The organism is Gordonia sp. PP30 (assembly GCF_023100845.1).
Taxonomy (GTDB): domain Bacteria; phylum Actinomycetota; class Actinomycetes; order Mycobacteriales; family Mycobacteriaceae; genus Gordonia.
This window is the reverse complement of record NZ_CP095864.1, coordinates 574,024-631,694: the sequence shown is the minus strand read 5'-3', so window position 1 is coordinate 631,694 and position 57,671 is coordinate 574,024. Positions and strand designations below refer to the sequence as shown.

At 68.7% G+C, this 57,671-nt stretch carries 47 protein-coding genes, 3 rRNA genes and 1 pseudogene (2 of these 51 only partly in view); 16 read left to right on the top strand and 35 right to left on the bottom strand.

Annotated elements, in window-relative coordinates; genetic code table 11:
• A protein-coding gene (locus MYK68_RS02835) for an NAD(P)H-dependent flavin oxidoreductase (RefSeq protein ID WP_247866219.1) crosses the window boundary here: on the top strand, positions 1-629 show its 3' portion. Its footprint begins 487 nt before the window's first position; only the last 629 of its 1,116 coding nucleotides appear in the window; its start codon lies beyond the left edge, outside the window; it ends in the stop codon at positions 627-629.
• Between the two features lie 217 nt (positions 630-846).
• Here the strand turns inward: MYK68_RS02835 and MYK68_RS02830 are convergent, their stop codons facing one another.
• From MYK68_RS02830 to MYK68_RS02820, 3 genes are read right to left on the bottom strand one after another with little or no spacing between them, the layout of a single operon-like run.
• Positions 847-1,308, bottom strand: a complete 462-nt coding sequence (locus MYK68_RS02830; RefSeq protein ID WP_247866218.1) for a hypothetical protein — start codon at positions 1,306-1,308, stop codon at positions 847-849.
• 10 nt (positions 1,309-1,318) lie between these two features.
• Positions 1,319-2,356 (bottom strand): sigma-70 family RNA polymerase sigma factor, encoded by a 1,038-nt coding sequence (locus MYK68_RS02825; RefSeq protein ID WP_247866217.1) that lies wholly within the window; start codon positions 2,354-2,356, stop codon positions 1,319-1,321.
• A gap of 1 nt (position 2,357) precedes the next feature.
• Complete coding sequence (locus tag MYK68_RS02820) at positions 2,358-2,795, bottom strand: VOC family protein (protein ID WP_247866216.1); 438 nt, start codon at positions 2,793-2,795, stop codon at positions 2,358-2,360.
• 95 nt (positions 2,796-2,890) lie between these two features.
• On the opposite strand from MYK68_RS02820, the gene MYK68_RS02815 reads away from it, so the two are divergent.
• The gene (locus tag MYK68_RS02815; protein WP_247866215.1) at positions 2,891-4,033 is read left to right on the top strand and encodes a class I SAM-dependent methyltransferase; all 1,143 of its coding nucleotides are present in this window, start codon (positions 2,891-2,893) and stop codon (positions 4,031-4,033) included.
• A 41-nt stretch (positions 4,034-4,074) separates the two neighbouring features.
• Here MYK68_RS02815 and MYK68_RS02810 read toward each other — a convergent pair whose 3' ends face one another.
• The 3 genes from MYK68_RS02810 to MYK68_RS02805 form a co-directional block, all read right to left on the bottom strand.
• The gene (locus MYK68_RS02810; RefSeq protein ID WP_247866214.1) at positions 4,075-4,443 is read right to left on the bottom strand and encodes a hypothetical protein; all 369 of its coding nucleotides are present in this window, start codon (positions 4,441-4,443) and stop codon (positions 4,075-4,077) included.
• Entirely contained in the window at positions 4,440-4,565 is a 126-nt protein-coding gene (locus MYK68_RS20735) for a hypothetical protein (RefSeq protein WP_283255266.1), read from the bottom strand. Before MYK68_RS20735 ends, MYK68_RS02810 begins: the two co-directional genes overlap by 4 nt.
• Positions 4,566-4,692: 127 nt before the next feature.
• Complete coding sequence (locus MYK68_RS02805; RefSeq protein ID WP_247866213.1) at positions 4,693-5,625, bottom strand: helix-turn-helix domain-containing protein; 933 nt, start codon at positions 5,623-5,625, stop codon at positions 4,693-4,695.
• 195 nt (positions 5,626-5,820) lie between these two features.
• On the opposite strand from MYK68_RS02805, the gene MYK68_RS02800 reads away from it, so the two are divergent.
• Entirely contained in the window at positions 5,821-6,726 is a 906-nt protein-coding gene (locus MYK68_RS02800) for an alpha/beta hydrolase (RefSeq protein ID WP_247866212.1), read from the top strand.
• An 11-nt stretch (positions 6,727-6,737) separates the two neighbouring features.
• Positions 6,738-7,523: an SDR family NAD(P)-dependent oxidoreductase gene (locus tag MYK68_RS02795; RefSeq protein ID WP_247866211.1), complete on the top strand. Its 786-nt coding sequence runs from the start codon at positions 6,738-6,740 to the stop codon at positions 7,521-7,523.
• A gap of 74 nt (positions 7,524-7,597) precedes the next feature.
• Here MYK68_RS02795 and MYK68_RS02790 read toward each other — a convergent pair whose 3' ends face one another.
• The 4 genes from MYK68_RS02790 to MYK68_RS02775 form a co-directional block, all read right to left on the bottom strand.
• Entirely contained in the window at positions 7,598-9,160 is a 1,563-nt protein-coding gene (locus MYK68_RS02790; protein WP_247866210.1) for an AMP-binding protein, read from the bottom strand.
• 78 nt (positions 9,161-9,238) lie between these two features.
• Complete coding sequence (locus MYK68_RS02785) at positions 9,239-9,838, bottom strand: TetR/AcrR family transcriptional regulator (RefSeq protein ID WP_247866209.1); 600 nt, start codon at positions 9,836-9,838, stop codon at positions 9,239-9,241.
• A 311-nt stretch (positions 9,839-10,149) separates the two neighbouring features.
• Positions 10,150-11,658 (bottom strand): aldehyde dehydrogenase family protein, encoded by a 1,509-nt coding sequence (locus tag MYK68_RS02780; protein ID WP_247866208.1) that lies wholly within the window; start codon positions 11,656-11,658, stop codon positions 10,150-10,152.
• 118 nt (positions 11,659-11,776) lie between these two features.
• Positions 11,777-12,298, bottom strand: a complete 522-nt coding sequence (locus MYK68_RS02775) for a MarR family winged helix-turn-helix transcriptional regulator (protein WP_247866207.1) — start codon at positions 12,296-12,298, stop codon at positions 11,777-11,779.
• A 67-nt stretch (positions 12,299-12,365) separates the two neighbouring features.
• Here MYK68_RS02775 and MYK68_RS02770 point away from each other — a divergent pair, with 67 nt between their 5' ends.
• Entirely contained in the window at positions 12,366-13,529 is a 1,164-nt protein-coding gene (locus MYK68_RS02770; RefSeq protein WP_502798316.1) for an FUSC family protein, read from the top strand.
• Between the two features lie 123 nt (positions 13,530-13,652).
• Here the strand turns inward: MYK68_RS02770 and MYK68_RS02765 are convergent, their stop codons facing one another.
• Genes MYK68_RS02765 through MYK68_RS02755 form a run of 3 tightly spaced genes read right to left on the bottom strand, consistent with a single transcriptional unit; the run spans position 13,653 to position 16,951 of the window.
• Entirely contained in the window at positions 13,653-14,819 is a 1,167-nt protein-coding gene (locus MYK68_RS02765) for an acetyl-CoA C-acetyltransferase (RefSeq protein WP_247866205.1), read from the bottom strand.
• A gap of 33 nt (positions 14,820-14,852) precedes the next feature.
• Positions 14,853-15,659, bottom strand: a complete 807-nt coding sequence (locus MYK68_RS02760) for an SDR family oxidoreductase (RefSeq protein WP_247866204.1) — start codon at positions 15,657-15,659, stop codon at positions 14,853-14,855.
• On the bottom strand, positions 15,656-16,951 hold the full coding sequence (locus MYK68_RS02755) for an acyl-CoA dehydrogenase family protein (RefSeq protein ID WP_247866203.1): 1,296 nt from the start codon (positions 16,949-16,951) through the stop codon (positions 15,656-15,658). The genes MYK68_RS02760 and MYK68_RS02755 overlap by 4 nt, the downstream gene beginning before the upstream one ends.
• A gap of 42 nt (positions 16,952-16,993) precedes the next feature.
• On the opposite strand from MYK68_RS02755, the gene MYK68_RS02750 reads away from it, so the two are divergent.
• A complete protein-coding gene (locus tag MYK68_RS02750; RefSeq protein WP_247866202.1) occupies positions 16,994-18,622 on the top strand; it encodes a FadD3 family acyl-CoA ligase in 1,629 nt (542 codons plus the stop codon).
• Between the two features lie 6 nt (positions 18,623-18,628).
• Here MYK68_RS02750 and MYK68_RS02745 read toward each other — a convergent pair whose 3' ends face one another.
• A complete protein-coding gene (locus MYK68_RS02745) occupies positions 18,629-19,372 on the bottom strand; it encodes a GAP family protein (protein WP_247866201.1) in 744 nt (247 codons plus the stop codon).
• Between the two features lie 181 nt (positions 19,373-19,553).
• On the opposite strand from MYK68_RS02745, the gene MYK68_RS02740 reads away from it, so the two are divergent.
• Both MYK68_RS02740 and MYK68_RS02735 read left to right on the top strand, forming a co-directional pair.
• On the top strand, positions 19,554-20,021 hold the full coding sequence (locus tag MYK68_RS02740) for a DoxX family protein (protein ID WP_247866200.1): 468 nt from the start codon (positions 19,554-19,556) through the stop codon (positions 20,019-20,021).
• Between the two features lie 260 nt (positions 20,022-20,281).
• On the top strand, positions 20,282-21,586 hold the full coding sequence (locus MYK68_RS02735; protein ID WP_247865749.1) for an ISL3 family transposase: 1,305 nt from the start codon (positions 20,282-20,284) through the stop codon (positions 21,584-21,586).
• 500 nt (positions 21,587-22,086) lie between these two features.
• On the opposite strand, the gene MYK68_RS02730 is transcribed toward MYK68_RS02735, so the two are convergent.
• The 6 genes from MYK68_RS02730 to MYK68_RS02705 form a co-directional block, all read right to left on the bottom strand.
• Positions 22,087-23,391: an ISL3 family transposase gene (locus MYK68_RS02730; RefSeq protein WP_247865749.1), complete on the bottom strand. Its 1,305-nt coding sequence runs from the start codon at positions 23,389-23,391 to the stop codon at positions 22,087-22,089.
• 353 nt (positions 23,392-23,744) lie between these two features.
• A 5S ribosomal RNA gene (gene rrf, locus MYK68_RS02725) occupies positions 23,745-23,861 on the bottom strand.
• Between the two features lie 94 nt (positions 23,862-23,955).
• Positions 23,956-27,102: ribosomal RNA gene (locus MYK68_RS02720) — 23S ribosomal RNA — on the bottom strand.
• A gap of 506 nt (positions 27,103-27,608) precedes the next feature.
• Positions 27,609-29,130 (bottom strand): 16S ribosomal RNA (locus tag MYK68_RS02715).
• The 16S, 23S and 5S rRNA genes sit together here, the layout of an rRNA operon.
• 371 nt (positions 29,131-29,501) lie before the next feature.
• Positions 29,502-31,028 carry a lysine--tRNA ligase gene (gene lysS / locus MYK68_RS02710; protein WP_247866199.1) on the bottom strand — a complete coding sequence of 509 codons (1,527 nt, stop codon included), beginning with the start codon at positions 31,026-31,028 and terminating at the stop codon, positions 29,502-29,504.
• 707 nt (positions 31,029-31,735) lie between these two features.
• Complete coding sequence (locus MYK68_RS02705; RefSeq protein WP_247866198.1) at positions 31,736-32,158, bottom strand: rhodanese-like domain-containing protein; 423 nt, start codon at positions 32,156-32,158, stop codon at positions 31,736-31,738.
• 226 nt (positions 32,159-32,384) lie between these two features.
• Here MYK68_RS02705 and MYK68_RS02700 point away from each other — a divergent pair, with 226 nt between their 5' ends.
• Positions 32,385-34,085, top strand: coding sequence for a TIGR03767 family metallophosphoesterase (locus MYK68_RS02700; protein WP_247866197.1), 1,701 nt, complete (start codon positions 32,385-32,387; stop codon positions 34,083-34,085).
• A gap of 40 nt (positions 34,086-34,125) precedes the next feature.
• On the opposite strand, the gene MYK68_RS02695 is transcribed toward MYK68_RS02700, so the two are convergent.
• From MYK68_RS02695 to MYK68_RS02685, 3 genes are all read right to left on the bottom strand, one after another.
• A complete protein-coding gene (locus tag MYK68_RS02695; RefSeq protein ID WP_247866196.1) occupies positions 34,126-34,827 on the bottom strand; it encodes an SDR family NAD(P)-dependent oxidoreductase in 702 nt (233 codons plus the stop codon).
• The gene (locus MYK68_RS02690) at positions 34,824-36,737 is read right to left on the bottom strand and encodes an APC family permease (RefSeq protein WP_247866195.1); all 1,914 of its coding nucleotides are present in this window, start codon (positions 36,735-36,737) and stop codon (positions 34,824-34,826) included. Before MYK68_RS02690 ends, MYK68_RS02695 begins: the two co-directional genes overlap by 4 nt.
• A gap of 189 nt (positions 36,738-36,926) precedes the next feature.
• On the bottom strand, positions 36,927-37,859 hold the full coding sequence (locus tag MYK68_RS02685) for a LysR family transcriptional regulator (protein ID WP_247866194.1): 933 nt from the start codon (positions 37,857-37,859) through the stop codon (positions 36,927-36,929).
• Between the two features lie 123 nt (positions 37,860-37,982).
• Between MYK68_RS02685 and MYK68_RS02680 the strand changes: the two genes are divergently transcribed.
• The 4 genes from MYK68_RS02680 to MYK68_RS02665 all read left to right on the top strand — a co-directional run bounded on the left by MYK68_RS02680 (position 37,983) and on the right by MYK68_RS02665 (position 41,128).
• Positions 37,983-39,287, top strand: a complete 1,305-nt coding sequence (locus MYK68_RS02680) for a flavin-containing monooxygenase (protein ID WP_247866193.1) — start codon at positions 37,983-37,985, stop codon at positions 39,285-39,287.
• 8 nt (positions 39,288-39,295) lie between these two features.
• Positions 39,296-40,060, top strand: coding sequence for an SDR family NAD(P)-dependent oxidoreductase (locus MYK68_RS02675; RefSeq protein WP_247866192.1), 765 nt, complete (start codon positions 39,296-39,298; stop codon positions 40,058-40,060).
• A gap of 43 nt (positions 40,061-40,103) precedes the next feature.
• Positions 40,104-40,679: a TetR/AcrR family transcriptional regulator gene (locus MYK68_RS02670; RefSeq protein ID WP_247866191.1), complete on the top strand. Its 576-nt coding sequence runs from the start codon at positions 40,104-40,106 to the stop codon at positions 40,677-40,679.
• A gap of 83 nt (positions 40,680-40,762) precedes the next feature.
• Positions 40,763-41,128 (top strand): hypothetical protein, encoded by a 366-nt coding sequence (locus tag MYK68_RS02665; protein ID WP_247866190.1) that lies wholly within the window; start codon positions 40,763-40,765, stop codon positions 41,126-41,128.
• A 267-nt stretch (positions 41,129-41,395) separates the two neighbouring features.
• On the opposite strand, the gene MYK68_RS02660 is transcribed toward MYK68_RS02665, so the two are convergent.
• From MYK68_RS02660 to MYK68_RS02635, 6 genes and pseudogenes are all read right to left on the bottom strand, one after another.
• Positions 41,396-41,842 (bottom strand): MaoC/PaaZ C-terminal domain-containing protein, encoded by a 447-nt coding sequence (locus MYK68_RS02660; RefSeq protein WP_247866189.1) that lies wholly within the window; start codon positions 41,840-41,842, stop codon positions 41,396-41,398.
• 58 nt (positions 41,843-41,900) lie between these two features.
• A pseudogene (locus MYK68_RS02655) lies at positions 41,901-43,057 on the bottom strand (NAD(P)/FAD-dependent oxidoreductase).
• Positions 43,054-44,184 (bottom strand): Glu/Leu/Phe/Val family dehydrogenase, encoded by a 1,131-nt coding sequence (locus MYK68_RS02650; protein WP_247866188.1) that lies wholly within the window; start codon positions 44,182-44,184, stop codon positions 43,054-43,056. The pseudogene MYK68_RS02655 and the gene MYK68_RS02650 overlap by 4 nt, the downstream one beginning before the upstream one ends.
• Before the next feature lie 29 nt (positions 44,185-44,213).
• A complete protein-coding gene (gene amaB, locus MYK68_RS02645; RefSeq protein ID WP_247866187.1) occupies positions 44,214-45,752 on the bottom strand; it encodes an L-piperidine-6-carboxylate dehydrogenase in 1,539 nt (512 codons plus the stop codon).
• Positions 45,753-45,879: 127 nt separating this feature from the next.
• Positions 45,880-48,039, bottom strand: a complete 2,160-nt coding sequence (locus MYK68_RS02640; protein ID WP_247866186.1) for a thiamine pyrophosphate-dependent enzyme — start codon at positions 48,037-48,039, stop codon at positions 45,880-45,882.
• Positions 48,040-48,044: 5 nt separating this feature from the next.
• Positions 48,045-49,226 (bottom strand): acyl-CoA dehydrogenase family protein, encoded by a 1,182-nt coding sequence (locus MYK68_RS02635; RefSeq protein ID WP_247866185.1) that lies wholly within the window; start codon positions 49,224-49,226, stop codon positions 48,045-48,047.
• Between the two features lie 115 nt (positions 49,227-49,341).
• Here MYK68_RS02635 and MYK68_RS02630 point away from each other — a divergent pair, with 115 nt between their 5' ends.
• The 3 genes from MYK68_RS02630 to MYK68_RS02620 all read left to right on the top strand — a co-directional run bounded on the left by MYK68_RS02630 (position 49,342) and on the right by MYK68_RS02620 (position 51,712).
• On the top strand, positions 49,342-50,232 hold the full coding sequence (locus MYK68_RS02630) for a LysR family transcriptional regulator (protein ID WP_247866184.1): 891 nt from the start codon (positions 49,342-49,344) through the stop codon (positions 50,230-50,232).
• Between the two features lie 129 nt (positions 50,233-50,361).
• Complete coding sequence (locus MYK68_RS02625; RefSeq protein WP_247866183.1) at positions 50,362-51,132, top strand: glucose 1-dehydrogenase; 771 nt, start codon at positions 50,362-50,364, stop codon at positions 51,130-51,132.
• Positions 51,133-51,322: 190 nt separating this feature from the next.
• Positions 51,323-51,712 carry a hypothetical protein gene (locus tag MYK68_RS02620; protein WP_247866182.1) on the top strand — a complete coding sequence of 130 codons (390 nt, stop codon included), beginning with the start codon at positions 51,323-51,325 and terminating at the stop codon, positions 51,710-51,712.
• Between the two features lie 82 nt (positions 51,713-51,794).
• On the opposite strand, the gene MYK68_RS02615 is transcribed toward MYK68_RS02620, so the two are convergent.
• The 6 genes from MYK68_RS02615 to MYK68_RS02590 all read right to left on the bottom strand — a co-directional run.
• Positions 51,795-52,595, bottom strand: a complete 801-nt coding sequence (locus MYK68_RS02615; protein WP_247866181.1) for a type III pantothenate kinase — start codon at positions 52,593-52,595, stop codon at positions 51,795-51,797.
• Positions 52,595-53,020: an aspartate 1-decarboxylase gene (gene panD, locus MYK68_RS02610; RefSeq protein ID WP_247866180.1), complete on the bottom strand. Its 426-nt coding sequence runs from the start codon at positions 53,018-53,020 to the stop codon at positions 52,595-52,597. The genes MYK68_RS02615 and panD overlap by 1 nt, the downstream gene beginning before the upstream one ends.
• On the bottom strand, positions 53,020-53,982 hold the full coding sequence (gene panC, locus MYK68_RS02605; protein ID WP_247866179.1) for a pantoate--beta-alanine ligase: 963 nt from the start codon (positions 53,980-53,982) through the stop codon (positions 53,020-53,022). Before panC ends, panD begins: the two co-directional genes overlap by 1 nt.
• On the bottom strand, positions 53,979-54,896 hold the full coding sequence (locus MYK68_RS02600) for a Rossmann-like and DUF2520 domain-containing protein (protein WP_247866178.1): 918 nt from the start codon (positions 54,894-54,896) through the stop codon (positions 53,979-53,981). Before MYK68_RS02600 ends, panC begins: the two co-directional genes overlap by 4 nt.
• 100 nt (positions 54,897-54,996) lie before the next feature.
• Positions 54,997-55,659, bottom strand: coding sequence for a hypothetical protein (locus MYK68_RS02595; protein WP_247866177.1), 663 nt, complete (start codon positions 55,657-55,659; stop codon positions 54,997-54,999).
• 45 nt (positions 55,660-55,704) lie between these two features.
• Positions 55,705-57,671, bottom strand: partial view of an nSTAND1 domain-containing NTPase gene (locus tag MYK68_RS02590; protein ID WP_247866176.1) — the 3' portion only. It continues 1,759 nt past the right edge of the window; only the last 1,967 of its 3,726 coding nucleotides appear in the window; the start codon falls outside the window, past its right edge — the gene reads right to left on this strand; it ends in the stop codon at positions 55,705-55,707.

The window sequence follows — 57,671 nt, the reverse complement described above, 5'->3', positions numbered from 1 at the left end:
TCGACGCCCTTCGGCTCCGCTCAGGAACCACCCTGGGCGGCCGGTCCGGACCGACCTCGATCCCGGTGGTCGCCGCCGGCGGCTTCTTCGACGGGCGCGGCCTGGTCGCGGCCCTCGCCTACGGTGCCGACGGGATCGCGATGGGCACCAGGTTCCTCCTCACCAGCGACTCCGCGGTGCCCGACAGCGTCAAACGGGAATACCTGCAGCGCGGACTCACCGACACCGTCGTCTCCACCAAGGTCGACGGCGTTCCGCACCGCGTGCTGCGGACCGAACTGGTCGACGCGCTCGAAAGCGGTTCGCGCACCAAGGCTCTGGTGGCCGCCGCCCGCAACGCGCACGAGTTCAAGCAGCTGACCGGCATGCGCTGGACCACCATGCTCCGCGACGGGCGCGCGATGAAGCGCTCGGGGGAACGCACCTGGCAGCAGATCATCATGGCAGGCAACACCCCGATGCTGCTGCGGGCCGGGCTGGTCGACGGCAACACCGAGGCGGGCGTGCTGGCCTCCGGTCAGGTGGTGGGACTGCTCGACGATCTACCCAGCTGCGACGAGCTGATCCAGTCGGTGATGACTCAGGCGCACGCACGACTCGCCGCGCTGTCCGAGTTCTCCGTCGGCTGAGCAGACTCAGCCGGCGGGGCGGACCCGACTCCGCCCAACACGACGATCGAGCGGAGTCGAGATCACACCCCCGTCTCGACTCCGCTCGACCAGCATGGGGGCGGCTCGACCAGCATGAACTCCGCTCGACCGGCATGAACGCCGCTCGACCGGCATGGGGGCCGATCTGCCCCGCCGGCTGAGCCCGGCGAGGAACGAGCCGGTGTCGAAGCCCCCGCTACTCGGAGTCCCGCACGCCCTGGCTGTTCCGGACCAGTCCGTCGTTGCAGAACGAGTTCACGATCGCGAACGACCGGTCGTTGTCGATGAGCTGTTTCTTATGCAGGCGGCGGCCGAGTTCGGCCGTCACCTCCTTCTGCTCGTCGGGGGTGAGACGACGGTAGGTGTGGCACGTCATGGTCCACGCCTGAGCGGCCATGCCGGACGCCGCGCTGCTGGTGGTCTCCGGCGACTTCTCGGAGGTCGTGCTCGCGGAGGTGGACCGGGCGGTGCTGTGCACGCTCGTGGACGGCGACGTCGAGGACGGCGCCGCGGACGACGTCACGGAAACCGTCGGTGTCGTCGTTCCGGCCGGGCCACCGGCCTTGACCGCGGTCCCGTCGACCGTGCACCCGCCGAGGACGACGGCCCCGGCGGCGACCATCACGAGCGCGGCGGCTCGCGATCTCGATGCACGCACGGCCCCTCCTTCACTCCGTCGCGGTGGACTCGACCCTCCCGAGGATAGCCGTCGGCGCGCCCGGATCGGTGAGCCGATCAGGGAGACCGGCCAGCGCGAACAGCGCCGGCTCGAAGAACGCTCCGACGTGCGTCACCGCGCCACCGGAGATGGTGAGGACGTCGAGCTGGAACGGGCGCCACTCGTCGCCGTCGCGCAGGTACATCCCGGCGGCCGGCAGCCCGTTCGCCGTGGTCGGCACCATCGCGAGGTCGCCGGGCCGCTGGGCCGGGCACTGCGCGCGGCTGAGTTCACCGATCCGCTCGGCACCCCGATACCAGCCGGGGAACGGCGGCATCTCCCACACGGCGTCCGCCGCGAGGACACTCACCACGCCGTCGATGTCGTACCGCTCGAAGGCAGCACAGAACTCGTCCCAGACGCGCTGCTCGTGCGCGGTGAGCCGGTCGGCGCGGGCGCCCTCGCCGATCGCGGTGTCCCGGGCCCGCACCGCGGCGAGCGTCTTCCGGGCGCGGGCCAGCGCGCTGTTCGCCGACGCCACCGAGACGTCGAGCAGGCCGGCGGTCTCGGCGGCCGAGAAGGCGAGCACGTCGCGCAGGATCAGCACGGCGCGCTGCGTCGCGGGCAGATGCTGCAGCGCCGCCGCCATCGCCAGACCGACGCTCTCCTTCCGGGTCGCGGCATCGGCCGGGTCGCCGAGGGCGGCGTCGGGCAGCGGTCCCAGCCAGCGGGTCTCGGTGTCGGCGACCACCGGGACGGCCGGGTCCGACGCATCAGTGCCCAGCCCGGTCGGCAGCGGCCGCCGCGCACGACTCTCCAGCGCGGTGAGGCAGGTGTTGGTCGCGATCTTGTACAGCCAGGTGCGCGTCGACGACCGCCCCTCGAATCGGTGGAACGCCCGCCAGGCCCGCAGGTAGACCTCCTGCACCACGTCCTCGGCGTCGGTCGCCGAACCGAGCATGCGGTAGCAGTGGGCGAGCAGTTCCGCGCGCGACACGGCGGCGGTCAGCTCGTCGAAGCCGCCGGTCGAGGGGCCGTCGTCGTGCACCTCACGCTCCTTGCTGCTGCTTCATGAACTCCTCCGGCCCGGCCTCGACCGCGGCGGGATCCATCCACATGATGCCCCACCCGTGGCCGTCGAGGTCCTCGAAATCGCGGCCGTACATGAAGCCGTGGTCGTCGGTACGGCCGTCCTTCGCGCCGAGCGCCACCGCGCGGTCGACGATCTGGTCGACCTCCTCCCGGCCGGCCGCACTCAGATTGACCAGAACCTCACTCGACGTGGTCGCGTCGACGATCTGCTTGTCGGTGAAGTCCGCGTAGAACTCGCGGCGCATCAGCATGCAGACGATGTGGTCGCCCAGGACCAGCGCGGCGGCGTTGCCGTCGCAGAAGCGGTCGTCGAACCGGTAGCCGAGCGCGGTGAAGAACTCCCGCGAGCGGTCCAGATCGGCGACGGCGTAGTTGATGAAGATCATGTCGTGCATGGTGGTTCTCCTCGCGTCCGCGGCGCTTGCGGTCAAGTGCCGTCACAGAGATAGACCACCGGGCCGGCCGAAAGTGATCGGTAGTCTCTGAACTCGTGGATCTCACCGCGCTCCGTCCGACCGCTCTCCGGCGCTTCCCCGACGTCGAGGGGCCGGGTCTGACCGCGGTCGACGCCGCCGACCGGCTGCTGCTCGACGAGGCCGCCGCGGCGATCGCCGCCACCCCCGACGGCGCGCTGGCGGTGATCGACGACGCCTACGGCGCGCTCACGCTGGGCGCGGCCGAGCTGGGTGCGCGCGACATCCGCGTCCACCAGAATCTGCTGACCGGCGAACGCGCGCTGTCCGCCAACGCCGAACGCCTCGGCACGACCGGTGTGTTCACCGCCCGCCCGCTCGATTCCGGACTCCTCGCCGGGGCGACGACGGTGCTGCTGCGGCTGCCACGCTCCCTCGACCGGCTCGCCGAACTCGCCGCCCTGATCGCCGCGCACGCCGACCCGGGCGTCCGGGTGTTCGCCGGCGGGCGGATCAAGCACATGTCGGTGGCCATGAACGACGTCCTGCGCGCCGTCTTCGAGCGCGTCGACGTCACCCACGCGCGGCAGAAGTCCCGCGTGCTGATCGCCAGTGGCGCAAAGACCCTCGACGCGGCGGCATCAGCCGGACAGTGGCCGCGCACCGAGTTCCACGCCGATCTCGGGCTGACCGTCGTCGCACACGGCGGCGTCTTCGCCGGGACCCGGATCGACATCGGTACCCGGTTCCTGCTGGAGCAGTTCGACGCGCTGCCCGCGGCACCGACCGCCGTCGACCTGGCCTGCGGCTCCGGCATCGTCGCCGCGGCGCTCGCCGCGCGGCGGCCAGACGTGCGCGTCGTCGCGACGGACCGCAGCGCCGCCGCGGTGGCGTCGGCCCGGGCGACCGCGGCCGCCAACGGTGTCGGCGAGCGCGTCGACGTCGTCCGCGCCGACGGCCTGGAGACGCTGCCGGAGGCTTCACAAGAGCTGGTGCTGCTCAATCCGCCGTTTCACAGCGATGCGTCCCTGTCGACCGGGATCGCCGAGCACCTGTTCGCCGACGCCGGGCGCGCCCTGGCCCCGGGCGGCGAGCTGTGGTGCGTGTGGAACTCACACCTGCGGTACCGCCCGGCGCTGGATCGCCTGGTCGGCCCGACCCGGCAGATCGCCCGGAACCCGAAGTTCACCGTCACCGCGTCCACCCGGCGAGCACGCTGATCGAGCGGACATGCCGATCAGGCGGCATGTCCCAGCCGCCGTCATGCCGCCGCGATCCCGGCCCGGATCTTCGCCACGGCCTCCGCCGGCGCGTTCTCCTCCGGAATCAGGATCCGGCGTCCCTTGCGCACCTTGACCACCACGAAGCCGCGCATCCTCGTGACCTGCTCCAGCCGCGAATAGGCCACCGTCAGCGTGACTCCGCCGTCCTCGAGCCGGAGCGCGGTATCGCTGTAGCCGGCGGACATGACGCTTCCTGGCGACAAGAGTCTCCGATTCGCCCGGTAACTCTTGAGCAGCGTGATCAGTGCGATCACCCCCAGAACGGCGGGAAGGCCGAGCAGGAACCACCAGGTGCCGAAGACCAGCGACAGAGCGATGAAGCAGACCGCCTCGAACACCGCCGTCACCGCCAGCCCCAGTTCCCCACCGGCCACACCCGCATGCCGCCGCGGGTGAAGCGCCAGACGTCGCCGTCGACGCACTCGTAGCGGTATTGGATCTCCGGCAGGTCGTCGGCCAGTACGGACACAGCTCCCCCTCGTTGTCAGCAGGGCGTCGATCCTACCGAGAGGCGTGGTCTCGACTCCGCTCGACCGTCATGATCTCGACTCCGCTCGACCGTCATGATCTCGACTCCGCTCGACCGCCACGGCCGGTCAGCGTCGGCGGGCGTTGCCGGGCGTCTCGCCGAACATCCGCCGGAAGGCCTTGGTGAACGCGGACTGGTCCGCGAATCCCCACGTGCCGGCGATCTCCCCGATCGGCCGGGACAGTTCGCTCACCAGCTCGGCGCGCGCCCGGTACAGGCGCCGCTCACGCACATACTGCCGCAGCGTGATCTCCCGGTCGGCGAACATCTGGTAGACGGCCCGGACCGAGAGCGAGAGATGCGTCGCCAGTTCTTCGGCGGTGGTGGAGCCGGGGAGCCGGTCTTCGACGAATTCCACGGCGCGACGCCAGCGCTGGTCGGCCCAGTCCGCCGCCGACGGGCGATGCGCCAGGTCGAGCGTGACGAACAGCAGCTCCCGGAAGGCGCTGCCCAGCGCGACGGCCGGCTGTTCGGCGAGGATCGGCTCGGGTGTGCGGTCGAGCGCCTCGGCCAACGCCCGCAGAGCGAGGGTCCGCTCGGCCCGGATCGGCCCCGCGGCGAGCAGTTCATCGAGGTGGGGCGTCCATGCCGCGACCAGATCCCGGGGCAGGAAGACGGTGAACTTGCGAAGGTTCTCCGACGCCGAGAACGAACCCTGCGACCGGGTGTCCCAGAGCAACGACTGCCCGGCGTGGAGGGTGACCGGTTCACCGTCGAGTTCGACGACCTCGCGGCCCTCCAGCACGGTGAGCAAGCCGAGGACCGTGTCGTCGTGCGCATCGATCGATGACCGCGTCCGCACCCCGGAGCACGACTCGGTGACGCAGTGGACGATGTCCAGACCGCCCAACTCGTAGCGACGGATCGGCTGCTCCATCAGCGGGGCACCCGCCGAATGCACGGACCAGCCCCGATGCCACCGGGTGATGAACGACGACAAGTCGCCGACCGTCGACACACCGGGCGCCTCGCGCTTCGGTGCCGCAGCTGGCTGGACCACCGTCACCCTTCGATCGTGGCATAGAAACGGCCTCCTGCCGAGGACTCCGGAGAGCCCGCTCACACCTCGGCCGCATTGTGCAGACACCGACCAAGATCTCTGCACTGGCGCCACAGCCGCCGGTGTGACCCACATCGCAGACTCGATTCACAGCCGCCACCGCGCCCGGCGGGCGGCCTGATCGGGAGTTGAGAAATGGCAGAAAGACGGAACTGCGAGTTCCAGACCGAGGACGGCACCACCCTGCGCGGGTGGTGGTATCGGGGCGAGGGCGACAACCGGCCGGTGATCGTCATGGCGCACGGCTTCTCGGCCACCAAGGAGATGTACCTCGACGACTTCGGCGGCTACTTCGCCGACGGCGGTTTCGACGTCCTGGTCTACGACAACCGGAATCTCGGCGAGAGCGACGGACCGCGTCCGGCGGAGATCGATCCGTGGCAGCAGGTGTCCGACTATCGGGATGCCATCACCTGGATCTCCGGGCAGGACGGCATCGACGCCGGCCGGGTCGGTATCTGGGGGTCGAGCTACAGCGGCGCGCATGTACTCGTCGTCGCCGCCCTGGACCGCCGCGTGAAATGCGTCGTCTCCCAGGTGCCGCTCGTCGACGGGCTGGAGAACGCCCGCCGGCTGATCCGGTCCGACGTCTGGCCGACCCTCCGCCAGGGCTTCGACGCCGACCGCGCCGGACGGCTGCGCGGCGAGGACCCCCTGACCATTCCGGTCACCTTCGATCAGTCCGCCGACGAGCCGTGCGCCCTGCCGACCCAGGACAGCCACGACTTCTTCTTCGGACCGATCCGCGAACGCGCCACCAACTGGGAGAACCTGATCACCCTGCGCTCGGTGGAGCTCTTCACCGAATACCTCCCGGCGGCCTTCATCGCCCGCATCTCACCGACGCCGCTGCTCCTGGTGGTCGCGACCGACGACGTCCTCACCCCGTGCGACCTCGCGCTGGGCGCCTACGAAGAGGCCCGCGAACCGAAGAAGCTCCTGGTCCTGCCCGGCGGGCACTTCGACGCCTACATCGACGACGCCTTCGCGACCTCCGCCCCCGTTCAGCTCGACTGGTTCCAGACCCACCTCGGAAAGTAAGGACACATCTCATGGACACGATGACCGACAAGGTCAGTATCGTCACCGGCGCCGCGGGCGGCATCGGAACGGCCACCGCGCAGGCGCTCGCCGAGGCAGGCAGCGCCGTGCTGATGGTCGACTTCGATGAGGAGGCGCTCGCTGCGGCCCGCGACAAGGTGACCGGCGACAAGGTCGACGTCTTCACCGCCGACGTCACCGACCGCGAGCAGGTGGAGGCGTACACCCGCTACGCGGTGGACACCTGGGGCGGCCTCGACGCGGTGATCCTCAACGCGGGCACCTTCGGGTCGTCGTACTCGCTGATGGACTATCCGGAAGAGCTGTTCGACCGGGTGATCGCCATCAACATGAAGGGCGTCTGGTACGGCCTGCGCGCGGCCGTCCCGCACCTGCGCGAGCGCGGGGGCGGCAGCGTGGTGATCACGTCGTCGACGCAGGGACTCAGCGGATACTACGGCTCCACGCCGTACACCGCCTCCAAGCACGCGGTGGTCGGCATCATGCGCAACGCCGCGGTGGAACTGGCCACCGAGGGCATCCGGGTGAACACCGTTCACCCCGGGCTGACCGACACCACCATGATGGGCGGACTCCACACCGACGCCAACCCGGAGGATCCCCAGGCGGTCATGGATGCCTTCGCCCAAGCGCCGCCGATGGCACGGTACGCGCAACCCCGCGAGATCGCCGAGCTGATGCTGTTCCTCGCCAGTCCCGCGTCGAGCTACTGCACCGGTGGCACCTTCGTCGCCGACGGCGGCCTGCTCGCCTACCACGGTGGACCGCGCCCCTGATCCGCGCACTGTGAGCCCCGTGGAACTCGTCCTCCGCGATGTACCGTTCTCGGCATATCGCGGAGGACGAGTTCTCACTGCTGGCGGAGTTTGAACCGCTGGATCTTGCCGCTCGGGGTCTTCGGGAGTTCGTCGACCCAGTGCACGGTCCGGGGGTAGGCGTGGGCGGCGAAGCCGTCCTTCACCAGCTGTTGCAGCTCCTTCTCCAGCTCATCGGTGCCGGGCACGCCGTCGGCGAGGACGCAGAACGCTTCCAGTACCTCGCCGCGCAGCTGGTCGGGACGGCCGACGACGGCGACGTCGATCACCGACGGGTGGGTGATGAGGACGCTCTCGACGTCGAACGGGCCGATGCGGTAGCCGGCCATGATGATCACGTCGTCGTCGCGGGCGGTGAAGAAGAAGCGGCCGTCGTCGTCCCGGCGGCCGGCGTCGCCGGTCAGGTACCAGCCCGAGCGGTCGGGGCCGGTGAACCGCGCGGCGGTCTTCTCCGGCGCGTCGAGGTAGCCGGTGAACCACATCAGCGGGCTCGCCGCGGTGTCGATCGCGATCTCCCCGTTGACGATCCCGCAGCTGAATCCCGGCATCTCGAAGCCCATCGAGCCCGGGATCACCGGCTCACGCAACGCCTCGTTCCAGTGGTTGTTGATGAACATGCCGTGCTCGGTCTGGCCGTAGTGGTCGCGGACCTCGGTCCCGAGCGCACGGCCCGCCCAGTCGATCACATCGGGTGTCAGCGGCTCGCCGGCCGAGGAGGCGTGCCGCAACCGGATCCCGGTGAACTGCGGGTCGTTGGACAGGCTGCGATAGACGGTCGGCGCGGCGGCGAAGTTGGTGACACCCCACCGCTTCAGCACTTCGAGGGTGGTGGCGGGCGAGAAGCCCGCGCGCAGCAGCAGATTCCGGCGGCCGGTCGCCAGCGGTCCGAGGATTCCGTAGTAGAGGCCGTACGCCCAGCCCGGATCGGCGGCATTCCAGAAGACGTCGTCGGCGGCGACGTCGAGCCCGTAGTGCATGTAGGCGTGGAACGACGCGAGCGCCCGCACGGAGACCGGCACTCCCTTCGGGTTGCCGGTGGTGCCGCTGGTGAACAAGAGGATCAGCGCACCGTCGCCGCCGACGGCGACCGACTGGTCGTACGGCTCGCTCGCGGCGATCAGCGCGTCGAACTCCGGCCCGGTCACCAGGGTGTCGACCTCCGGAATCCCGGCGACCTTGTCGGCCTGGCCCGGCTCGGTGACCACCAGCGCGGCGTCGCCGCCGCGCAACCGCATCTCGATCGCGGGCGATGCGAACGCGGTGAACAGCGGAATATAGACGGCGCCGAGCCGAGCGATCGCGAGCAGGGTGACCACGAGTTCGCGGCGCTTGCTCATCAGCACCCCGACGGTGTCGCCGCGGCCGATCCCGCGCTGGGCCAGCACGGTCGCCAGCCTCCTGGACTCATCGGCGAGCTGCCCGTAGGTGATGTCTTCCCCGGTCAGGCCGCCCGCCGGATCGACGTCGATCTGGGTGAAGGCGACCTGGGACGGGTCGTGCCGGTCGACGAGCAGGTGGGCCGCGCTCGCGTCCGATGCCCCGTACACCTCAAGCCACTGCCGGATCTGGTCCGCGATGTCCCGCGACTGTTCACTCATGGCGCCAGTATGCGCCATGCCACACCGCGGCGACGCCGATTCCGGAAATTCAGTGAATGACGACTAACCGAAGTTCGATCAGCGCGGAAGGATGCCTTCCAGCACCACCGCGAGGTACTGGTCGGCGATCTGCTCCACCGACTTCGGGCCACCCGGCCGGTACCAGCGCACCGCGATCCAGACGGTGTCGCGGAGAAACCGGTACACCAGGTCGACGTCGAGATCCGGGCGGAACTCGCCGTCGTCGACACCGCGACGCAGGACCGACTCCCAGAGTTCCCGGAACTCGACGTTGCGTTCACCGATGTAGGCGAAGCGTTCCTCGCCGGCCAGATGCCGCGCCTCGTTCTGGTAGATCGCCACCGCCGTATGTTGCGCGTCGATCGACTCGAACGAAGCGATCACCAACTGCCGCAACGTGTCCGCGGCACCGAGGCCGGCATCCGCGATCTCCCGGTAACGCGCGAAGAGTCCGTCGAGGAATCCGCGCAGCAACTCGTCGACCATCGACTCCTTGGAGTCGAAGTGGTGATACAGGCTGCCCGACAGGATGCCCGCGGCGTCGGCGATGTCGCGCACCGTCGTCGAACGCAGACCGCGCTCGGCGAACAGTTCCCCGGCGATGCCGAGGAGTTCGTCGCGCCGGGATCCCGCGCGCACCTGCGCCTTCGCTGTCACCGCTCCACCCTAGCAAGTGCTTGGTCGTGGCGAGCACAGTAGTCGCCGGGCGGAACCAGACGCTGATCGAGCAGTACCCGTCAAGCTGGTCGAGCGGGACCTCAACCTGGTCGAGCGGGACCTCAACCTGGTCGAGCCGGACCCTCACCGGACCTCAAGCTGATCGAGCGGTACCCGTCAAGCTGATCGAGCGGAGTCGAGATCACCCACCTCGACACGAGTGTGGTCTCGACTCCGCGGGTGCTGAGCATGCGCGGCGGAGCCTGCGACGACGCGCGGTCGAAGTCCGACCATCATGGGTTCTGCGGGAGTCAGCGCTTGGCGGACTTTCGCGAAGCGCGGCCCTGGAGGAAGCGCCACATCTTCATCTGCGCGTCGGTCAGGCGGGTGTCGCTCTTGGTGAACGGCGCGGAGACCAGCTCGGCGAACTTGATCGGCATGGTCGAGACGGTCACCGCGCGGGCGTGGCTGAACGTCTCGAATCCGAAGTGGCCGTGGTAGTTGCCCATGCCGGAGCGGCCGACGCCGCCGAACGGCAGGCCGCCGGAGAGCAGGTGCAGCGCGAAGTCGTTGCCGCTGATCGAGCCGCTGCGGGTGTGATCGGCGACGTGCGCCAGCCGCTCGTTGTCCTTGCCGACCCAGTACAGGGTGAGCGGGTGCCCGGCGGCATTGATCTTGTCGATGGCCTCGGCCTGGTTGCGGTACGGGTACACGGTGAGGACCGGCCCGAAGACCTCGTCCTCCTCGATCTTCATACCGGCCTTGACCCCGGTGAGCAGGGTCGGCGGGATCTTGCGCGTCGCCGCGTTCGGCAGATCCTCACCGGCCGGGATCACCTGGCGCTTGGTGGCGCCCAGTTCGACGGCGTCGTCGATCAGGCCGACGATCCGGTTGTAGTTCTTCTCGTTGATCGTGGAGGTGTACTGCGAGTTGTCGACGATGGTCGGGTAGTTCTTGGTCCAGCGGGCGATCACCTTCTCGGTGAACTCGCCGACCTTCGCCTCGGGCACGAACACGTAGTCGGGGCACAGGCAGACCTGGCCGCCGTTGATCATCCGGGCGTCGGCCAGGAAGTTCGCGGCTTCGGTGATGTCGGTGTCGATGTCGACGATCGCCGGATTCTTGCCGCCGAGTTCCAGGGTGACCGGCACCAGATTCTTGGCGGCCTCCTGCGCGACCGACGCGCCGACCTCGGGCGATCCGGTGAAGAACATGTGGTCCACGGGCAGCTTGGCGAAGTCGCTGCCACCACCGTGCTTGCTGGTGACCACCGCGAACTCTTCGATCGAGAAGTAGTCGGGCGCGACGCGGGCGATCACCTCGGTGGTCCGCGCGGTGATCGACGACGGCCGCATCAGGACGCGGTTACCCGCAGCGAACGCCGAGCCGGCCGGCACGATGGTCAGCTGCAGCGGGAAGTTCCACGGACCCATGATGCCGACGACGCCGAGCGGGTCGTGCCGCAGACGCTGCTTGAACCCGAGGAGCCCCTGCACCTTGGCGACGCTGGTCTCACGCATCCACTCCGCGGCATGCCGACGCTGATGGGTCAGGTCGATGAGGCACCCGGCGACATCGGTGGCGATGGACAGTTCGCGGGGCCGGGTACCGAAGTCGGCATTCAGGGCCTCGGTGATCGCTTTCTCATTGTCGAGCAGCATCTGTCCGAGGCGATTGATGCGGTCGACGCGCGTCTTCGCGTCCGGAATGCCGTCGCGCAGGAACGCCGCCTTCTGGATCTCGAGCAGTTCACCCAGAGTGTGCGACTCGGAAGACACCTTGTCTCCGGGCCGGGTGGTCACATCGGCTGGCTTGGTCATCGGCTTCTCCACATTCCCCGTAAGTTCGGATGTCGGCGCGCTTGGGACGGACGCACACCTTCGTCTCTACGGTACTAGCAGACGTTGCCCGCGCCACATAAGGAAACTTACGCGGCCCTCACGGCGGAGGCGAATCCTCCAGCGACCGCGCCACGCGCCGCAGCAGGACGACGAGCGTCTCGCGCTCCCGCGGCGACAGCCCGGCCAGCACCGCCTCGTCGTCGGCGAGTCGGCGCGGCAGCTCCTGATCGACGACGCCGCGCCCCGCATCGGTCACCTCGAGCAGCACCACCCGGCCGTCGACCGGCGACCGGCCGCGCCGGACCAGTCCGCGCCGGACCAGGGCCTCGGTGAGCTTGGTGATCGACGCGCCGCTGAGCGTGGTGGTGGACACGACCTCGCTGGCCCGCAACGGCCGCCCCGCGCGCGCCAGGGCACCGAGGACGTCGAACTCCGAACGAGTGACGCCGTGCTGCTCCAACTGCCGATCGAGCCGCTGACTGGCGACCGAGGCGACGCGCTGAATCCGGCCGAGCACCGCGATGGGCGCGACGTCATACTGCGGGTAAGCCTGCGCCCATTCGGCCTGAATGCGGTCGACGAGGTCACCACGCTCACTCTCCGACGGATCCTGGGACACGCGGCTGAGCCTACGCCGACGGCTTCTCCGGATATTTATTTTACTAGTAAAACACTGTTACCATGATCTGGTGATCCCGTCCGACTCCCGCACCCCGCCGGCCCGCTCCGCCGCGCTCACCTATCCGCTGCGCAGCCCCGGCTGGCGCAGCGCACTCACGCTGGATCCGAGCAAGGCGAGCTACTGGGCGCCGGTGCGCGTCGGCGCGGCCGTCGGCCTGGTCCTGATGGTCGGTGGGCTGCTGGGCGCGAAAGACGTCGCGGGTATCGCCGCTCTCGGGGCGCTGGTCTCGGCGTTCTGCCGTCCCGATCCGTACCGGATGCGCGCCGGCCGCCTCGCGGCGCTGAGCGTCGCCGTCACGGCCTCCGTCGCGATCGGCGGACTGGTCGGTCTCGCGGGCGACTCCCTGCTCATCGAGACCGCGGTGATCGCATTGCTCGCCGGCTGCGCGGCGCTCCTCGTCGGAGCCCTGCGGGCGGCGGGCCCCGGGGCCGTGGTCTTCGTGTTCGCCGCCACCGCGGGCGCCGGATTCGTCTCCGGCGCAGGGGATCTCGCGCGTGCGACGACGGCGACGGCACTCGGCTCGGTCATCGGGATGGCGGCCGCACTGAGCCCGTGGCTGTACACCCGCGCCCGGCACCGGCTCGGCCGCGGCCCCGCGGCGGCGGAGGAGACCGGATACGAGCCGGTCCGGCGGGCACTGGTCCGGATCCCACCTCGGCATCTGGCCGCCACGGCGGCGCGGATGACGGCCGCCGCGGCGGTGAGCGCGCTGATCGCCGGCGCCGCCGGATTCGCGCATCCGATGTGGGCGGCGATGGGTGCGGTCGCCGCGCTGCAGGGCGTGGACTTCCACCTCACCGTCTCCCGGGGGATCGCCCGGCTGCTCGGCAACGTGGTCGGCGCCGGTATCGCCGCCGGACTCCTCATGCTGCCGCTGGGGTACTGGGGTGCGGTCCTGGCGATCGTGGTCTTCCAGACCATCGCCGAGATCACCGCACCGGTGAACTACACGCTCTGCAGCATCGCGGTGACCCCGATGGCCTTGCTACTGACCGCCCTCGGCGCGGGACTGGACCCGACCGTCGCGCTCGACCGGATCGCCGACACCCTGGTCGGCATCGTGGTCGGGATCGTGGTGGCCGCGCTGACCGTCAGCGCCACCGACCTCCTCCCGGCGCACCGCCCGATCGGCGCGACGCGCCGATTCAGCCGAGGCCGTGTCTCCTGAGACTTCTCCGAAGGCATCGGTGGATCCGCTGGGCGGCCGGCAAGGCGGAGGCATGGCGGCGCTATGCCGACCGACGACAACGCCGCCAGTCGTTCAGCGGGCCGCCGATGACCGGAAAGAGACTCAGGAGGCACGGCCTAGCCGCTCGACGATGGTGACGTTCGCGGTACCGCCGCCCTCGCACATGGTCTGCAGCCCGTAACGACCGCCCGTGCGCTCGAGCTCGTTCAGCAGCGTGGCGAAGAGCTTGGCACCGGTCGCCCCCAGCGGATGCCCCAGCGCGATGCCCCCGCCGTGCCGATTCACCCGCTCGGGGTCGGCGCCGGTCTCCTTCAGCCAGGCCAGAACCACCGGCGCGAACGCCTCGTTGATCTCGACCACGTCGATGTCGTCGATCGACAGGCCGGTCTTGTCGAGGGCATGCGCGGTCGCCGGGATCGGCGCCGACAGCATCATCACCGGATCGTCGCCACGCACGGTCATGTGGTGGATGCGCGCCCGCGGGGTCAGGCCGTAGCGGGTCAGGGCGTCCTCGGAGACGATGAGCGTGGCCGCCGCCCCGTCGCAGATCTGGGAGGCCATCGCCGCCGTGAGGTCGGAGCCGTCCAGGAGGACGTCGAGCGCGGCCATCTTCGCCAGGCTCGTGTCCCGCGGGCATTCGTCGGCCACGCAGTCGCCCAGCGCGACGGTCTCGGCGTCGAACGTGCCGTCGGCGAGGGCCGCGCGAGCGCGGTCGTGGCTGCGCAGCGCCCACTCCTCCATCTCGCGCCGGCCGAGGTTCCAGCGCTTGGCCATCATGTCGGCGCCGACGAACTGGCTGATCTCGGTATCGCCGAAACGCCGCTCCCAGCCGACGGATCCCGCTGTGGGCGTGGGGAATCCGAACTCGCGGCCGGCGATCATCGCCTGGCTGATCGGGATCGCGCTCATGTTCTGGACACCGCCGGCCAGGACGACGTCCTGCGTTCCGCTCATCACCGCCTGCGCGGCGAAGTGGATGGCCTGCTGGCTCGATCCGCACTGCCGGTCGACGGTGGTGCCCGGCACGCCCAGCGGCATCCCGGCTGCCAGCCAGGCCGTGCGGGCGATGTTCCCGGCCTGCGGGCCGATGGTGTCGACGCACCCGAAGATCACGTCGTCGACCACCGCCGGGTCGATGCCGGTCCGCTCCACGATCGCGGTGATGACGTGGGCGCCGAGGTCGGCGGGGTGCACCGTGGCGAGCGAGCCGCCGCGCTTGCCGACCGGGGTGCGGATCGCGTCGACGACGTAAGCCTGGGGTGTGGACATCGGGAAAGCTCCTCGGGGAGAAGGGAAGACGGCTCAGGCGCGCTGACTGGAGATGGAGACCACCTCGCCGGTGAGGTACGTGGAGTAGTCGGAGGCGAGCATGGCGATGGTCGCCGCGATCTCCCAGACCTCGGCGGCACGGCCGTAGGCCTCACGCTCGGCGAGTTCGTCGAGCAACCGGTCGCTGGTGACCTTGGCTAGGAAAGGGTGGCGGGCGATCGACGGCGCGACGGCGTTGATCCGGACACCGTAGTCGGCGGCCTCGACCGCGGCGCAGCGGGTCAGCGCCATCACGCCGGCCTTCGCGGCGGCGTAATGCGCCTGTCCGCGTTGCGCCCGCCAGCCAAGCACCGACGCGTTGTTGACGATCACGCCGCCGCACGAGGCGTCGCGGAAGTAGCGCAGCGCCGCGCGGGTGGCGCGGAAGCAGCTGGTGAGGGTGACGTCGAGAACACGGTCCCACTGGTCGTCGGTCATGTCGGCGACGGGTGTCTCCCCGCCGAGGCCGGCGTTGTTGACCAGGAGATCGATCCGGCCGAGACGGGCGGCCGCGTCGGCGATGAGCGCATCGACCTGCGCGGTGCTGGTGACGTCGCAGACGACGGCCTCGATCCGGCGCGCGGGGAACTCGGCGGCGAGGGTGTCGGCGGTCTCGGCGAGGCGTCGTGCGTGGAAGTCCGAGACCACCACGTCGGCGCCCTCCAGCAACAGGCGCCGCGCGGTGGCGAAGCCGATACCGGTGCCCGCCGCGGCGGTGACGACGGCGTGACGTCCGGTCAGTAGTCCGTGCCCGGGGGTCTCGTCCGGAACGGCCGCCAGCGGGGAGACGGGTCGGGTCATCCTCGTGCCTCTCGGGGAAGGCCGAGCACGCGCTCGGCGATGATGTTGCGCTGCACCTCGTTGGAACCGCCGTAGATGGTGTCGGCGCGGGTGAACAGCAGGAGTCGTTGCCACTCGTCGAGTTCGACGTGATCGGGGCGGTAGATGTCGTTCGGCCGGCCCTCGGAGGTGGCGGCCGGGCCGAGCAGGACCGTGGCACCGGCCACGTCGGCGGCCAGCTGACCGAGATCGCGGTGCCAGCCGGCCCAGAGCAGCTTGGCGACCGACGCCGCCCCGGTCGCCGAGACCACGTCCCCGGCGAGGGTGCGTCGGGCGTTGGCGTCCATCACCATCAGACCGATCCGGGCGCGCCGCAGTCGGCTGGCGATCTCCGGATCCTTCACCGCGCCATTGCTTTTCGCGAGCTCGACGAGGTCGTCGAGCTCGCGGGTGAAGCCGACCTGCTGCCCGAGCGTGGAGACGCCGCGCTCGAACTGCAGGAGGCCCATCGCCACCTTCCAGCCGTCACCGGGTTCACCGACGACCAGGCTCGCTTCGGTCACCGCGTCGTCGAAGAAGACCTCGTTGAACTCGCTGGTGCCGGTGATCTGCTGGATGGGCACGATGGTGACGCCCGGCTGGTCGAGCGGCACCAGCAGAAAGCTCAGGCCCCGGTGACGCGACGACGTCCCGTCGGCGGGCTCGGTGCGCGCGAGTACGAACGCCCACTGCGACAGGTGCGCCAGCGAGGTCCATATCTTCTGGCCGTTGATCACCCAGTCGTCGCCGCGGCGTACCGCCGTCGTCGCGATGTCCGCGAGGTCGCTGCCCGCGCCCGGTTCGGAGTAGCCCTGCGCCCACAGTTCGGTGACGCCGACGATGCCCGGCAGGAAGCGCGCCTGCTGCGCGGGCGTGCCGTACTCGATGAGGGTGGGACCGAGGAGTTCCTCACCGAGGTGGTTCACCCGCGCCGGTGCGTTCGCGCGCGCATACTCCTGATGGAAGATGATGCGCTGCGCGAGGGTGGCCCCGCGCCCACCGTGGGCGACCGGCCAGCCCAGACACGTCCAGCCGGCGGCGGCGAGGTGGCGATCCCAGGCCAGCCGTTCGGCGAAGAACTCGTGCTCACTGCCGGGTCCGCCGCGCCCGCGCAGGTGCGCGAACTCGCCGGTGAGGTTGTCGTCGAGCCATCGGCGTACCGCGGCGGCGAAGACCGCGTCGGCGTCGGGCGTGGACGCGGCCCATTCGCCGAGGTCGAGCCCGCGATCGGCGAGGACCGCCGGCGCGTCGCCCGGTCCGTGGGGAAGGGTCATGATCGCTAGCTTAACCTACCAAGCATTTGTTAGGTTTTGATCATGACGACGCTCCCGATGACCACCCCCGCCGCCCTGTCGTGCGCCCGGGCGCAGTGGCCCGACGCGATCGCCGTGCACGACGCGCAGTGGGACACACCCGTCGAACTGACGTGGACCGCGCTCGCCGAGCAGGTAGAGGCCTTCGCCGGCGCGCTCGTGGCCCTCGGGGTGGAACCCGGCGACCGCGTCGCGATCTGGGCGCCGAACAGCTACCACTGGCCGATCGCGACACTCGGCACGCACTGCGCCGGAGCGGTGCTGGTGCCGCTGAACACGCGGTACACGGTCAGCGAGGCGCAGGACATCGTGGACCGGTCGGGGGCACTGGTCATCGTCGCGGCCGGCGAGTTCGCCGGCGTCGACCGGCTCACCGAGGTCCTCGACTCCCCGATCGCCGAGCACCGCACCGTGATCGGGATTCCGCTGAGTTCGTCGGGCGAGGACGTCGTCGCGACGGCTGAGCGCGACGTCACGCCGGCTGAGCCCGACGTCACGCCGGCTGAGCCCGACGTCACGCCGGCTGAGCCCCGTCGAAGCCTCACCTGGCAGCGCTTCCTCGACTCCGCCACGCCAGAGTCGACGGGCCTCGCCCGCCGTCGTGCCGAGCGGGTCCGGCCCTACGACCTGTCCGACATCCTCTTCACCTCCGGGACCACCGGGGCGCCGAAAGGCGTCCTGGCCGAGCACCGGCACACCGTCGCCGGGGCGCGGGCCTGGGGCGCGAACGGCGGCCTCGGCCCCGACGACCGCTATCTGATGGTCAATCCGTTCTTCCACACCTTCGGCTACAAGGCCGGGATCCTGCCCTGCGTGCTGTTCGGCTCCACCATGCTGCCGCTCGCGGTGTACTCACCGAGCGAGGCGATGAAAGCGGTTGCGGCGCAGCGCGTCACGGTGTTCCCGGGTGCGCCGACGATCTTCCAGACGATCCTCGACGACCCGCAGCGTTCCGCGTACGACCTGTCGAGCCTGCGGCTGATCGTCACCGGCGCGACCATCGTGCCGGCGGTTCTGATCGAGCGCCTGCAAACCGAGTTGGGCGTCGACACCGTGATCACCGCGTACGGCCAGACCGAGACCAGCGGCTTCATCACCACCTGCACGGCCGACGACGACGCCGTCACCGTCGCGACCACCTGCGGCCGGGCCTTCGACGGCATGGAGGTCCGGCTCGGCGACGACGGCGAGGTGCTCACCCGGGGCGCCATGGTGATGCGCGGCTATCTGAACGACGCGAAGGCCACCGCCGAGACCATCGACGCCGACGGCTGGCTGCATACCGGCGACGTCGGGCGACTGGATGCGCGCGGCAACCTGACGATCACCGATCGGCTCAAGGACATGTACATCTGCGGCGGATTCAACGTCTATCCCGCCGAGGTGGAGCAGGTCGTGACGCGGGTGCCCGGGGTGACCGAGGCCGCCGTGGTCGGGGTGCCCGACGATCGGCTCGGCGAGGTCGGGCGCGCCTATGTAACGACGCTGCCCGGCGCCGGCGTCACCGAGCACGACATCCTGGCCTTTGCGGCCGAGCACCTCGCGAACTTCAAACTCCCGAGATCCGTCGTCGTCGTCGACGCGTTTCCGCGCAACGCCTCCGGGAAGATCCTCAAGCGCGAGCTGCGATAGCGCTCGTCAGTCGGCGAGACCGAGGCCCTCGCCGAGGAAGATCCCGCCGACCACGACGAGCACCACGAGCGTGATGGCAGTCATGTTGGCCTCGATCCAGTGCCGGGCCTCGTAGAGGCCGGCTTCGACACGGCGACCACCGACCACCGCGGTGAGGAGCGGGATGAGAGCGCCGGCGGTGGCGATGGCCGCGAAGATCGCGACGATCGCCCACTGCTCGGCCTGCGGCACCTGCGCCTGACCGATCTGCGCGCCCGCGCTGATGCCCAGCGGGATGTTCTTGATGATCAGCACGCCCTGCGCCAGGCCGACCAGCAGGCAGGCCCAGACACCGAGGCCGTCGAGGCGGTCGAGGATGCCCGGTTTGCCCGCCGGCTCGACGTCGAGCATCTCCTGTTCGACCACCTCGAGCGCCGACTCCTCGGCTTCGTCGACCTTGACGGCCCGGTCGTGATTCGGCCGTTTGATCCAGGTCAGCGCCGCGAGCACGAAGAACAGGACGCCGAACACCAGGTGCAGGATGTCGACGCCGCCGGAGGTCCCGCTGGGGTCGTCCTCTTCGGCGCCGTCGGTCACCAGCATCGGAATCAGAGTGATGCCGAACATCGCCACCCACCAGCCGACGGCGAAGAAGACCGCGCGCAGCTTGCCGCGGTCGCCGAGGAGCAGGATCAGGGCCGTGGTGATCGCCAGCGGACTGAGCGCCAGGCCCATCGCCAGCCCGAACGTGCTGCCCAGAGCACTCCACATGTTGCGCCTCCGAAAGTTCGGTCCCCCGCCTCCCGGTAGGACACGGCTATCTCAAAAGTTAAGCATGAGCAGGCCCGGTGCCACGACGCGCCCTCGGCTGGGACATCACCGGCTCGCGGCCGAGCAGTGAGAGCGGTCACATATTCTTGGCCGATTCCCGATCGCTCGTCAACATTAGGTAATGCTAACCATATTAAATCGTGCGCAGCCGTGGGTCCTCGCGGCGTTCCGCGTGGTCGTCGGCTTCTTGTTCTTCTGCCACGGGGCGTCGACCTTGTTCGGATGGTTCGTCACCCCGTACGGGGGCCGGACCGCCGATATCGGCGCCTGGCCGTCCTGGTGGGCGGCTCTCATCGAGTTCGTCGCGGGTGCGGCCGTCGTCCTCGGCATCGGCACACGGGCCGCCGCGTTCGTCGGATCCGGCGCGATGGCGGTCGCCTACTTCTGGATGCACCAGGGCGACGGTCTGCTCCCGATCCAGAACGACGGCGACTCGGCCGCACTCTTCTGCTGGGCCCTCCTGCTTCTGGTGTTCTTCGGCCCGGGACGGCTCGCCCTTTCTTCGGTCCTCGGTGGCACGACGGCCGCCGCTGCCCGCACCGAGGCAGTCGAGGACGCCGGCGCCTCCACCGACCCAGTGCCCGCCTGACCGGTCCCGTTCACCCCGTAGCACCGGCCTCCCGGCACGGAATCTTCCGTGTCGTGGCCCCTCGCCACATCGCCCGGTAGCTCGCTCTCGCCCCCACTACCGAGGGGGCGAGAGCGAGCTATGGGTGCCGGGCATCCCGGCTCTTCGAGCTTGAGCGGGCAGTCCTGGTCGGGACTGTGCCGTGTCGTTGACGTGAAAGGCCCCTGACCTTCGTGATTCTGGATGTTGCGAAGCATTCAAGAAGCGAAGGAGCAGGGGCCGTGTCCGAGCTTACGTCGTTGTTGCTGGGTCTGGAAGGTGTGCAGGTCGTCGGGGTGGACATCCTCGCCGATCGCACTCGTGTCGTGGATGTCGTGACCGCCGATCCGCGGGCAGCGTGCTGCCCGGACTGCGGCCACAAGTCACGGTCGGTGAAAGACCGAGCGGTCACCACACCCCGCGATATCGGGTACGGCACCGATCCGATCGTGTTGCGGTGGAACAAGATCCGCTGGCGGTGCCGCAACCCCGAGTGCAAGCGCGCGTCGTTCACCGAGGCCATCGAACAGATCCCGGCCCGCCGGCGCACCACCAGCAGGCTGCGCCGTCAGATCGGGTTGTCGGTCGGCGAGCACGCCCGGTCGGTGGCCGAGGTCGCCGCCGAACACAAGGTGTCGTGGCCGACCGCGCACACCGCGTTCTGCGAGGTCGCCGACGAGGTCCTCGACGCGCCTGAGCCGGTGCGGATGCTGGGGATCGATGAGACCCGCCGAGGCCGGCCCCGCTGGAAACGCAGTTCAGATGGTCGCTGGTACCGGGTCGACCCGTGGGACACCGGCTTCGTCGACCTCGACGGCGTCCAGGGCCTGTTAGGACAGACCACCGGCCGCACCTCGGCCGCGGTCGCCGACTGGCTCAACGCCCAACCCGCGGCGTTCCGGGCTTCGATCACCCATGTGGCGATCGACCCGTGTGCCGCCTACGCCGCCGCGGTTGCCCAGGCATTGCCCGATGCGCAGGTGGTCGTCGATCACTTCCACCTGATCAAACTCGCCAATGACATGGTGACCGCGGTCCGTCGTCGAGTCACCTGGGAACGGCGCGGCCGCCGGGGCCGGGCAGTCGACCCGGAGTGGGCCAACCGTCGGCGCCTGCTCACCGCCCGCGAACGCCTCTCCGAGAAGAACTACAAGAAGATGTGGGATGCGTTGCGCGCCAACGATCCTGGGAACGAGGTCCTGGCCGCCTACATCGTGAAAGAGGAACTGCGTGTGCTGCTGGCGCTCGCCCGCTGCCAGCCCGACCGTCATCGGTTGCGCCATAAGCTGTACCGGTTCTACGACCTATGTGCCGAGGTGAACATGCCCGAGGTCACCAAGCTCGCCTCCACGATCGAGACCTGGTGGGCCGGAATCGCCGCGTTCCTCGACACCGGGATCACCAACGCGCGCACCGAAGGCTACAACCGGCTCGTCAAACAGGTGAAACGCGCCGCGTGCGGGTTCCGGAACCTCGAAAACTCACGACGCCGGATACGCTTCCACTGCACCCGCAAACAGCGGGCCAGCATCCAGACTCACTGCTGAGATTGCCCGGATAAGCTCGAAGAGCCGGCATCCCTGGCATAGGGGCGATGACTTTCTGCCGGTCGAATCGAGTTGTGACCCCGCGAAGGTCGGCTGCGGTCACCCATCCTCGGCGACCGGAACCTCCTACTGGGCACGCTTCGGGTCTGAGCCCTCACCTTCCCTGACACCGCCAGGAGTTCGGTCGCGACAACTCCGCGCTGGGCGCCTCCGGTCCGCGCCAGTCCTGGACACAGGGTGTTCTCGACTTCGCTCGGCGACCATCGCGGGTTCACCTGCTCAGCATGAGCGCCTCTCTTCGCCCGCTGGTTCGGGTGGCCGCTATCACTGGAGGGTAAGACCGAGATTGAGCCCCGGGCTCCTCTGGACAGAGGCGGAGTCCGGGCTTCGCTGGCCGTCATGCGGGTTCGGCTGACAGGTGAAATGATCTCGACTCCGCTGGACCGTGATGCGGGTTCACTCGACAGTCATAGGGGCTCTTCGAGCTTATCCGGGCAATCTCAGCAGTGAGTCTGGATGCTGGCCCGCTGTTTGCGGGTGCAGTGGAAGCGTATCCGGCGTCGTGAGTTTTCGAGGTTCCGGAACCCGCACGCGGCGCGTTTCACCTGTTTGACGAGCCGGTTGTAGCCTTCGGTGCGCGCGTTGGTGATCCCGGTGTCGAGGAACGCGGCGATTCCGGCCCACCAGGTCTCGATCGTGGAGGCGAGCTTGGTGACCTCGGGCATGTTCACCTCGGCACATAGGTCGTAGAACCGGTACAGCTTATGGCGCAACCGATGACGGTCGGGCTGGCAGCGGGCGAGCGCCAGCAGCACACGCAGTTCCTCTTTCACGATGTAGGCGGCCAGGACCTCGTTCCCAGGATCGTTGGCGCGCAACGCATCCCACATCTTCTTGTAGTTCTTCTCGGAGAGGCGTTCGCGGGCGGTGAGCAGGCGCCGACGGTTGGCCCACTCCGGGTCGACTGCCCGGCCCCGGCGGCCGCGCCGTTCCCAGGTGACTCGACGACGGACCGCGGTCACCATGTCATTGGCGAGTTTGATCAGGTGGAAGTGATCGACGACCACCTGCGCATCGGGCAATGCCTGGGCAACCGCGGCGGCGTAGGCGGCACACGGGTCGATCGCCACATGGGTGATCGAAGCCCGGAACGCCGCGGGTTGGGCGTTGAGCCAGTCGGCGACCGCGGCCGAGGTGCGGCCGGTGGTCTGTCCTAACAGGCCCTGGACGCCGTCGAGGTCGACGAAGCCGGTGTCCCACGGGTCGACCCGGTACCAGCGACCATCTGAACTGCGTTTCCAGCGGGGCCGGCCTCGGCGGGTCTCATCGATCCCCAGCATCCGCACCGGCTCAGGCGCGTCGAGGACCTCGTCGGCGACCTCGCAGAACGCGGTGTGCGCGGTCGGCCACGACACCTTGTGTTCGGCGGCGACCTCGGCCACCGACCGGGCGTGCTCGCCGACCGACAACCCGATCTGACGGCGCAGCCTGCTGGTGGTGCGCCGGCGGGCCGGGATCTGTTCGATGGCCTCGGTGAACGACGCGCGCTTGCACTCGGGGTTGCGGCACCGCCAGCGGATCTTGTTCCACCGCAACACGATCGGATCGGTGCCGTACCCGATATCGCGGGGTGTGGTGACCGCTCGGTCTTTCACCGACCGTGACTTGTGGCCGCAGTCCGGGCAGCACGCTGCCCGCGGATCGGCGGTCACGACATCCACGACACGAGTGCGATCGGCGAGGATGTCCACCCCGACGACCTGCACACCTTCCAGACCCAGCAACAACGACGTAAGCTCGGACACGGCCCCTGCTCCTTCGCTTCTTGAATGCTTCGCAACATCCAGAATCACGAAGGTCAGGGGCCTTTCACGTCAACGACACGGCACAGTCCCGACCAGGACTGCCCGCTCAAGCTCGAAGAGCCGTCATAGGAGCGCCAGCTGACGACATGGCCTCGACTTCGCTCGACCATCGTGCGGGTTCGGCTGCCGGCGGTGTGGTCTGGACTTCGTGGTTCCTGGGCGTGTGTGGCGGAGCGAAGGCGACGACACCGCGGCCGGAGGGCGTCTGTCGTGGGTGGCTGGTGTGGTTGTTGGCCCGGGGATGCGGGAAGGCCCCGAACCATGACTGGTTCGGGGCCTTCCCTTGAGGTTGTGTTCGGCGGTGTCCTACTCTCCCACACTGACTAAAGTGCAGTACCATCGGCGCTGGAGGGCTTAGCTTCCGGGTTCGGAATGGAGCCGGGCGTTTCCCCTCCGCTATAGCCGCCGTAACAATATGAAACTGTCACACAACATTACTGCCGTGTGTTGTTTCAGAAGTACATAGTGGATGCGGTCACATCAAACATTTGGTGTTTGGGTGTTGTTGGTAAGTCCTCGGCCGATTAGTACCAGTCACCTGAACACATTACTGTGCTTACAGTTCTGGCCTATCAACCCCATCATCTGTAGGGGGCCTTACCCCACCACAAGGGTGGGTGAGAAACCTCATCTTGGAACAGGCTTCCCGCTTAGATGCTTTCAGCGGTTATCCCTTCCGAACGTAGCTAACCAGCAGTGCTCCTGGCGGAACAACTGGCACACCAGAGGTTCGTCCGTCCCGGTCCTCTCGTACTAGGGACAGGTTTCCTCAAGTTTCTAGACGCGCGCGGCGGATAGAGACCGAACTGTCTCACGACGTTCTAAACCCAGCTCGCGTGCCGCTTTAATGGGCGAACAGCCCAACCCTTGGGACCTACTCCAGCCCCAGGATGCGACGAGCCGACATCGAGGTGCCAAACCATCCCGTCGATATGGACTCTTGGGGAAGATCAGCCTGTTATCCCCGGGGTACCTTTTATCCGTTGAGCGACACCGCTTCCACATGCCGGTGCCGGATCACTAGTCCCGACTTTCGTCCCTGCTCGACATGTACGTCTCACAGTCAAGCTCCCTTGTGCACTTACACTCAACACCTGATTGCCATCCAGGCTGAGGGAACCTTTGGGCGCCTCCGTTACACTTTAGGAGGCAACCGCCCCAGTTAAACTACCCACCAGGCACTGTCCCTGAACCCGATCAGGGTCCGAAGTTAGAAGCCCAATACGATCAGAGTGGTATTTCAACAACGACTCCACCACCACTAGCGTGACGGCTTCACAGTCTCCCACCTATCCTACACAAACCGTACCGAACACCAATACCAAGCTATAGTGAAGGTCCCGGGGTCTTTTCGTCCTGCCGCGCGTAACGAGCATCTTTACTCGTACTGCAATTTCGCCGAGTCTGTGGTTGAGACAGCAGAGAAGTCGTTACGCCATTCGTGCAGGTCGGAACTTACCCGACAAGGAATTTCGCTACCTTAGGATGGTTATAGTTACCACCGCCGTTTACTGGGGCTTAAATTCTCAGCTTCACCAACAAAGTTGATTAACCGGTCCTCTTAACCTTCCAGCACCGGGCAGGCGTCAGTCCGTATACCTCGTCTTACGACTTCGCACGGACCTGTGTTTTTAGTAAACAGTCGCTTCTCTCTGGTCTCTGCGACCACCCCCAGCTCACAATGCAAGATTGGTCACCGGGCGTGGTCCCCCTTCTCCCGAAGTTACGGGGGCAATTTGCCGAGTTCCTTAACCACAGTTCTCTCGATCGCCTTAGTATTCTCTACCTGACCACCTGTGTCGGTTTGGGGTACGGGCCGTGTACCAACTCACTAGAGGCTTTTCTCGGCAGCATAGGATCACAGAATTCACCACACATTGGCTACGCATCACCTCTCAGGCTACCCGGAACACGGATTTACCAATGCTCCACCCTACCGGCTTACACCAAGACAACCATCGCTTGGCCCTGCTACCTTCCTGCGTCACCCCATCGCTTAACTACTACACACAAGGTCCCACGCAGCCACACCCAAAACCCTCCGAAGAGGATAGAGAGTGTCTTTGGGTGGTTAGTACATGTGGCTCGTCATTGGGCGCGGATACACGGGTACGGGAATATCAACCCGTTGTCCATCGACTACGCCTGTCGGCCTCGCCTTAGGTCCCGACTCACCCTGGGCGGATTAACCTGGCCCAGGAACCCTTGGTCATCCGGCGGACAAGTTTCTCACTTGTCTTTCGCTACTCATGCCTGCATTCTCACTCCCACACCCTCCACAGCCCCTCACAGGACAGCTTCAACGAGTGCAGGACGCTCCCCTACCCAACCACACCACTACACCCACACCCGCAGGCATGGATGGATGTCATGTGTGATTGCCGCGGCTTCGGCGGTGTACTTGAGCCCCGCTACATTGTCGGCGCAGGACCACTTGACCAGTGAGCTATTACGCACTCTTTCAAGGGTGGCTGCTTCTAAGCCAACCTCCTGGTTGTCTCAGCAATCCCACATCCTTTTCCACTTAGTACACGCTTAGGGGCCTTAGCCGGCGATCTGGGCTGTTTCCCTCTCGACTACGAAGCTTATCCCCCGCAGTCTCACTGCCACGCTCTCACTTACCGGCATTCGGAGTTTGGTTGACGTCAGTAACCTAGTAGGGCCCATCAGCCATCCAGTAGCTCTACCTCCAGCAAGAAACACGCAACGCTGCACCTAAATGCATTTCGGGGAGAACCAGCTATCACGGAGTTTGATTGGCCTTTCACCCCTACCCACAACTCATCCCCTCCATTTTCAACTGAAGTGGGTTCGGTCCTCCACCACATCTTACTGTGGCTTCAACCTGGCCATGGGTAGATCACTCCGCTTCGGGTCTAGACCCAGCGACTCAAATCGCCCTATTCAGACTCGCTTTCGCTACGGCTACCCCACACACGGGTTAACCTCGCCACTGAGCACTAACTCGCAGGCTCATTCTTCAAAAGGCACGCCATCACCCACCACAGACTAAACTGTGCACAAGCTCTGACGGATTGTAAGCGTCCGGTTTCAGGTACTATTTCACTCCCCTCCCGGGGTACTTTTCACCTTTCCCTCACGGTACTAGTCCGCTATCGGTCACCAGGAAGTATTCAGGCTTACCGGGTGGTCCCGGCAGATTCACAGCAGATTCCACGAGCCCGCTGCTACTCGGGAAACACACAAACCAGAGGAACCATTTTCAGTTACCGGACTCTCACCGTCTACGGCAGACCATTCCAGGCCACTTCACCTAACAGAACCTTTTATCACTGGCCGTCCAGCCGGCAGACCAGACAAGCATGCTCCCACAACACCACACGCACAACCCCTGCCGAGTATCACATACGCGCGGTTTAGCCTCCTCCGCTTTCGCTCGCCACTACTCACGGAATCACAATTGTTTTCTCTTCCTGTGGGTACTGAGATGTTTCACTTCCCCACGTTCCCCCCGCACCGGCTATACATTCACCGGGCGGTAACACCACACAACTGGTGCTGGGTTTCCCCATTCGGACACCCTCGGATCACAGCTCGTTTGACAACTCCCCGAGGACTATCGCGGCCTACCACGTCCTTCATCGGCTCCTGGTACCAAGGCATCCACCGAACGCCCTAAAACACTTACAACAACACCCACAAACCCACCCCACACCACCAACCCCCCACCAGGAGACCAGTAAGCCAGGGCACGAATGTGGCTGTCCCACAAATCACATGAGTATATCTATTTACACAGAGACACAACAAAATATTAATTGCAGTACAAACACCAAAAACAAGAAGTCCTGTCTTCACAGTCCCTGATTATTGATGCTCGCATCCACTATGCACTTCTCAAACAACACACACCCACACACCCCAACACCCCCAACAACAGAAGGCGGAAAATCTGTGAGCAACAAGAAAACCCTGCCACACCCGACCACCTCACGGCGCCGGCTGCAGGCCTGTTTTCTCAGAACCCCGATAGTGTGCAATGACTACCCCTACAGTCACCCGCAGGGAATCCACCTACCCCGAAAACGTCACAGTGACATCCTCAGATCGTGGTGGTTTCTTGTGTTTCACCCATGAACAAACACTCAGCCGGCACACGCACGGCGCCGATACTGACTTGTTGTGTTGCTCCTTAGAAAGGAGGTGATCCAGCCGCACCTTCCGGTACGGCTACCTTGTTACGACTTCGTCCCAATCGCCGATCCCACCTTCGACGGCTCCCTCCCTGACGGGTTAGGCCACCGGCTTCGGGTGTTACCGACTTTCATGACGTGACGGGCGGTGTGTACAAGGCCCGGGAACGTATTCACCGCAGCGTTGCTGATCTGCGATTACTAGCGACTCCGACTTCATGGGGTCGAGTTGCAGACCCCAATCCGAACTGAGACACGCTTTAAGGGATTCGCTCCACCTCACGGTATCGCAGCCCTCTGTACGCGCCATTGTAGCATGTGTGAAGCCCTGGACATAAGGGGCATGATGACTTGACGTCATCCCCACCTTCCTCCGAGTTGACCCCGGCAGTCTCCTGCAAGTCCCCGGCATAACCCGCTGGCAATACAGGACAAGGGTTGCGCTCGTTGCGGGACTTAACCCAACATCTCACGACACGAGCTGACGACAGCCATGCACCACCTGTACACCAACCACAAGGGAAACGACATCTCTGCCGTCGTCTGGTGTATGTCAAACCCAGGTAAGGTTCTTCGCGTTGCATCGAATTAATCCACATGCTCCGCCGCTTGTGCGGGCCCCCGTCAATTCCTTTGAGTTTTAGCCTTGCGGCCGTACTCCCCAGGCGGGGTACTTAATGCGTTAGCTACGGCACAGAACCCGTGAAAAGAGTCCCACACCTAGTACCCACCGTTTACGGCGTGGACTACCAGGGTATCTAATCCTGTTCGCTCCCCACGCTTTCGCTCCTCAGCGTCAGTTACTACCCAGAGACCCGCCTTCGCCACCGGTGTTCCTCCTGATATCTGCGCATTTCACCGCTACACCAGGAATTCCAGTCTCCCCTGTAGTACTCAAGTCTGCCCGTATCGCCTGCACGCCTACAATTGAGTTGCAGGATTTCACAGACGACGCGACAAACCGCCTACGAGCTCTTTACGCCCAGTAATTCCGGACAACGCTCGCACCCTACGTATTACCGCGGCTGCTGGCACGTAGTTGGCCGGTGCTTCTTCTCCAGGTACCGTCACTTGCGCTTCGTCCCTGGCGAAAGGAGTTTACAACCCGAAGGCCGTCATCCCCCACGCGGCGTCGCTGCATCAGGCTTGCGCCCATTGTGCAATATTCCCCACTGCTGCCTCCCGTAGGAGTCTGGGCCGTGTCTCAGTCCCAGTGTGGCCGATCACCCTCTCAGGTCGGCTACCCGTCGTCGCCTTGGTACGCCATTACCGCACCAACAAGCTGATAGGCCGCGGGCCCATCCTGAACCGCAAAAGCTTTCCACCCCCCACCATGCAGTAAGGGGATGAATATCCGGTATTAGACCCAGTTTCCCAGGCTTATCCCGAAGTCCAGGGCAGATCACCCACGTGTTACTCACCCGTTCGCCACTCGAGTACCCCCGAAGGAGCCTTTCCGTTCGACTTGCATGTGTTAAGCACGCCGCCAGCGTTCGTCCTGAGCCAGGATCAAACTCTCCAAACAAAAATCAGAGAAAAGACCTGACCAAAAAATAATCCAAAAAAATAAGAAATTGACTGGCAAAAAATTCGTCTTGTCAATGACAAACTCCCTCCATGCCAGACAATCACTGGCACAAGAAAATCCATCACACACTATCGAGTTCTCAAAAAACACACACCCACCAACACCACACAAACCACAGGCCTGCGCGAACTTCAATGAGCAGAGTTTGCCACCGGCGCTAGCAGGTGGCGGACGGCCGATCAGTGTCTCGGTCCGAATCGCTCCGGCCCGTCTCGCTGACGACTTGGATTAAGTTACACACTCATTTCGTCGATCACAAATCGGCTGGTCAGGAAGCTTTCCGGCCGGTGTCGTCGACGACCGCGGAGTCAGTCCTGCCGCGGCTTCACGAGCGGGAAGAGCACCGTCTCCCGAATCCCGAGACCGGTGAGCGCCATCAGCAGGCGGTCGATGCCCATGCCCGTGCCGGTAGTCGGCGGCATTGCGTACTCCATGGCGGTGAGGAACTCCTCATCGAGCACCATGGCCTCGTCATCGCCGGCCGCGGCGAGCCGCGCCTGGTCGACGAAGCGTTCGCGCTGGATCACCGGGTCGACCAGCTCCGAGTAGCCGGTGGCGAGCTCGAAGCCGCGGACGTAGAGGTCCCACTTCTCGACCACACCTGGCACCGTGCGATGCGCGCGGACCAGCGGCGAGGTCTCGACCGGGAAGTCCCGCACGAAGACCGGCTGGTCCAAGTGCCGGCCCACCATGTGCTCCCACAGCTCCTCGACGAGCTTCCCGTGGCCGTAGCCCTTGTCCTTGGGGACCTCGAGGCCGACTTCGGCGGCGATGCCGAGGAGTTCGTCGACCGTGGTGCCCCGACCGTCGGCCTGCGGGATCACCTCGCGGCCGAGCGCCTCGGACAGCGATGGGTACATCTCGACGCTCATCCAGTCCCCGGAGAGGTCGTAGGTGGATCCGTCCGGCATCGTCGGAGTGAGGGTGCCGAGCGCGCCCTGCGCGACCGACTGCACCAGTTCGCGGATCATCGTCGCGGAGTCGTTGTAGTCGCCGTACGCCTGATAGGTCTCCATCATCGCGAATTCGGGCGAGTGGGTGGAGTCGGCGCCCTCGTTGCGGAAGTTCCGGTTGACCTCGAAGACCTTCTCCAGGCCGCCCACCACGCACCGCTTGAGGAACAGCTCGGGCGCGATGCGCAGGTACAGGTCCATGTCGAAGGCGTTCGAGTGGGTGACGAACGGGCGCGCGGCGGCACCGCCGTGCAGCGTCTGCAGCATCGGGGTCTCGACCTCGAGGAAGCCGCGACCGGCCATGAACGCCCGCAGCTGGGCCATCACCGTCACGCGGGTCCGCGCGATCTCGCGAGCCTCCGGCCGCACGATGAGATCCACGTAGCGCTGCCGTACGCGAGACTCCTCGTTCATCTCCTTGTGCGCGACCGGCAGCGGGCGCAGCGCCTTCGACGCCATCTCCCACGCATCGGCCATGATCGACAGCTCACCGGTGCGCGAACTGATCACCCGGCCGTGCACGAAGACGATGTCGCCGAGATCGACGTCCGCCTTCCATCGCGCCAGGGATTCCTCGCCCACCCCGTTGAAGCTGACCATCGCCTGCAGCTGGGTACCGTCCCCCTCCTGCAGCGTGGCGAAGCAGAGCTTGCCCTTGTTGCGCAGGAAGATCACGCGCCCCGCGACCCCCGCCTCGACGTCGGTCTCGGTGCCGGCTTCCAGGTGACCGAACTCGGCACGCAGCTCGGCGAGCGAGTGGGTGCGGGCGACACCGACCGGGTACGCCTCGCGACCCTCACCGAGGATCCGCTCGCGCTTCTCGCGGCGGATGCGCAGCTGCTCGGGGGTCTGGTCGTCGGTCTGGGGCGCCTGGTCACTCACGAGGTAACAGGTTAGGCGCGCCCCTGGTCCGCGGTCGAATTGGGCGAGGAGGGGTTTCGACGAGCTCAGCCGGCGGAGTCGGCCATCCGGCGAGGCGGAGCTTTCGACGGCTCGACCAGCGGAGCGACCCCGCCGGCCAGGCGAACGTCTCGGCGAGCCACATCTCCGGAGCCGATCGACCAGCGAGGCGGAAGCCTCGACAAGCTCGACCGACGGAACGACCTCATTGGCAGAACGCGTCTAAACAGGCTCCACCAGCGAAGTGATCCCGTCCGCAGAGCGCGGTCCTCGGCAGGCTCCACCAGCGGAACGACCTGACCGACGAGGTGGACGGCTTCGACAGGCTCAACCGGCGAAGCCGATCAGCCGACGCAGCGAGAGCGATAAGGCCAACCGACAGAGAGGGTCGACCGGCGAAGCGCGAGTCTCGACAAGCCCAACCACCGGACGACCCCATCGACATAGCAAGGCACGACAAGCTCGACCCGCGAAACCGATCAACCGGCAGAGCGTCAACCAGCGGAGCTCGTCGACCGGTGAGGCGCAGGTTTCGACGACTCAATCAGCAGGGCCGACCGACCAGTGAGGCGAAGGGCCAGCGTGGCGACGTTCCCGGGGAGTGACCGGCGGAGCGACCCGACCGGCGACGTGGACGCCCTCGGCAAGCTCAACCACCCGAGCGCCGGTCACAAGAACCCGAGGGCCGGTCACGAGAAGAAGCGGTGGGCGTCGGAGGTGTCGGTGCCGCCGATACCGGCGTCCCGCAGGGCGCGGTGGCCACCGACCAGGAAGCGGGCTCCGCGGATGCCGCGCGCCTGGAGGTGCCAGGCCAGGAATTCGGCGTCGTAGCCGTCATCGGTGACCAGGAGCCACTGGGCGTCGTACGACGCCGAGCGCAGCGACGACGGCGTCCCCGGCGTGAGGAGCGCGAGGGCCTCGGAGAGGTCGAGGGCGAGGGCGCCGAGCAGTGCGCCGTGCGTCCGGCGCGATTCGGCGGGCCGTAGATCGACGACGCGGATGCCCGCGTCGAGCGCGGAGCGATACTGCTCGACCTGCACCGAGAGCGGTGCGGGCGGTACGGCGAGCGGGGCGACGGAAGTGGTGACGGGAACGTCGATGGCGAGAGTCATCGGAAGAGTCCTCAGGGGGTGAGAGAGGGAGGGTCAGCGAGTGGGAGCCGGCCGCGAACGCGGCTAGCTCTGACAACACTCCTGACAGCGCTTCATCACGACGACGATTCTGCCATGCGACGCACACTCACCGAAAGAGTTTTGTGCACGGCGAACGGGAACCGCCGCACCCGCCGCCGATACACCCCTGTATCCAAAGGTGGTGACGCCCGTTACAGTTCCATTCATGTCCGATTCATCTCACGTTCCCGCCGCGCGCCCCGGCATCTCCCGACGCGACTTCCTGGTGGCGGGCGCCGCCGGTGCGGCCGCGCTGGCCGCGGGCTCGGCGGCCGGGGGCCTGGCGCACGCCGAACCGGGCGCGCTGGGCGGCGCACAGGTCGCCGGCACGACCCTCGCGCAGGTCGCCGTGCCGGGCCGCACGCGCAAGGGCGGATACCGCAAACTCACCCGGGGCGCGGGCTGGCCCCTGGTGGTCCGCCAGGAACTGGCCACCGCGCACGCCGGCCGGGAGGGCAAGCGGAGCGGCCTCGCGTCGTTCGTGCAGATGACCGACATCCACATCACCGACGTGCAGAGTCCGGCACGGTTCGAGTACGTGCACCCGATCCAGGGTCCGGCGTACCGCCCGCAAGAAGCGCTCGGCACGCAGGGCGCCGTCGCGCTGATCAAGCGCATCAACGCGCTGCCGGGCGGGCCGTTCACCGGCCGGCGGTTCGACTGCGTGATCAGCACCGGCGACAACACCGACAACCACGAGCACATCGAACTCACCTGGTTCCTGCGCCTGCTCTCCGGCGGCGACATCACCCCGAACACCGGCGCGAAGAACCGCTTCGAGGGCGTGCAGGCACTCGGCTCACAGCTGTACTGGCGACCCGAACTCGCGTCACGCGACATCTACAAAGACCGCGGCTTCGAGCAGATCCCCGGCTTCCTGCGCGCGGCGATGCGCACGCACCGCAGCCCCGGGCTCACGACGCCCTGGTACGCGGTCTTCGGCAACCACGACGACCAGTTCCTCGGCACCGTGCCGAACGGGATCCTCGACGGGATGTACATGTCGGCGGTCAAGTTCGACCTGCCCGGCACCGATCCGGCCGTCTCGCAGATCGCCGACGCGATGGCGTCGAACCCGGCGGCACTCGGCCCGCTGCTGTCCCAGCTGCGCGTCACCGGGCCGTCGTTCCCGGTGACACCGGACGCTCGGCGCCGTCCGTACACCGCACGGGAATTCGTCCGGCGGCACTTCGAGCCGGGTGCGCGCGGTCCGGGCCCGGTGGGGCACGGCTTCGCCGACCCGGACGGCCCGACCTGGTACACCTTCCCGATCGCGCCGGGCATGCGCGGTATCGCGATGAACACCACCAACAGCCTCGGCATCGCCGACGGCTCGATGGGCGAGAAGCAGCTGCGGTGGATCGAGCGCACCATCGCCGCCCACCACGACGAGCTGATCCTGGTCTTCAGCCATCACACGTCGAAGACGATGACCGCGAAGCTGCCCAATCCGGAGACGCCCGGCGAGAACCAGTACCTGGGCGACGACCTGGTGGCCATGCTCGCCCGGCACCGGAACGTAATCGCCTGGGTCAACGGCCACACTCACTGCAACGAGATGATCGCGCACCGTGGCAGCACCCCGGAGCACAGCTTCTGGGAGATCAACACGGCCAGCCACATCGACTTCCCGCAGCTCGCGCGGATCATCGAGGTGGCCGACAACCGCGACGGCACGCTCAGCATCTTCACGCCGCTGATCGAGGCGGACAGCCCGTACACCGCCGACGAGGACGACCTCTCGGCGACCGGACTGGCCAGCCTCTACCGCGAACTCAGCTACAACGACCTGCATCGCGACGACGACCTGCTCGGCAAGGTGGCCGACCGCAACTGCGAGCTGCTGCTCGCGCACCCGCTGCGCTGACCGCGGCGGCCGGCGGCCGATCCGCCGGCCGCTGCGCGTGTCAGCGGATGACGTCGCCGCCGGACAGCACGACGGTCTCGCCGGTCATGAAGCCGGCGTCGCTCGAGCCGAGGATCTGCACCCAGCGGGCGATCTCCGAGGGCTGCGCGACGCGGCCGATCGGGATGCCGGCCGCCGCCTCCTCCATGCGACCGGTGGCGGCGTTGCCCGGAGTCGCGACCCAGCCGGGCGCGATCGCGTTGACCCGGATGCCCTTCGGCGCGAGTTCCAGCGCGAGCGACTTGGTCAGCATCACCACCGCCGCCTTCGACGCGCAGTAGAGCAGCTGGCCCGGCGACACGGTGAAGGCGTCGACCGACGCGAAGTTCACCACCGCCCCGCCGTCGGACATGCGGGCGACGGCCTCGGCGGTCACGTTCAGCGTGCCGAGGACGTTGACGTCGAACACGAGGCGGTAGGTGGCCTCGTCGAAGGTGTCGAGGGTGGTCGGCGGGTAGACGCCGGCGATGTTGGCGACCAGCGACACCGGGGCCCCGCCGGCGGCGAGGTGGCTGTCGATGGCCTGGCCGATGGCCGCGCGATCGGTGACGTCGACGGCTACCGTGCGGACCGTCCCGGTCTCGGTGGCGTATTCGGTGGCCACCCGGTCGAGGGCCAGGACCTGCCATCCGGCGTCGGTCAGCAGTTCGGCGGCGGCGCGGCCCATGCCGCTGGCGGCGCCGGTCACGATGGCGGTGTTCACAGTTCCACTTCTTTCTCTCGGTGGGCGTCGGGATGGTCGACGCCCATCACGGCGGTGTCGGCGATCTCGGCGCGCAGCTCTTCGGCGCCCGCCGCGTCACCGGCATCCTCCAGCTGCTTGGCGGCCACCGACTCGGCTTCCAGCATCTTCATCTCGGGAACCGCGAACCCGCTGCGCAGCGCCCAGCCGTACGCGATGAGCGAGATCGCGATCGAGACGAGCACGTCCCAGGGGAAGGCCAGCAGCGGCTTCTCCAGCGGCCCGTACGACCCGATCCCGGCGATCACCACCTGACCGAGCAGCAGGAACACCAGCCAGTAGCCGCCACGCAGGTGCGGCAGGCCGTCGTCGCTGGTCAGGAACCGCAGCACGGCGAGGAAGACGACACACAGCGCGATCGCCCCGCCGAGGTACCAGAACATGGTCGACTTGTCGGTGGTCATGCTCGGTACCGCCAGCACGTACTTGCTGCGGGCGGCGACCCAGATCCAGCCGATCAGGAAGAGCGTCGCGAGCAGCGTCGCGGGCCCCCGCTTGACCCAGCCGTTGTACGTGGAGAAGGTGACCGCGTAGACGCTGAGCGCACCGAGCAGGATCGTGTTCAGGTTCACCAGCGTCACGAAACCGCACCAGTAGATGATCAACGACGCCGCCGCGAACCCGGCCGGTGCCAGCAGCCGCGCGGCGGGCAGGCGGTACGGCCGGACCAGGTCGGGCGCGGTGCGGCGCATCACCATCAGCGCCACCGACGCGGCCATCGTGCTCAGCACCAGCGCCGAGGAGATGAAGCCGACCAGGCGGTACCAGCTGGGCGCGGGCGCGAAGAACAGGCAGCCGACGATGAACGCGACGATCGCCGACGCGGCCGGCACACCGTGCTTGTTCATCTTGGTGAGGGCGCGCGGGAAGAAGCGGTTGATCGCCAGGCCGTAGCCGACGCGGGCACCGCCACCGAGGTAGAGGTAGCCCGCGGCGCCGGGCGAGATGATCGCGTCGAGCAGCAGGACCGACACGAACGCGCCGAGCAGAGCGTAGCCGGACGCCTTCAGGGCGGCGTTCAGCGGACCGTCGGCCCACGAACTGCTCTCCAGCGCGGCCCAGTCGCCCGGGTTGATGCCGGCGTCGTGCCAGTCGATGGCGCCGATGAGCGCGACCTGCAGGCCGATGTAGATGAGCACCGGGATCACCACGCAGCCGACCGTGCCGATCGGGATGTTGCGTTTGGGGTTACGCACCTCACCGGCGAAGTCGATGACGCCGCGGAAGCCCATCAGCGCGAAGGCGATGCCGGAGACCGCGACCGCCTGCAGCGTCGAGGAGAAGCCGGAGTGGCTGCCGCCGCCGTTCCCGAAGAAGCCGTAGTCGGTGTAGTTCTTCGAGTTGAAGACGAAGAACAGCATGATGAAGGTGATCGACGGAACGATGATCTTCCACCAGGTGATCCACCGGTTGGCCTCGGACAGGAGCTTGACGCCGAACAGGTTGATCATCAGGAACAGCACCATCAGGGGCAGACCCACGACGATGCCGCGCGGCCACGACAGCATCGAGATGCCGTCGGACTCGGTGAGCAGCCCCAGCTTCGGGTACAGGCCGCCGACGTAGGTGATGGCGGCGATCGCCTCGATGGCCGGCAGCGACACATTGGCCAGCCAGTACGACAGACCCATGATCCAGCCGGAGAGTCCGCCGTGCGAGAGATAGGGGTAGCGCACGATCGCGCCGCTGAACGGCAGCGCGGTACCGACCTCCATCCAGGCCAGCGCGATGATCATGGTGAGCAGACCGCCGATGATCCAGGAGACCACCGCCGACGGGCCGGCGATGCCGGCGGCGGCGAGCGCCGCGAACAGCCAGCCGGAGCCGATCTGGCCGCCGATACCGATGAACATCGCGGCTTGCAGCGACATCCGCCGTTCGAATTTGGCGTCTGTCTCATAGGTGACGGGTGGCGACGACGTCGACATGGTCCCTCCGGGGAAAGTCGGTGCAGGAGACCGATCGTCGACGGTGACGACCAGCGCTTTCCGAGTCTGAGGGAGACCTTAGAACTAGGTAAAGCCATGAATTCTACAAGCAGAACAAGGCTTTACCTATAGCTAGACGGTGGGTGCCGGGCCCGGAATGGCCGAAAGGAGTGCTCGGGCCAGGTTCACCACGGCGGTCGCGGCGGGCGAAAGCACGGCGTTGCGGCGCCAGACGAAGCCGTACTGCTCGATCAGCGGCGGGTCGAGCGAGGCGCCGTGCAGCCCGTGGGTGAAGCCCAGCGTCTCGACGACGGGCGGCGACGCGATGGTGTCGCCCACCCCGCGCCGGGCGAGTTCCAGCGCGACGGCGTACGACTCCACCTCGATCGCCGGCCGAATGGTGTGGCCCGCCGCCTGCGCCCGCGCGTTGAGCTGCAGGCGGGTGGGATCCATGTCGCCCCAGCGCGCCTCCGGCAGGATCAGGCAGGCATCGGCGATGGCGCCGATCCCGATCGGCCCGGCGGCCCGGTCGGACGCGGCCGTGTAGTAGCGGGCCTCTGATCGCCAGACCACCGGGCTGACCTGGAGGCCGCGGTCGTCGACCGGCAGCGCCACCACGCCCGCCTCCAGGTCGCCGCTGCGGACCGCCTCGGCCACCTGAACCGAGTTGAGTTCCTCGATCCGGAGCGAGACGCCCGGGTACAGCGCCCGGAACTCGGTGATCAGGTCGACGTTGATCAGGTCGTGCGAGCTGGAGAACGTCCCGAACGACACGCTGCCGCCGGTCAGATTGCGGACCGGATCGACCGCGGCCGCCGCCTCCTGTGCCGCGGCGAGGGTCCGCTCGGCATAGGGCACCAGGATCCGCGCGGCCTCGGTCAGGATCAGCTTGCGGTTGGTCCGGGTGAACAGCGAGACGCCGAGCGCACGCTCCAGCCTGCGGATCTGCTCGGACAGGCTGGGCTGCGCGATGAAATTCGCCTCGGCCGCCGCGGAGAGCGATCCATGCTCGACTGCCGACAGGAAGTACGACAGTTGCTGCAGCGTGATCGATGGTCCGGCCATCACTCAAGGTTAAACCTTGATGTGGGTGCAGCTAATGGATATGGACCGTATGGCGTTCGGCGTCGAACAATCGTCAATCAGGAGGGGCCGACGGAGCGCCCCCACGAGACGAAGGGACGCGACATGGCTCGCATCTGCATCATCGGCGCCGGCGCTGCCGGACTTTCCGCCATCGCTCAGCTTCGCGCCGCCGGGCACGACGTCGAGTGCTTCGAAAAGACCGATCGCGTCGGCGGCCACTGGCACACCGACTACGAAGCGCTGCACCTGATCACCGCGCGGGACGCCACGCACTTCGAGGACTTCCCGATGCCGGCCGACTACCCGCACTTCCCGCGGCGCGACCAGGTTCGACGCTACATCGAGTCGTACGCCGATCACGCCGGTCTGCGCGAGCACATCGCCTTCTCCACCGAGGTGGTCTCGGCCGAGCCCGTCCCGGCCGGCGACGCCCCGGTCGGCAGCGCCGGATGGCGGGTCGTGACCAGCCGCGGCGACGAGGGCATCTTCGACGGCCTCGTGGTCGCCAACGGTCACCTGTGGAGCCCGAAGGTCCCCGAGGTCCCCGGCACGTTCACCGGCAAGGCCGTCCACTCGAGCGAGTACAACAACGTCCGCGACCTCGAGGGCACTCGCGTGCTGGTCGTGGGTGCCGGCAACTCCGGCTGCGACATCGCCGTCGACATCGCCCAGCACCGGCTCGAGGCGGACGTCGTGGTGCGCAAGGGCATCCACTTCCAGCCCAAGATGTACTTCGGCGTGCCGCGCCAGCAGGTGGCCTGGATGAGCGAGTTCGACGCCACCGAGCAGGACCTCATCGCCCGGCTGCTCGCCCGCGTGGCGATCGGCGAGAACAACGCGTACCCGGGCCTGCCGATGCCCGAGTCTCGCGACCTGGCCGGCGGCGCGACCACCGTCAACGACCTGCTCCTGTACTGGATCCAGCACGGCCGCGTCACCGTTCGCCCCGGCATCGAGCGATACGACGGCAAGACCGTTCACTTCTCCGACGGCACGAGCGCCGAGTACGACTCGATCGTCTACGCGACCGGCTTCAACGTCGCCCTGCCCTTCCTCGACGGCGACCTGCTCGGCAGCGAGGACGGCGTCCCGCGCCGCTACGCCGGCGGGATCCTGCCGGAGGGCGCCGAGAAGCTGTACTTCGTCGGCCTCATCGCGCCGCGCGGCCCGCAGATCCCGATCTACGGCGTGCAGTCCAAGCTCGTCGCCGAGATGATCGCCCTGCAGGAGGCGGCCGGCCCGCGCGGTATGGCGCTGGCCAACTACTTCTCCGTGATGCAGGAGCCCGAGCTGCGCATCGACATCGTCCGCGCGATCTGGAACGACCAGATGGCCGACACCGAGCGTCTGCTCCGGTCGCTCGCCGCCACCCCGGCGCTGGCCACCAGCGGCGCGAACGGAAACTGAGGCCCGCCATGACGACCGCTTCCCTTCCACCATGCACCGGCCGGCTGGCCGGCCGGGTCGCCCTCATCACCGGCGGCGCCCGCGGTCAGGGCGCCGCCCACGGCGACCGGCTGTCCGCCGAGGGCGCCACGGTCTACCTCGCCGACGTCCTCGACGACGAGGGCGAGCAGACCGCGGCCGCGCTGCGCGACCGCGGCTCGGACGTGACCTATCTCCACCTGGATGTCACCGATCCGGACGGCTGGGCCGCGACGGAGTCGGCGATCGCCGAGCGTCACGGCCGGCTGGACGTACTGGTCAACAACGCGGGCATCGTGCATGTCACGCCGATCGCCGAGGAGACCCTGGAGGCCTGGAGCCGGCTGCTCACGGTGAACCTCACCGGTGCCTTCCTCGGACTGCAGACCATGCTGCCGCTCCTCACCGAGTCGGCGGCCGCGGCGGTGATCAACACGTCGTCGATCTTCGGTCCGTCGGGGGCGATCGGCTACGCCGCGTACGCCGCGAGCAAGGCCGGGCTCCTGGGCCTGACCCGGACCGCGGCACTCGAACTCGCACCCGCGGGAATCCGGGTGAACGCCCTGGTCCCGGGTGGTGTGGCGACGCCGCTCAACGCGAACGAGCCGGGCACCGGCGTGGTGCCGGAGACGCCGCTGGGGCGTCGTGCCGACCCGGTGGAACTCGCCTCGGCGGTGGCCTTCCTGGCCTCCGACGACGCGCGCTTCATGACCGGCACCGAGCTGGTGGTGGACGGCGGCTTCCGGGCCCGCTGAGCAATATTTGACCCACAGGTCAAAATAGGGCTACGGTCTCCCCATGGGAAGGCCCCGCACATTCGACGAGGACGTCGTCGTCGCCCGCGCGATGGAGACGTTCTGGACCCACGGCTACGCCGGCACGTCGCCGGCCCGGCTCGCCGAGACGACCGGTATCGCCAAGGGCAGTCTGTACAACGCCTTCACCAGCAAGCGCGACCTGTTCGACCGCTGCCTCGACCGCTACCATCGCCAGATCGCGGAGATGGCCGCAGAGCTGCTCGAGCGTCCGGGCACCACCCGGGACTGCTTCCGGGCGGCTCTGCGGGCCGTGGTCGACGACGATCTGGCGCAGCCGCAACGGCGCGGCTGCCTGATCGGCAACACCGCGGTGGAACTGGCCGGGGAGGACGGCGAACTCGCGCGGCGGCTCCGCCGCATGCAGGACGAGTCGACCGACTGGTTCGCCGAACGAATCCGCCGCGGCCAGCGCGACGGAGACGTCGCCGCGCAGGCCGACGCGCGGGCGCTCGCCGAGCACTTCGCCACCGTGCTCGCCGGACTCCGGGTGATGGCGATGACCCACGACGCACCCATGCTGTACCGCACCATCGAAACGGCCCTGACCGTGCTCTGACCCCCACCGCCTCCGGCGCCGCCCGGTGCCGGCTTCCGGGCTACCCCAGTTTTAGACCCGGAGTTCAAGAAAAGAGGAATCGCATGAGCACCACCGACTTCCAGCACGACTACCTGTCCACCTGGACCGAGCCCGATGCCCGCGCCCGCCGCGAGGTGATCGACCGGGTGTGGTCGCCCACCGGGCGCCTCGCGGTCTCCTCGCTCGGAATCACCATCGAGGGCGCGGAGAACATCGCAGCCCATGTCGGCGCCGTCCACGACGATCTGATCGCGGGCAAAGGCCTCGTCTTCCGCTACGACCAGGCGGTCGAGTCCGGCGACGGGCTCCTCCTGCGCTGGTCGATGCTCACCCCGGCCGGTGATGTCGTCGGCCGCGGCGCCGACCTGGTGTTCCGGGACGACGAAGGTCGCGCCCGCGCGGTGTACATGTTCATGGGCGTGAACTGATCACGGGACTCGGCGGGTGCTGAAGCGGCGCTCACCGAGCTGCGCCGAAGCCACCTCTCGAGAAGCGACTTCGAGGGCTGCTCCGATCGCGGCCGTTCTCCGTGGAGAACGGCCGCGCCTCGAGGAGCCGCACACAGCGCATGGAGCAGTAGGACGATTCCTAAGCGGAGTCGAAGGATGTTGCGCCGAAAGGCGGCCGTCGCCACTTCGACCGCGCGTCGTCGCACCTCAGCCCAACCACGGCCCGCTGTCCACGCGGGCACCGGGCTAGGCGTGGACGACGACGCTCGTGGTCGCGCGGAGCATCGTCGAGCCCGCCGCCGTCAACTCGGTGACGAGTTCGACGTCGGCGCGGCCACGGGCGTCGTCGACGTGCACCGCCTCGATCCGCGCCCAGCCGGACAGGACGTCGCCGGCGCGCACCGGGCGCAGGAAGTAGACGTCGTTCAGCGACCGGCCGGCGATCACCTTCCAGTCGCGATAGACGGCCTCGACGGTGAGCCGCTGCAGGATGGCGAGACTCTGGATGCCGCTGGCGATGAGACCGCCGAAGACACTGCGCCGCGCATCGTCGGGGTCGGTGTGGAAGTACTGGGGATCCCACTCCCGTGCAAACCGGACGATCTCGTCGAGGGTGAGCGGGTACTCGCCGAAGCCGTAGACGGTCCCCGGCACCAGGTCGCGGCCACCCAGGAGTTCGGTCGTATTCGTCATGGCTTCACCGTATTCCGCGGATCGGCGCGCCCCGCGCGCGGATCCGCTGGATCAGCGCTCACACGATGTTGGTCTCGCCGCGGAGCCGGTCGGGCGCGAACCGGTCGAGCCGGAAATCGGCGATGTCGTAGCCGGGCTCGCGGCCATGGTAGAGGTCGCGGATGATCTCGCCGGTCGCCGGGCCCATCAGGAAGCCGTGGCCGGAGTAGCCGGTCGCGACCAGGACGTCGTCGCGTACCCGATCGATGATCTGGTTGTCGTCGGGAGTCACCTCGTAGAGGCCGGCCCAGCCGCTGACGATCCCCGATTCGAGGATCACCGGCACCCGGAACTGCGCGATCTCGCCGACCTTCATCAGCCAGTCATCGAGCTCGAATCTCAGGTTGAAGCCGGGCTCCTGCGCGGGGTCGGCCCAGCCGATCAGCAGGCCGTCGCGTTCGGGCTCGAAATACAGCGCGACGGGAAGTCGATGGTCAGCGACGGCATCCGCGCGGGCAGATCGGGGATCGGTTCGGTGAAGGCGATCTGCCTGCGGTACGGCGTCACCGGGATGTCGACGCCGATCATGTCGCCGATCTGTCCCGACCAGGCTCCGGCCGCGATCACGATCGTGTCGGCAGAGATCACGCCGTGCGGGGTCACCACCTCGTAGCCGCCGCCCGCCCGCGGATCGACGCCGGTGACGCCGCAGTGGCGCACGATCGCCGCGCCGTGGCGGCGGGCGGCCGCGGCATAGCCGGCCACGATCGCCTCGGGGGTGCAGCGGCCGTCGTCCGGCGACCAGCTGGCCGCCAGCAGACCGTCGGTCTCGATCAGCGGCGACAGGCGTTTGGCCTCGTCCGGGTCGATCATCCGGGTGGGCACGCCGTGCGCGTTCTGCAGGGCGACGCTCTCGGTGAAGACGTCGACCATCGCCTGATCGGAGAGCAGGAAGAGGTAGCCGTTCCGCTCGAAGTCGGCGTCGTGCCCGTAGAGCTGCGCGAATCGCGAGTAGACGTCGAGGCCGCGCAGCCCGATCGCGATGTTCGACGCGTTGCTGAACGTGGCTCGCACGCCGCCTGCGGCGCGGCACGTCGACCCGGAGCCGAGTTCGTCCTTCTCCAGCAGGACCACGTCGTGCACCCCGGACTCGGCGAGGTGGAAGGCGATGGAGGTGCCGATCACCCCGCCGCCGATCACGACGACCGCCGCCTTCTCCGGAACCGTCTTGGTCATGCGACCCGTCCTTTCAGCCGCATGGCGCGGGCCACGCGGTCCTGCGCGGTGCGGCGCGCCGCCTCGTGCGTGGTGATGCCGTGCTCGGCGGCGCCGGCCAGCGTGTGTTCGGTGCCTGCGCGGAGCTTGCCGGTGATCGCGGTGAACACCCGCCGCGGATCGGGTGCGAGCCCGGAGAACCGGGCGTCCATCGCGACCGCGGCGGCGACCACTCCCCCGGCGTTCGCGATGAAATCCGGGACGACGGTCACCCCGCGCTCGGCGAGGACCCGCTGCGCGGCGGGGCTCGTGGGCAGGTTCGCGCCCTCCACGATCAGCGACGCCGGGAGCCGCGCGGCGAGCCGCTCGTCGATCACGTCTTGCAGGGCCGCCGGGATCAGCGCATCGGCGGCGACGGTCAGCTCGTCGCCGGGCGCCAGGGCGCGGGCTGTCGGGTGGTGCTCGACCAGCGCGTCACCGTATTCGTCACGCAGCGTGAGGAGTTCGGCGACGTCGAGCCCGTCTGGGTGGTGCAGTCCGCCGCGCGCGGTGGACACCGCCACGACCGTCGCGCCCAACTCGGCCAGCCGCCGGGCGGCGGCCGCGCCGACCGCCCCGAAGCCCTGGATGGCGACCGTCAAGGACGACGTGGACCGCCCCCGGTACGACGCGGCGGCGTCGAGCGACTCGGCGACGCCGAAGCCGGTGACCCCGAGCTGGTCGTACGGGAGACCGCCGAGTTCGTGCGGTGTCCCGACCGCGCCGCCGCGGCCGGCCTCGTCGAGCATGATCGCGGCATCGCATTCGGACAGGCCGACGTCGAGCCCGAAGACGTACTCCTCCGGCACCTCGTTGCGCAGCGCCCGGACGAAGGCGCGCAGGGCGGCCTCCTTGTCGGGGGACTCCGGGTCGAACCGGATACCGGCCTTGGCGCCGCCGTAGAACAGGTCGACGCCGGCCCACTTCCAGGTCATGTTCCGGGCCAGCCGGGCGACCTCGCCGACGGTCACCGACGGGGTCATGCGGGTGCCGCCCTTGCCCATGCCGCGGGCGGTGTTGTCGATCACCAGCACGCCGCGCATGCCGGTGCGGGTGTCGGAGACGCAGACCACCTTCTCCGGACCCCACTCGTCCATCGACTCGAACATTCGCCAGTTCCTCGATCGCTCGTCCGTGCTCAACCGAAGTTGACGCCCTGCGCGAGTGGCAGTTCGGTCGAGTAGTTCACCGTGTTGGTCGCGCGGCGCATGTAGGCGCGCCAGGCGTCCGAGCCCGATTCGCGGCCGCCGCCGGTGGTCTTCTCACCGCCGAAGGCGCCGCCGATCTCCGCGCCCGAGGTGCCGATGTTGACGTTGACGATGCCGCAGTCGGAGCCGTCGGCCGCCATGAAGCGCTCCGCCTCCCGCTGGTCGAGGGTGAAGACGGCCGACGAGAGGCCCTGCGGGACGTCGTTGTGCAGGGCGATCGCCTCGTCGAGCGTCGAGTAGGTCATCACGTACAGCAGCGGCGCGAAGGTCTCGGTGCGCACCACGTCGGTCTGCGCGGGCATCCGCACGATGGCCGGCTCCACGTAGTACGACGACCCGCCGCTCTCCCGGCGGGCACCGCCGGCGACCAGGGTGCCGCCCTGCTCCTGTGCGGCCTCGATCGAGGCGGCCATCTTGTCGTAGGCGCGCTGGTCGATCAGCGGGCCGACCAGGGTGCCGTCGGCGAACGGGTCGCCGATCGGCAGGCGTCCGTAGACCTCGGTGAGCCGGTTCACCAGGTCGTCGGCGATCGATTCGTGGACGATCACCCGGCGCATCGTGGTGCAGCGCTGACCCGCGGTGCCGGCGGCGGCGAAGACGATGCCGCGGGTGGCCAGGTCGAGGTCGGCGGACGGCGCGACGACGGCCGCGTTGTTGCCGCCGAGTTCCAGCAGGCAGCGGCCGAAGCGTGCCGCGACGCGCGGGGCGACCTGCGCGCCCATCCGCTCGGAGCCGGTGGCGCTGATCAGCGGCACCTTCGGGCTGTCGACGAGGACCTGGGTGGCATCGACGTCGGCGGAGACGACGACGTTGAGGTTCTCCGGTGCTCCCACGTCGCGCGCGGCCTGGTCGAAGACGGCCGAGCAGGCCAGGGCGGTTAGGGTGGCCAGCTGCGCCGGCTTCCAGACCACGGCGTCGCCGCAGACGATGGCGAGCGCGGTGTTCCACGACCACACCGCGGCCGGGAAGTTGAAGGCCGAGATCACGCCGACCACGCCGATCGGATGCCAGGTCTCCATCAGGCGGTGCCCGGGGCGCTCGGACGGCATGGTGGCGCCGGACAGCTGGCGGGAGAGGCCGACGGCCAGGTCGCAGATGTCGATCATCTCCTGCACCTCGCCGAGGGCCTCGGAGGTGATCTTGCCGACCTCGATCGAGATCAGCGCGCCGATGTCCTCCTTGTGTTCGGTGAGCAGCTCGCCGAGGCGCTTGACCAGGGCCCCGCGCACCGGGCCGGGAACGGTCCGCCATCGCAGGTAGGCGTCGTGCGCGCGGTCGATCGCGGCGGCGACGTCGTCGGCACCGGCAGCGGCCACCGGAAACAGGTCCTCGCCGGTGACCGGGGTGCGGGTGACGACGGTGTGGGCCGCGGGGGCCAGCAGTGCGTCGACGTCGACACCGCAGTTCGCCAGGCTGGTCTTGGCGAGCGCGCGCAGGTCGTCGGTGTTCGGCAGGGTCAGGGTGGTCATTCTCTTCGACTCCAGTGTTTTCGGGGGCGGGCCGGCGTGAGGCGTATCACGATGCTCCGCCGGGACGGTTCATCAGGACAAGCGATAGTTTTCGAGCGATTGTGTTTAGCTCTGCTGATCTATTTCGTCAGCGGCGACGCCCGGTCATGTCCCGGGCGGCGGCGACGACGGTCTCCTCCGAGAGCAGAACCTCCAGGGCGGCGTCGCCGAGCGGGATGAAGCTGTCCTCGCTGGTCACCCGGCGCACCGCACCGCGGTAGCCGCCGTCGAGCAGGGCCGTGACGACGCCCTCCGAGACCCCGCCGGAGCGTCGGGTCTCGTCGACCACGAGCACCCGGCCGGTCGCGGCCGCCTCCCGCATCAGGTCGTCGTCCGGCAGCGGCGCCAGCCAGCGCAGATCGACCACGCGCACGCCGATCCCCTCAGCCCGCAGCCGCCGGGCCGCCCGCAGGCTCATCGGGACACCGTTCGCGAAGGTCACGATGGTCAGGTCCGCGCCGTCGCCGTGGGTGCGGGCGCGGCCGATCGGCACCGGTTCGGCGCCCGGATAGGGCGCCGTCCAGAGACCGTCACCGTCGTCGTACAGGTCGCGGGAGTGGTAGAGCGCGATCGGTTCCAGGAAGACGCAGACCGCTCCGGCGGTGCGCGCCGCCGTCACGCACGCGTGGAGCATGCCCGGCGCGTCTCCCGGGTGCGACGGCGAGGCGATCACTAGGCCGGGGATGTCGCGCAGGGCCGCGACGGCGTTGTCGTTGTGGAAGTGCCCGCCGAAACCCTTCTGATAGCCGTACCCGGCGATCCGGACCACCATCGGGTTCCGGTAGCGGCGGTCGGCGAAGAACTGCAGGGTGGCGGCCTCGCCGCGGATCTGATCGGCGGCGTTGTGCAGGTAGGCCAGGTACTGGATCTCCGGGATCGGCAGCAGGCCGGAGACCCCGGCCCCGAGGGCGAGGCCGAGGATCGACTGCTCGTCGAGCAGGGTGTCGATCACCCGGGCACCACCGAAGCGCTTGCGCAGGCCCCGCGTGACGCCGTAGACGCCACCCTTGCGGCCGACGTCTTCGCCGAACACCAGCGCTTCCGGGCGCGTCTCGAGGACCTCGCCCAGCGCCGCGTTGATCGACTGGGCCAGACTGAGCGGCGCGCCGGTGCCGGCGGCGGGTTCGTCGCCCGCGGTGGCCGCGACCGATTCGGCGACGACCTCGGTGATCGGTCGGGCCACCGCCGCCGGCGAGACGAGCCGCGGGGCACCGGCGACCTCGGCCACCGTGCCGGCGACCCGGTCGCGGGCCCATTCGTAGCGAGCCAGGGCTTCGGTGGCGGTCAGCACGCCCCGATCGATCAGCGTGCGCGCGGCGGCGAGAACGGGATCCCGGTCCATCTCGGCCTCGATCTCCGCGCGCGACCGGTAGGCGGTCTCCAGGTCGGACCCGGCGTGCCCCATCAGCCGGACGGTGCGCAGATGCAGCAGCGCCGGGCGACGCATCGTGCGGACGAATTCGGCAGCCCGGCGAGCCGTCGCCGCCGTCCCGGCGATGTCCGTCCCCTCGGCGGCGAAGTATTCCAGTCCTGGCGATGAGGAGAACCTGCTCGCGATCCAGCCGTCCGGTGTCCGCGTGCTGATCCCGATACCGTTGTCCTCGCAGACCAGCAGCAGCGGCATCGGCCCGCCCTGGAAGGCGGTGTGCACGGCGGCGTTGATCCCGCCGAGCGCCGTCGAGTGGTTGGCCGAGGCATCGCCGAAGCTGCAGACCGCGAGGGCATCGGCGGGCCACGCGGAGTCGACGCCGAGCGCCGCGGCGCGGTCGATCGAGAAGGCCACGCCCACCGCACGCGGGACGTGCGAGGCGATGGTGGACGTCTGCGGGATCACGGCGAGTTCACGGCGGCCGAACACCTTGTGCCGGCCGCCCGAGATGGGCTCGTCGGCGGCGGCGAGGAGGCCGAGCACCACGTCGCGCACCGGGTCGATCCCCGGCACCTGCGCGGCGCGGGCCATGTAGAAGCCACCCGAGCGGTAGTGCAGGAGCGCCGGATCGGTCGGTCTCAGTGCCGCGGCGACCGCGGCGTTCGACTCGTGACCGGCCGAGCCGATCGTGTAGAAACCGCGACCGGCGGCGCGCAGCCGGCGCGCCGCGAGGTCGACGTGCCGGCTCAAGAGCTGCGCGTCGTACAGGGCGAGGAGGTCGCCGGGGGTGATCCCGTCGGCGACCGGCGACGCCGGGACCGCCGCGGCATCCAGGCCACCGATCAGTTCGGTGAAACGCAGGTCTACCGGCTCGGACACGACGGTCACCGGAACGCCGACTCGCCGGTCAGCGCCTGACCGATCATCAGCGTGTGCATCTCGGAGGTGCCCTCGTAGGTGAGCACGGATTCGAGGTTGTTGACGTGCCGCAGCACCGGGTATTCGGTGGTGATGCCGTTGGCGCCGAGGATCGTCCGGGCCGCTCGTGCGATGGCGATGGCCTCCCGGACGTTGTTCAGCTTGCCGACGCTGATCTGCTCCGGGCGGATCAGCCCGGCGTCCTTCCGGCGGCCGAGCTGGAGCGCCAGCAGCAGGCCCTTGCCGTATTCGAGCGACATGTCCGCGAGCTTCTGCTGGGTGAGCTGGTATCCGGCGATCGGCCGGCCGAACTGGACGCGGGTGCGCGCGTAGTCGACGGCGGTCTCCAGGCAGTCGCGGGCCGCCCCGAGGGCACCGAAGACGATGCCGAAGCGCGCCTCGTTCAGGCAGCTGAGCGGGGCGCGCAGGCTCGTGGCCCCGGGCAGTCGTGCCGACGAGGGCAGCCGCACGTCGTCCATGACCAGTTCGCTGGTCACCGAGGCGCGCAGCGACAGCTTCGAGGTGATCGGGTTGGCGGTGAATCCCGGGGTGTCGGTCGGCACGACGAACCCGGCGATCCCCTGCTCGGTGCGCGCCCACACCACCGCGACGTCGGCCACCGAGCCGTTGGTGATCCACATCTTGGTGCCGGTCAGGATCCAGTCGTCGCCGTCGCGGCGCGCCGCGGTCCGCATCCCGGAGGGGTTGGAGCCGAAGTCGGGTTCGGTCAGGCCGAAGCAGCCGATGGCGCGGCCGGCCGCCATCTCCGGAAGCCACCGCTCCTTCTGTTCCTCGCTCCCGTAGGTGTGGATCGCGAACATCGCCAGCGAGCCCTGCACGCTGACCAGGGAGCGCAGTCCGGAATCGCAGGCTTCCAGTTCCAGGCAGGCGAGGCCGTAGGCGACGGCCGAGGTGCCGGCGCAGCCGTATCCGTGCAGGTGCATGCCGAGCAGGCCGAGGTCGCCTAGTTCGCGGGCGAGTTCGGCCGCCGGGATCCGTCCCGACTCGAACCAGCCGGCGATCCGCGGGGCGAAGCTGCGCTCGACCAGCGACCGTACGCTGGCCCGGATGTCACGCTCCTCGTCGGAGAGCAGGGAGTCGACGGCGAACAGCTCATCGGGGCTGACGATGCCGGTGGGGTCGGTCATGGGCGGCGCACTTCCTCGGGGTCGGTCTCGGACCGTTTCATCGTCGTCCGCCGTTTTGAATAGCACTAGCGATAGATTTTTGATGTTTTCGTTTAGAGTTTCTTATATGGCGGCGATGAGTCTGACGCATCTCAACACCCTGCTCCACCTGGCCCGGAAAGGGACGATGATCGCTGTCGCGGACGAGCTCGGCTACACCCCGGGCGCGGTCTCCCAGCAGATCTCCGCGCTCGAACGCTGCGTCGGCACCGCCCTCATCGGCCGGTCCGGCCGCAACGTGATTCTCACCGACGCCGGTGTGGTCCTCGCCGCGCACGCCGAGACCATCCTGCGCGACGAGCGCGCCGCCCGGGACGCGGTGCGTGCCGTCGAGAACGACGCCGCCGCACCTGCGGCGCTCGGCGTCTTCGGCAGTACCGCGGGCGTCCTGCTCGCCCCGATCGTCGCGGAGGCGCGGCGCCGCTATCCGCTGCTCGATCTGCGGAGCCGCGAACTCGACGTCGACGACGCCGTGGCGGCGGTCCAGCGCGGCCAGGTCGACGCCGCGTTCGGGGTGGAGTACCCGCATCACCCGATGCCGCGGACCGCCGATGTGGAGACCGTCACGCTGCGCACCGAGCGATTCGGGCTGGCGGTGGCCGGCGGGACGTCGCCCGGTGCGGTGATGGATCTGGGAGCGGCGGCCGGCTGGGACTGGATCATGCCCGCCCCGGACACCCAGTTCGGTCTCGCCGTCCGGGCGGCCTGCCGGGACGCGGGTTTCGAGCCGCGGGTGCGGCACGAGATCACCGACACCGCCGTCTCACTGGCGCTGGCCGGCGCCGGTCTCGGCGCCACCTTCGTCACCGATCTGATGGTCGAGCTGAACAACCGGGTGCACATCGACCGGATCGGGCTGACGCAGGAGGTGACCCGGCGAGTCGTGCTGGTCCGGGCCGCGGGCTCGGCGGTCCGGCCGAGCGTGCGCGCGCTGACCGAGGTGGTGCGCGCCGTCGTCGCCGAGTGACGTCCCCCCCGGGCACGGCGCACAAAACGACCGCGCGATCTTGTCCCCGCGACACCTATCTCCGCGACCGGACAGACGGTTGACTGCGACCGAGGGCACACGCGGTGTCCGGGAAACGAGGAGAACTGTATGAGCAAGCAGTTGGATGGCAAGGTCGCCATCGTCACCGGCGCCGGCGCCGGATTGGGCGAGGCCATCGCGCGGCGGTTCGCCGCCGAGGGCGCGAAGGTCGTCGTCTCCGACATCAACGGCGCCAACGCCCGGTCGGTGGCCGACTCGCTGGACGGAGCCGTCGCGGTGACCACCGACGTCACCTCGGAGACCGAGGTCCAGGCTCTCGTGACGCGGGCGCACGAGGAGTTCGGGGCGCTGCACATCATGGTGCCGAACGCCGGCGTCGGCTTCGTGCAGCCGATCGCGTCGATGTCGTACGCCGACTGGCGCAAGACGACCGCGGTGAACCTCGACGGGGTGTTCCTGTCGATCCGCTACGCCGCGCCGGTGATCGCCGAGTCCGGCGGTGGCTCGATCGTCACGATCAGTTCCATCACCTCCACCGCGGGATCGCCACTGCTCGCCCCGTACGCCGCGGCGAAGGCCGCCGTCCGCAACCTGACCGAGACCGCGGCGATCGAGTTCCGCCCGGCCGGCGTACGGGTGAACGCGGTACTGCCGGGCTTCATCGACACCGCACTGGTCACCGCCGCGGCACCCGACTTCGAAGCGGCCCTCGGTCTGCCCGCGGGCGGGTTCGACGGCCTCATCGAGCAGAAGCAAGGGCGGTACGGGACCCCCGAGGAGGTCGCCGCCGCGACGCTGTTCTTCGCGTCCGGCGAGTCGTCGTGGTGCACCGGGAGCAGTCTGGTGCTCGACGGCGGCATGGTCGCCTCGCTGCTCTGAGCCGGGGAGAGGGCGGAGTCGTGGGTCGTCACGACCCGCGACTCCGCCGTCTGGCCGTCGCCGGATCGAGCGCTGTGGTTAACGCCACAGCGGTCGCGGCCCGATATACCGGGTAGCGGCCGACGCAGTCGATCGCGCAGGAATGGGGCGGCCCGGCCGCTGCCGCTCACCTGCGAAGGACGTGTTCACGATGCGACACCGAGTTCGCACGATCATCACGGCGGCACTCACCGCCGCCACCCTCGCCACCGGATCCGCCACACTCGCGGCGGGGCCCGCGGCGGCCGAAGGCTTTCCGGGCGGCCCGTGGTGCCACGGTCCGGCCAAGGTCAAGGCCGAATCCGACTGGTCCCGGGTACTCATCTGCCCAGTGCAGGGCCCAACTGGCTGGGCCTACAAGGGCAAGGCGCTGACCACCGGAAACGAGATCGCTCTCTGGGGCGCGACGCAGAATCAGTACGGCTTCCACGTCTCGAACAACGGGTACACCTACCACGTGCACCCGGACCGGCTGTGGATCACCGGACCCGACGGCGCCACGGTGTCGAGCGAGCCGTGGCGTTCCTACGAGTACCGCTGACCCTCGCATCCCACCCTCGTCTGCTGTCCGGTGGTCGTCTGACGACCACCGGACAGCACACGGGCCGGCATCCGGGCCGCGATCAGCGCGGGCGGGCGGCTTTGGCCCGCTCGTAGACGCGGCGGAGGCCGTCGAGGGTGAGATGCGGGGCGTGGTCGGTGAGGGTGCGGCACTCGTCGTACATGAGCGGGGCGAGGAAACCGGTGGCGACGACGGCCACGTCGCTGCCGCCGAAACCGGGGACGTCGTCGCGGATCCGCTGCACCAGGCCGTCGACCTGGGCGGCGAAGCCGAAGAGGATGCCCGACTGCAGGGCCTCGACGGTGTTCTTGCCGATCACGCTGCGCGGCGGGCGCAGCTCCACTCGCCGGACGGTGACGGTGTGGTCGGACAGCGCCTCGACACCCAGGTTGACGCCGGGCGCGATGGCGCCGCCGAGAAACTCCCCCTTCGCCGAGACCGCGTCGACCACGGTGGCGGTACCGAAGGCGACGACGATGCAGGGGCGGCCGGGGAAGCGGGCGTGCGCCGCGAGGGCGTTGGCGACGCGATCGGTGCCGACCTCCTTGGGATTGTCGACCAGCAGCGGAAGACCGGTCCGCACACCCGGCTCGAGCAGGACGTGCGGGCCGTCGCCGAAGTACCGCGGCGCCATCACCCGCAGCTCAAGGAGCAGGGACGGGACGGTGGAGAGCGCCGCGACCGCGGTCACCCGCTCGATGTCGTCGCCGAGCAGACCGCGGAAGGTGAGCGCGAGTTCGTCGGCGGTCAGGTGCGGGTCGGTGTGGATACGCCAGTCGCGCACCAGCGTCGCGTGGTCGCCGAAACCGGCGAACACCCCGAGATGGATGTTCGTGTTGCCGACGGTGACCGTGAGCAGCATCAGACCGCGGCGGTGGCGAGCTGCCGCGGATCCTTCAGGCCGGAGCCCGCGGGGACGTCGGCGGGATCGTCGGTGAGGGTGACCGGGCGGTTGAGCTCGTCGACGAAGACCACCTTCGGCGAGTAGGTCTTGAGCTCCTCCTCGTCGAGCATGCCGTAGGCGATCAGGATCACCAGGTCGCCGGGGTGCACGAGGTGTGCGGCGGCACCGTTGATGCCGATCACGCCGCTGCCCCGCTCACCGGCGATCACATAGGTCTCCAGGCGGTTGCCGTTGTCGATGTCGACGATCGCGACCTGCTCCCCTTCGAGGAGGCCGGCGGCGTCGAGGAGATCCTGGTCGACGGTGACCGAGCCGACGTAGTGCAGGTCGGCCTGGGTCACCGTGGCGCGGTGGATCTTGGACGTCATCATGGTGCGGAACATCAGTTGCCCTCTTCCGTAGCGGTGGAGTGGTTCTGTGCGAAGAAGTCGCGCCCCGCCTCGTCGTCGTAGGCCCGGCGGACACCGCCGAGATCGACGCCGACGTTGTCGAGGAGCCGGGTGTCGCCGAATCGGGCGGCGATCAGCAGGCGGCCGTCGCCCTCGGCGGACGGGTCGCCGAGGTTGCGGTCGCGCAGTTCGAGGTAGTCGACCTCGATCTCCGGGGCGGTCGCCAGGACGGCGCGGGCGGCGGCGAGGGCGGCGTCACCGCCGTGCTCGGCGGCGTGCGCACCGGCCAGCAGGGCCGCCGACAGGGTGGTCGCCAGTTCCCGGTGCGCGGGCGAGAGGTAGCGGTTGCGCGAACTCATCGCGAGGCCGTCGGCCTCCCGGACGGTCGGCACGCCGATGATCTCGACGTCCATGTTCAGGTCGGCGACCATCTGGTTGATCAGCACCAGCTGCTGGTAGTCCTTCTCGCCGAAGTACGCGGCGTGCGGAGCGGCGATGTTCAGCAGCTTGTTCACGACGGTGAGCATCCCGGCGAAGTGGGTGGGCCGCTGCGCGGCCTCCAGGCCGCGGCCGGCCGCACCCGGATGGACGGTGGTGCGCGGACCGTTCGGGTACATCGCCGAGACGGTCGGCGCGAAGACCAGCGGCACACCGAGCGCTTCGAGCTTCGCGCAGTCCTCGTCGAACGTGCGCGGGTAGGCGTCGAGGTCCTCCCCCGCACCGAACTGCAGCGGGTTGACGAAGATCGAGACGATGACGACGGTGTTGCCGCGGCTCTTGGCGGCGCGGACCAGTTGCAGGTGGCCGTCGTGCAGGGCGCCCATCGTCGGGACCAGGGCCACGCGCTTGCCGGTGGCACGCAGCGCCGCGGAGACCCGGTGCAGTTGTTCCGGGTCGCGGTGCACGGTGAGCGCGCCGGGCGTGTACGGGGCCTGCGCGGCCTGCTGGATCGTCATTCGGGCAGCACTCCGATCGAGTCGAGGAAGTCGGCGGGGGCTCCGGCGGCCGCCGCGGCGCGCGCCGAGAGGACGCGGTAGCCGAGGGCCACGCCCGGGTCGGGCAGCGTTTCGAGGGCACGGCGGTGGCGTTCGACGGTCGCCCGGTCACCGCGGGCGACCGGGCCGGTCAGCGCCGACGGCCCGAGCGCGAGGACGTTCTCCAGCGAGGCCCGCACCAGCGGGCCGAGGATCTGCTCGGGCAGGCCGGCGGCGCCGCCGTCGACGGTGGCCTGTTCGGCGAGGCGATGGGGGCCGTCGATGGCCGCCCGCAGGGCCGTCACCGCGTCGGTGATCAGCGCGATCAGGTTGTTCGCGCCGTGCGCGAGAGCGGCGTGATAGAGCGTGCGCTGCGACTCGTCGATCCGCACCGGGGTACCGCCGATCTCCAGAACCAGCGAGGCCGCGACCGCGTCGGCGAAGGGATCGTCGGTGGTGATGCCGAAGCACGACGACGCCAGGCGCGCGGTGTCGTCCGGGCTGTCGACGAAGGTCATCGCCGGGTGCAGGGCGAGCACCATGCCGCCGCGCTCGGCGACGGGAGCCAGGATCGCGGTGCCGTGGGCGCCCGCGGTGTGGGCGACGATCTGTCCGGGCCGCACCCCCGCGGCGACCTGGTCGATCACGGTCGGCAGTTCGGTGTCGGGAACGGCGAGCAGGACCAGCTCGGCGGCGGTCACGACCTCGTCGACGGTGCCCAGCCCGGCGAAGGGGAGGCGGCGTTCGGCGCGCTCGCGGGAGACCTGCGACGGGGCGTGGACCGCGGCCACTCGATGTCCCGCCGCGGCGAGCGCTTCGCCGAAAGCGGTGCCCACGCGGCCGGCCGACACGACGCCGACAGTCAGGCGCGGGGCGGGCAGGGATGCGTTCACCATCGTCCTCCGTCGCAGTTCCAGTCCCGGCTCGGCCGGGTACCGGACGTACACCGCAACGATAGGCGCGCACCACGACGGACGCCACGACCTGTGACTCGCTTCACCGTCGTTTGACGATGCCCGCGATTCCGGCGCCGAGGAGGGCCAGCCCGAAGATCAGGGTGAGCGTGAGGCCGATACCGACACCGACCAGGCCGTCACCGGTGATGTCCACGATGTCGACCACGCCGACGGCGGCCACCAGCAGACCGCCCAGGGTCGCGACGATGCCCGAGGCGAGATGCACGCCGGACGGCTTGCGGATCACCCCGCTGATCACCGCCACGATGCCGACGATCACCGCGAGACCCAGGGTGATGGTCCCGTCGCGGCCGTCGTCGAGACCGGACACGCTCAGCGCACCGAGGGTGACCCAGGGCAGGAACGCGGCCACCGCGACCAGGACGCACAGGCCGACGGTGACCCACGAGATGATCGTCACCGCGGGGCTCAGTGTCGCCGGGGCAGCGGGCGCACCGGAGAGCGGCCGGCCGTAGGGCGCCGGGGTGTACGGCTGCGCGTACTGGGGCTGCGGGTACTGGGACTGGGCCTGCGGGTACTGCGGCGAGTGCTGGGGATACGGCGGCGCCTGGCCGTACGACGGCGGCGTCTGGAACTGCGTCGGTGCGTACTGGTCCGGCGCGGCCGGTCGGCCCGCGGGCTGATCGTAGGGATTCGGCGGGGTGCCGCCGCCGTGCGGCGGTTGATTACTCGGCTCGGTCATTCCTCGACGGTAGGCGGTTTCGCGCTTCCGGCAAAGGGGGCGAACTCACCGGATTCCGAAGCGGGCACGCTGGTCCGCAGTGAGCGGCAGCGACGCCCGGTCGATCCGCCGGTCGGCGTACTCCGGATCCAGGACGACGACGGCGAGGTACCCGTGGTCGCCGCCGACCACCACCGCGCGGCCGTCGGGGGTGGCATCGGCGTACCACCGCCCCGCCCCGGCCGGACCGATCGGTTCTCCCCATTGGCGCGGGTTCGCCGGATCAGCGGTGTTCCACGCGATCAGGGTCTGGCCGTCACCCGCCGAGAGCAGGCGGTGGCCGTCGTCCGCGAACTCGAGGGTGCGGACGGTGCCGCCGCGTTCGGCGGTGCGCTGCGCAAGCAGGGTGAGGGTGCCGTGGTGCACCCGCCAGAACCGGATGAGCCCGCCGTCCCCACCGGCTGCGACCACCTCGGACGACCAGGCCAGCGCGTTGATCGCCCCGGCCGAATTCGGGCTGGTCCCGAGCTTCCGCGGGTGATCCGGGTCGGCGACGTCCCAGAGATTCAGCATTCCGTCGACGCCCGCGGTGATCAGGCGGGTGCCGTCCGGACTCCAGGCCGCGGCGGTGGCCCAGATCCCGGTCGTACCGTGAACCAGCGGCGGCCCGGCCGGGGTGGCCTGCCCGTCGGCGGTGACCCGCCACAGCTGGAAGGAGTCGTCGCGGGCGCCGGTCAGCATCAGCGCCCGTCCACCGTCCATCGTCGGTGCGAAGGAGACACGCTGCTGGTCGAGGGTGTCGAGGGTGCGGGTCTGCGGAGCACCGAAACGCCCGCGCGCGTCGAGCGGCCAGACCCGCACGGTGTGGTCGGCGGTGGCCGCCGCCGCGAGGCGCCCGTCCGGTGAAAGCGCGAGCTGGTCGTTCTGCGGTCCACCCGCGGTCTGCGTCGCGTCGAGCAGAACGGGTTCGGCGGGGTTCCGCACATCCCAGAGGAGAACCGCGCCGTCGGAGTCGCCGGTCAGCATCCGTCCGGCGACGATCGCCGGCGCGACCACCCGCCCGGTGTGCCCGGCGAGCACCGTGTCCGGGAGATCCCAGATGCGGATCACCCCGTCCGCGCCCGCTGTCACCACGCGACGGCCGTCGGGCGTGAAGGTCGCCGAATACAGGGAACTGGCGGCGCCGTCGAGCGTCTGCCCGAGCTGGACCGGCACCGCCGGCCGGGCGACGCTCCAGACGCGCGCGGAACCGTCGAGCGACGCCGAGACCAGGCGGCGGCCGTCCGGGCTGAAGCCGACGGACCAGACCGGCGCGGTGTGCGCCGTCATCGGCAGACCCAGGGCGACCGGCGCGGCCGGATCGCTCACCTGCCACATCCGGACCGTGCTGTCGTCCGATCCGGTCGCCAGCACGCGGCTGTCCGGGGAGAACGCGAGGGCGTGCACGGTGTCGAGATGACCGGTGATCACCCCGCGCGGCGCGTACGACGCCCCGTCCCACAGGCGCGCCGTACCGTCCGCACCGCCCGAGGCGATCAGCCTGCCGTCCGGGCTCCAGGCGATGGTGCGCACGTCCTTGGTGTGGCCGTCGAGTTCGGCGAGCTGCGCGCCGCTCCGGGTATCCCAGACGCGGACCGTGCCGTCCATCCCGCCGGTGACCAGCCGTTGCCCGTCCGGCGCCCAAGCGGCGTACACGACGCGGCCGCGGTGGCCGGTCAGCACCGTGGGAGCGCCGGTGCCGGCGGCCGGCCAGATCCGCGCGGTGCCGTCGTCGGACGTGGTGGCCAGGCGCGATCCGTCGGGCGACCAGGCGACACTGGTGAGGAAGCCACGGTGCCCGCGCAACACCGCGGGCACGGCGGCCGGCCGGTCCGCCCGCCAGATCCGCAGCGCGCCGTCCGAGCCGGTGCCGGCCACCCGCGATCCATCGGGGCTGACGGCCGCGGTGTAGACGGCGCCGGCGCCCGAGTCGATGCCGATCGCAAGGGGCAGGTTCGCGGTGGCGATCAGTCGGGAGCGGTTGTCGTCCGACG

Excerpts from the sequence above, each read along its gene's own strand:
- MYK68_RS02820 (WP_247866216.1), bottom strand. The coding sequence starts at position 2,795 with ATGCACGACATGATCTTCATCAACTACGCCGTCGCCGATCTGGACCGC.
- MYK68_RS02800 (WP_247866212.1), top strand. The coding sequence starts at position 5,821 with ATGGCAGAAAGACGGAACTGCGAGTTCCAGACCGAGGACGGCACCACC.
- MYK68_RS02795 (WP_247866211.1), top strand. The coding sequence starts at position 6,738 with ATGGACACGATGACCGACAAGGTCAGTATCGTCACCGGCGCCGCGGGC.
- MYK68_RS02790 (WP_247866210.1), bottom strand. The coding sequence starts at position 9,160 with ATGAGTGAACAGTCGCGGGACATCGCGGACCAGATCCGGCAGTGGCTT.
- MYK68_RS02780 (WP_247866208.1), bottom strand. The coding sequence starts at position 11,658 with ATGACCAAGCCAGCCGATGTGACCACCCGGCCCGGAGACAAGGTGTCT.
- MYK68_RS02765 (WP_247866205.1), bottom strand. The coding sequence starts at position 14,819 with ATGTCCACACCCCAGGCTTACGTCGTCGACGCGATCCGCACCCCGGTC.
- MYK68_RS02760 (WP_247866204.1), bottom strand. The coding sequence starts at position 15,659 with ATGACCCGACCCGTCTCCCCGCTGGCGGCCGTTCCGGACGAGACCCCC.
- MYK68_RS02755 (WP_247866203.1), bottom strand. The coding sequence starts at position 16,951 with ATGACCCTTCCCCACGGACCGGGCGACGCGCCGGCGGTCCTCGCCGAT.
- MYK68_RS02750 (WP_247866202.1), top strand. The coding sequence starts at position 16,994 with ATGACGACGCTCCCGATGACCACCCCCGCCGCCCTGTCGTGCGCCCGG.
- MYK68_RS02745 (WP_247866201.1), bottom strand. The coding sequence starts at position 19,372 with ATGTGGAGTGCTCTGGGCAGCACGTTCGGGCTGGCGATGGGCCTGGCG.
- MYK68_RS02740 (WP_247866200.1), top strand. The coding sequence starts at position 19,554 with ATGCTAACCATATTAAATCGTGCGCAGCCGTGGGTCCTCGCGGCGTTC.
- MYK68_RS02705 (WP_247866198.1), bottom strand. The coding sequence starts at position 32,158 with ATGACTCTCGCCATCGACGTTCCCGTCACCACTTCCGTCGCCCCGCTC.
- MYK68_RS02700 (WP_247866197.1), top strand. The coding sequence starts at position 32,385 with ATGTCCGATTCATCTCACGTTCCCGCCGCGCGCCCCGGCATCTCCCGA.
- MYK68_RS02690 (WP_247866195.1), bottom strand. The coding sequence starts at position 36,737 with ATGTCGCTGCAAGCCGCGATGTTCATCGGTATCGGCGGCCAGATCGGC.
- MYK68_RS02685 (WP_247866194.1), bottom strand. The coding sequence starts at position 37,859 with ATGGCCGGACCATCGATCACGCTGCAGCAACTGTCGTACTTCCTGTCG.
- MYK68_RS02680 (WP_247866193.1), top strand. The coding sequence starts at position 37,983 with ATGGCTCGCATCTGCATCATCGGCGCCGGCGCTGCCGGACTTTCCGCC.
- MYK68_RS02675 (WP_247866192.1), top strand. The coding sequence starts at position 39,296 with ATGACGACCGCTTCCCTTCCACCATGCACCGGCCGGCTGGCCGGCCGG.
- MYK68_RS02670 (WP_247866191.1), top strand. The coding sequence starts at position 40,104 with ATGGGAAGGCCCCGCACATTCGACGAGGACGTCGTCGTCGCCCGCGCG.
- MYK68_RS02665 (WP_247866190.1), top strand. The coding sequence starts at position 40,763 with ATGAGCACCACCGACTTCCAGCACGACTACCTGTCCACCTGGACCGAG.
- MYK68_RS02660 (WP_247866189.1), bottom strand. The coding sequence starts at position 41,842 with ATGACGAATACGACCGAACTCCTGGGTGGCCGCGACCTGGTGCCGGGG.
- MYK68_RS02650 (WP_247866188.1), bottom strand. The coding sequence starts at position 44,184 with ATGTTCGAGTCGATGGACGAGTGGGGTCCGGAGAAGGTGGTCTGCGTC.
- amaB (WP_247866187.1), bottom strand. The coding sequence starts at position 45,752 with ATGACCACCCTGACCCTGCCGAACACCGACGACCTGCGCGCGCTCGCC.
- MYK68_RS02635 (WP_247866185.1), bottom strand. The coding sequence starts at position 49,226 with ATGACCGACCCCACCGGCATCGTCAGCCCCGATGAGCTGTTCGCCGTC.
- MYK68_RS02630 (WP_247866184.1), top strand. The coding sequence starts at position 49,342 with ATGAGTCTGACGCATCTCAACACCCTGCTCCACCTGGCCCGGAAAGGG.
- MYK68_RS02625 (WP_247866183.1), top strand. The coding sequence starts at position 50,362 with ATGAGCAAGCAGTTGGATGGCAAGGTCGCCATCGTCACCGGCGCCGGC.
- MYK68_RS02620 (WP_247866182.1), top strand. The coding sequence starts at position 51,323 with ATGCGACACCGAGTTCGCACGATCATCACGGCGGCACTCACCGCCGCC.
- MYK68_RS02615 (WP_247866181.1), bottom strand. The coding sequence starts at position 52,595 with ATGCTGCTCACGGTCACCGTCGGCAACACGAACATCCATCTCGGGGTG.
- panD (WP_247866180.1), bottom strand. The coding sequence starts at position 53,020 with ATGTTCCGCACCATGATGACGTCCAAGATCCACCGCGCCACGGTGACC.
- panC (WP_247866179.1), bottom strand. The coding sequence starts at position 53,982 with ATGACGATCCAGCAGGCCGCGCAGGCCCCGTACACGCCCGGCGCGCTC.
- MYK68_RS02600 (WP_247866178.1), bottom strand. The coding sequence starts at position 54,896 with ATGGTGAACGCATCCCTGCCCGCCCCGCGCCTGACTGTCGGCGTCGTG.
- MYK68_RS02595 (WP_247866177.1), bottom strand. The coding sequence starts at position 55,659 with ATGACCGAGCCGAGTAATCAACCGCCGCACGGCGGCGGCACCCCGCCG.